Consider the following 56,417-nt stretch of genomic DNA (forward strand, 5'->3'; position numbering starts at 1 on the left):
CGGGCGGCACGGGCCCGGTGTCACGGTCGCGCAGGTGGCGCTGGCCTGGGTGCTGGCGCAGGGGTCGCAGGTGGTTCCGGTGCCGGGGGCCGACCGGGCGCGGTGGGCGGCGGAGAACGCGCGGGCCGCGGAGGTCCGGCTGACGGCCGGGGACCTCGCGGAGATCGCGGCCCTGCCGGCCGCGGTGGGAGCCTGGGACTGACCGGGGACTGACCAAGGACTGACCGGGCACTCGCCGGGCCCGATCGGGCCTGATCGCGCCTGGGGGCACAACCACTCGATCGGGTGTACGAGTGATGGAACTTCGGGAACCTCCGCGGCTGTTGAGTCTGATGAAAGGGCAGGATCGGACGACCGGAAGGGAGCAGGGCGATGCGATACGGAAGTTCTCGCGGGCGGCAGGTGGGGTACGAGGCCCTGGGCGCGCGGCGCCGGGGCGTGCTGGCGGCGGTGGCGCTGGCCGGCTGCGGCGCCCTGCTGGCGGCGGGATGTTCGCCGTCGGGCGGGCCGGGCGCGGGGCCACGGGCGGAGCCGGGGAGCTCTCCACCGGGCACGGCCGCCAAGGGCTCGGGGTCAGCCGGCCAGTCGGGCAGTCCGTCCGCCTCGCCGGAGGCCGCCGGTGCGCCGGCCAAGGGCGCGGTGACGGTGACCGGCGAGGTCGCCAAGGGCCTGGAGTCCCCGTGGGGCGTGGCCCCGCTGCCCGACGGGGACCTGCTGGTGGCCTCGCGGGACAAGGGGACGATCAGCAGGGTCGCGGTGGGCTCGGGCGCGGTGACGCAGATCGGCAAGGTGCCGGGGGTGGCTCCGGGCGGGGAGGGCGGGCTGCTGGGTCTCGCACTGTCGCCCTCCTTCGCCTCGGACCGGCTGGTGTACGTGTACTTCACGACGGAGTCCGACAACCGCATCGCCCGGATGCGCTATGACGAGCAACGGCCCGCCGGGCAGCAACTGGGCGCGCCGGACACGGTGTTCCGGGGCATCCCCAAGGGTCTCGTCCACAACGGCGGCCGGATCGCGTTCGGCCCGGACAAGATGCTCTACGCCGGAACGGGCGAGACCGGTGACACCGGTCTCGCGCAGGACAAGAAGTCGCTGGGCGGCAAGATCCTGCGGATGACCCCGGACGGGGATCCGGTGCACGGCAATCCCGAGGCGGATTCGGTCGTCTACTCCTACGGGCACCGCAATGTGCAGGGGCTCGCGTGGGACAAGGACAAACGGCTCTGGGCGGCGGAGTTCGGCCAGAAGGCCTGGGACGAGCTGAATCTGATCGAGCCCGGCGCGAACTACGGCTGGCCCGAGGCCGAGGGGAAGGCCGGCAAGCCGGGGCTGCGGGATCCGGTGGCCGTGTGGACGACCGACGAGGCCTCCCCGAGCGGGATCGCGTGGGCGGAGGGGTCGGTGTGGATGGCCGGGCTGAAGGGGAACCGGCTGTGGCGGATCCCGCTGGCCGGGACGGAGCCGGTGGCCGAGCCGGAGGCCTTCCTGGAGGGGAAGTACGGGCGGCTGCGCTCGGTGGTGGCGCTCGGCGGGGACAGATTGCTGCTGGTCACGAGCGAGACGGACGGGCGCGGGTCGCCGGAAGCGGGCGACGACAGGATCCTGACACTGACGGTGCGGTGACCGGCATGTCCCCGCTGGGGGGCGAAAGGTGTGGTGGACGCGGTGTTCAACATGATCGAGGAGCTCTTCAACCCGGGACGCAAGCACACGGACGAGGAGAAGAAGCGGCTGGAGCTGTCCCGGGTCGACGTCAATGACGGGGACCCGGGACGGGGGCCGATAGACCTGGACTCCGGCCAGGTGCTCATACGCCTCGACGAGCGGGCTCCGGCTGACGGGGACTGACCGGCCCCGGAGGGGCGAAGAGCCGCAGCCGGTGGGCGAGGGCGGCCGCCTCGCCACGGCCTGCGACCCCCAGCTTGGCCAGGATGTTCGAGACGTGGACGCTCGCCGTCTTCGGGGAGATGAACAGCTCCTCGGCGATCTTGCGGTTGGTGCTGCCGGCAGCCACCAGGCGCAGGACGTCCCGCTCGCGGCTGGTCAGGCCGAGCGCCTCCACCGGGTCGGCGTCCGCCACGGGCGGGGCCGGGGGTGTGTCGGCGGGGGTCAGCGGGAGCCGGGCGCGCTGTGCGAGCAGGGCCAGGTCCTCACGCAGCCGGCGTGAGCCGAGCCCGTCTGCGGTGGCATGGGCGTCGCGGATCAGGGCCGCCGCGGACTCCCGGTCGCCACCGGCGGCCAGCAGCGCCTCGGCGAGCCGGTGGCGGGCCCGGGCCAGCAGGTACGGGCGCTCCAGCGGGCGGACGGCCGCTTCCACGGCGGTCCAGTCGGCGACGGTGTCCCGGTCCTGCGCCCGCAGCAGCTCGACCCGCAGGTACTCGGCGTGGGCGGCCCACACCGGTACCGGGGTGGCGAGGTGGCGGGCGGCGGTGCGCAGTACCTCCAGCGCGGCGTCCCGGCCGGTGTCGGCGGCGGGGAGGCCCCGGGAGTCCGCCTCGGCCGTGGCGGCCGCGAGCAGCAGCGGCCAGGCGTAGCGGTGCTGCCCGAGGGCGAAGCCGTAGTCGACGGCGGCGGCGACCTCGGCGCGGACGTCGGCGATCCGGCCCTCCCCCGCGGCGATCCCGATCGCGAGGCGGTACATCGGTATCCGGTGCTGGGGCTGGGTCTCGTGGGTGCCGAAGTGGGTGTGGGCGGCGGCCAGCTGGTGGGCCGCCTCGGTCAGCTCGCCCCGGGCCAGGGCCAGGTAGGCCAGCCGTGCGGAGGCGGAGCCGCGCGGGGAGGCGCTCTGGCCGACGAGCAGGGTGCGGCGGGCCTGCTCGGTGGCCTCGTCCCAGCGGCCGAGGCTGTAGAGGCTCTCCGCCATGTTGCCCCGCGCCCATGCCTCGGTGTCCAACAGCCGTGACTTGCGGACGAGTTCGGCCGCCTGTTCGGCCAGCTCCACCGCTTCCCGTGACCGTCCCATGCTTTCCAGCTGAGAGGTGAGATTGATATGTGCACGACCCGCGAGCATCGTGAGTCCGAGTTCGGTGGCCCGGTCCTTGACCGCGTGCAGCTCGGTGAGGCCCGCCTCGGAGGTGTCGGCGTCGGTGAGGAGACAGCCGACCGTGATCCGGGCGTTGAGCTCCACGTCCTCGGCGCCCACCATCCGCGCGTAGGCGACGGCCCGTTCGGCGGCGACCAGGTTGGCGGGGCCCGGGTTGTGGAGCATGCCCCAGCCCGCGGCCCGGACGAGGACCTCGGCGTGCACCTGGGACGGGGGCAGCCCCTGGACCAGTTCCTGCGCCTTGGCGATCTCCTCCCAGCCGTCGCCACGGCCGAGGCCGGCCACCAGCCGGGAGCGCTCGGTCCAGAACCAGGCGGCCCGCAGCGGGTCATGGCCGTCGTCCAGCGTCCTCAGCGCCATCTTGGTTATCTTCAGGGCGCGTTCGCGCTCCCCGCCGTAGCGGGCCGCCACGGTCGCCTCGGCCAGCAGGTCGAGCCGCTGCAGCGGGGTGGTGGCCGGGTCGCAGCCGCACGGCGGGTACACGTCGGTGTAGTCCGCCGGGCGCAGCGCCTCGCGGACCTCCTCCGGGGTGCTGTCCCACAGGTCCATGGCCCGCTCCAGCAGGCGCAGCTGCTCGGAGTAGGCGTGCCGGCGGCGGGCGGCCACGGAGGCGTCGAGTACGGCGGGCAGTGCCTTCGACGGGTCGTTCGCCTGGTACCAGTAGTTGGCCAGCCGGATGACCCGCTCCTCGGCGCGGATCAGGGACTCGCCGGCCTCCAGGGCCTCGGCGTAGTGGCGGTTGAGGCGGGAGCGCTCGCCGGGCAGCAGGTCGTCGCTCACGGCCTCGCGGACCAGGGAGTGGCGGAAGCGGTAGCCGTCGCCGTCGGTGGTGGCGAGCAGGATGTTGGCGCCCACGGCGGCCCGCAGCGCCCCGATGAGCTCGTCCTCGGTGAGCCCGGCGACGGCCCGCAGGAGCGGGTACTCGACGGTGGAGCCGCCCTCGGCGACGATGCGCACCACGCGCTGGGCCTCGTCCGGGAGGACCTCGACGCGGACGAGGAGCAGGTCCCGCAGGGATTCGGTGAGTCCGGCGCGGCAGCCGCTCGCCTTGGAGGCGACGAGTTCCTCTACGAAGAAGGCGTTGCCGTCGGAACGCTCGAAGACGGAGTCCACGAAGTCCTCGTCGGGCTGCGAGGCGAGGATCCCGGCGAGCTGGCGGCGCACCTCGGCCCGGTTGAAGCGGGGCAGCTCGATGCGCTGGACGGTGCGGAGCCGGTCCAGTTCGGCGAGGAGCGGCCGCAGCGGGTGGCGGCGGTGGACGTCGTCCGCGCGGTAGGTGGCGACGACGACGAGCCGGCCGCTGCCGAGGGTGCGGAAGAGGTAGGAGAGCAGGTGCCGTGTGGAGGTGTCCGCCCAGTGCAGGTCCTCCAGGACGAGGACGACGAGGCGTTCGGCGGCGAGCCGTTCCAGCATCCGGGCCGTCAGTTCGAACAGCCGGGCGGTGCTCTCCTCGTCGTGCGGACCGCGGGGGGTGTCGCCGAGTTCGGGGAGGATCCGGGCGAGTTCGTCCTCCTGGCCCGCGGCAGCGGCGGCGAGCTCCTCGGGGAGCTCCCGGTGCAGGGTGCGCAGGGCCGTCGAAAACGGGGCGAAGGGAAGCCCCTCCGCCCCGATCTCCACACAGCCTCCGACGGCGACCACGGCGCCGCGGCGGGCCGCTTCCCCGAGGAACTCCTCGGTGAGGCGGGTCTTGCCGACCCCGGCCTCTCCGCCGATGAGCATCGCCTGGGGCTCCCGGCCGGCGGCGCGGGTCAGTGCGTCGGTGAGCAGGGCCAGTTCGTCGGCTCGGCCGACGAACACCGGGCTGACAGATCTGGTCTCCACGTCGCCGAGCATCGCACAGACGCCCTGCTCAGCGGCACTCGTTATCGGTGCGCTTCTCATCACGTGTCAGTTCACGCGGGTCGCGGCGCGGGTTACGCGGCGCGGGCGAAGCGGCTCCGGAGTCCTGTCACCGGCCCTTCGGGATCCTGGCTCCGCGAAGAGGCGCGGCGCGCCTTCTTGGCCTCCCGTACCAGGCGGTACTCGTCGGCCTCGCGGATGAGGTCGGCGCGACGGGCGGCTGCGATCTCGTACTCGAACATCTCGTACTCCCTGGTTGCGTTGCTCGGGCACCTCGTTCGGTGTGATCCAAGCTTCGCGTCCCAGGGGGTACCGGCACATCGGTCGCATGCCGCATCTGCCGGGGGCAGGGGGCCTTAGTCCGGTGCCCAAGGTCCCCGAGGCGGGCTCAGAAGACCTAAGGCAGTGCCTAGGAGCGGTCCTAGCCGGCTGCGCCGGCTGCCTTCGGGATGGCGAGGAGGAGGTCGAAGTACATGAGGACGAAGAGCAGGATGCCCAGGGCGCCCAGGGCGATGCCCGCCCAGGAGACGGACCGCACCCAGGTGGGGAGGGTGCGCTCGGGGGTGCCGAAGGCGGGCAGGGCCAGCACGAAGACGGCGATGATCAGGGCGAGGGTGGAGAAGATGCCGTTCACCAGGGCGGTGGCGTGCCACGGGCCGACGAACTGGGCGGCGATCTGGGCGTTGGCGTCGGCGGCCTGGGACAGCTCGAGGCGGCCGGTGATGCTCTTGCGCTCGGACACGATGCCGGCGACCCAGCTGCCGCTGAGGGCGACGACGGACAGACCCGCGGCGACGATCGCGGAGGCAGCGGCTCCGACGTGGCTCGGCTGCTCGTCCGCTGCCAGGTCCTCGTCGAGCGTGTCGTCGTCCAGGTCCCCGTCGGCGAGCACGGCGTCGGCCTCGGCCTCGGCGGGCTGGGGGATCTCGGCCTTCTTTAGGTCGGCCGGGGTGGTGTCCGCCTCGGAGGCGTTCGGGGCGGGGGTCTTCGTGGTGTCCATGCGGGGCACCGTAGGCGGCCTGTCTGAGAGTCTCATGAGAAATACGGCGGGCCCCGCGAAGGCGGGGCCCGGGCACGGCTCAGGCGGGACGGGCCGCGGACCACTCGTCGGCGAGGACCGCCCAGACCTCGGTGCTCTGGCGCACGCCCCGGTGCAGGTGGTTCTCGCGCATCACGCCCTCGCGGGTCAGGCCCAGGCGCTCGGCGACCGCGATGCTCTTCTTGTTCTCGGGGGCGACGTGCCACTCCACGCGGTGCATGCCGCGCCCGTTGAACGCCCAGTCGATGAGCACCCGGCAGGCGGCGGTGACCAGCCCGCGTCCGGCGGCGGCCGGCTCCAGCCAGCAGCCGACCTCGCAGTTGCCGGCGGCGGCGTCGAAGACCGGGTAGAGCACTCCGCCGACGAGCGTGCCGCCGACCCAGATGCCGAAGAAGCGGGTGCCGTCGTTCGCGGCCTTCTCGGCGTTCTTACGGAGCAGCTCACGCGCCGAGTCCAGGTCGGTGGCACGGTCGGGGAAACCGACGAACTGGCCGATGTACTCGCGCCCCCGGTCCATGTGGGCGAGGAATTCCTCGGCGTGCCACACCTCCAGCGGCTTGAGCTGGGCGTCTTCGGCCAGGTCTATCGCGAACATGCGTGGAGTCCTTACGGCTGGTCAGCGGGACACGGGTACGGAGTCAGCCGGCTCCGCGGTGTCTTCGCTCGGCCGCTGTGCCGGAAGTTTCGCATGGGGACCGCGGTCCGGGGGCTCGATGCTGATCCGGGGCAGCCGCCGGTCGAGCCAGGCGGGCAGCCACCAGTTGGCGCCGCCGAGCATGTGCATCAGGGCGGGGACGAGCAGGGTGCGCAGCACGAAGGCGTCGAGGGCCACCGCCGCGGCGAGCGCGATGCCGAACATCGCGATGATCCGGTCACCGCTGAACACGAAGGCCAGGAAGACGGAGATCATGATGACGGCGGCCGAGTTGATGACCCGGCTGGTCTCGGCGAGGCCCACGCGCACGGCCCGCTGGTTGTCGCCGGTCTCCAGCCACTCCTCGTACATCCGGCTGACGAGGAAGACCTGGTAGTCCATCGACAGCCCGAACAGGACGGACACCATGATCACGGGCAGGAAGGGTTCGATGGGCCCGGCACTGCCCAGGCCCAGCAGTTCGCTGCCCCAGCCCCACTGGAAGATCGCCACGACGACGCCGAAGGAGGAGGCGACGGCGGCGACGTTCATGGCCGCCGCCTTGACCGGGATGCCGATGGACCGGAAGGCCAGCAGCAGGAGCACGCAGCCCAGGGCGATGACCACTCCGACGAAGAGCGGGAGCTTGCCGATGATGACCTCGGCGAAGTCGTCGTAGCCGGCCGTCACTCCGCCGACGTGGATCTCCATCGAGTTGCCGTGCCCCGCGCGCGGGATGACGTCCTCGCGGAGCGTGTCGACGAGGTCGCTCGTGGCCCGGGACTGGGGGGCGGAGTCGGGCACGACGGTGAGGACGGCGGTGTCCCCGCTCCGGTTGAGGACCGCCAGGCCCGTCGAGGCGACGCCCTTCGTCGTACGGAGCGCCTCGGCCAGCTGCTCCACTGCGACCCGGTCGCCGGCGCCGTCGAGGCGGGCGACGACGGTGAGCGGTCCGTTCGTGCCGGGCCCGAACCCTTCCGCCAGCAGGTCGTAGGCCTGCCGGGTGGTCGAGGTGGCCGGGTTGTTGCCCTGGTCGGAGGTGCCGAGGTGGAGGAAGAGCGTGGGCAGGGCCAGTACCAGCATGACCCCGGTGGCGATGACGCCCAGCAGCTTGGGGTGGCGTTCCACGAAGGCGGACCAGCGGGCGGCGAAGCCGGTGGTGTGTTCCGGCCGCGGACCCTCGGCGGCGAGCTTGCGGCGCTCGCGGCGCGAGAGGGCGCGCATGCCGATGTACGAGAGGAGGGCGGGCAGCAGGGTGACCGAGGCGGCGACCGTCAGGACGACCGTCACGGAGGCGGCTATCGCGACGCCGTTGAGGAAGTTCAGCCGCAGCACCAGCATGCCGAGCAGCGCGATGCAGACGGTGGCTCCGGCGAAGACGACGGCCCGGCCGGTCGTGGCGACGGCGTTCTCGGCGGCCTCCTCGACGGGGAGTCCGCGGGCGAGGCCCTTGCGGTGCCGGGTGACGATGAACAGCGCGTAGTCGATGCCGACGCCGAGGCCGACGAGGGTGCCGAGCATCGGGGCGAAGTCGGCGACGGGCATCGCGTGGCCGAGCAGGGTGATGCAGAAATAGGCGGTGCCCACGCTGACCAGGGCGGTCGCGATGGGCAGCAGGCTGGCGGCGAGCGAGCCGAAGGCCAGGAAGAGGACGAGGGCCGCGATGGCGACGCCGATGACCTCGGCGAGGTGGGCGCTGGGGGCCTCGGTCAGGCCGATGGCACGACCGCCGAGTTCGACCTGGAGGCCGTCGGTCTCGGTGGCCGGGTTCTTGGCCGCGTCGAGGACCGCCTGGGCCTGGGCCTTGGGTACGGAGTCGGCCGGCCGGTCGAAGGTCACCACGGCGTAGGCGGTACGGCCGTCGGGGCTGATCCGCGCGGCGCTGTCGGGGCCCGGGCCGTAGGGGCCGGCGACCGATCCGACGCCGGGGAGCGCGGCAACGGCGTCGAGTGCGCGGGTCATGCGCTGCTCGACGCCGGGGGTGCGGGCGCTCTGGCGCTCGGGGGCCCGCCACACGATGGTGTCGGTGTCTCCGCCTTGGCCGTGGAAGCCCTCACGGAGCAGGTCGTTCGCCTTGCCGGACTCGGTGCCGGGGACCTCGTAGTCGTTGGAGAACGCCGCTCCGACGGTCCCCGCGGCAGCCGCGGTCCCCCCGAGAGCGAGCAGCCAGATCAGAACGGCGAGCAGTCGGTGCCGCATGCACCACCGCGCGATTGCTGCCAACGGACGTGCTCCCTGGTGGTTCGGATCTTTACCGGGAGACAGCCCGTCGCAAAGAACACGTGAACGCGTGAAGGCCCGGCCGATGGCCCGGAGGATCGCCCCGGTTCCGGCCAAGATGGTCTACATCTCAACGATCGCAGCGTTTCGCGATCGTTGGCCCCTTTCGTGTGCATTGTCACAGGGGGCCGGGAGGTGCTCTTGGAGGCGCTCCTGGTCATCGGGCTCGTCGACCCGGTAGCCCGGGATCGAGGGCCACCGGACGGTGAGGACCACGGCGTCCTCCTCGGCGTACCAGGAGTGGTCGACGCCACGCCCCCAGAGCACGTAGTCGCCCTGCTCGGAGAGGACGACGGTCCGCCCCGGGAACTCCAGCCGGAATCGGCCGCTGATCAGCACCAGCAGTGCGGTGCGCTTCTCCGCGGTGGCCCAGCGCTCCCGCTCCTCGCCCTTCGGGTGGACGCCCCACTTGATCTCCACGTCCTCGCTGTGACGGGGGTCGGAGGGGTCCTTGAAGTGGCCGAGGAGCCAGCCGCGGTCGGCGGCCGCGTCGGGGGTGGCCTTGCCGGTGTAGATGGTGGAGTCGTCGTTCACGGGGTGAGGCTAATGCAGTTGTGCGGCCCGGCCGGACACTGATCAGCTGGGCCGATGACCATGGATCACGATGAACTCCTGAAGGTGCGGGCCGCGTACGACGCCCGGATGCGCCGCGACGCACAGCCGGACGCGGCGCAGGCCCGGGTGGAGCGGGCGGGTGCGGTCGTCCGGCAGACCGTGCCCGGCCTCGGCTGGAACGGCGTGCTCTGGTCGGACCTCGACGAGGAGACGGCGGATGCGGAGATCGCGGCGCAGGTCGCCCACTTCGCGGGGCTGGGGGCGCCGGAGTTCGAGTGGAAGCTCTACGACCACGACCGGCCCGCGGACCTCGGGGCGCGGCTGCGGGCGGCGGGTTTCGTGCCGGAGCCGCCCGAGACGCTGATGGTGGGCCGCACGGCGGAGCTCGCCCTGCTGCCGGTGGAGCCGCCGGAGGGCATCACCCTGCGGGTGGTGACCGACGAGGCGGGGGTGGATCTGATGATGGACGTCCACGCGCGGGCCTTCGGCACCGAGCGGCCGCAGATCCGGGAGCAGATGCTGAGCCTGCTGCGGGAGCAGCCGGACACCATCGCGGCCGTCGTCGCGATGGCGGGCGACACCCCGGTCAGCGCGGCCCGGATGGAGATGCGGCCGGGTATCCCGTTCGCGGGCCTCTGGGGCGGCGGCACGGACCCGCGGTGGCGCGGCCGCGGCATCTACCGCCTGCTGGTGGCCCACCGGGCCCGCCGGGCAGCGGAGCTCGGCATCCCGTACCTCCAGGTCGACGCGTCGGCGGACAGCCGCCCGATCCTGGAGCGGCTCGGCTTCGGGGTGCTGGGGGTGACGACTCCGTACGTGTGGACGGCGGGCTGAGCCGGCCGTCTTCCCCCGCACGAGGCCACGGGGCAGGATCGCCCTCATGGAACGCACGGGACCGCCCCTGACCGGCAACGAGCGCGACACGCTGCGCGCCTACCTCGACTACCACCGGGCCACTCTCGCCTGGAAGTGCGAGGGCCTGACCGACGAGGAACTGCGCCGGCCTTCGATGCCGCCCTCCACCCTCACCCTCCTCGGCCTGGTCCGGCACATGGCCGAGGTCGAGCGCCACTGGTTCCGCCGCACCCTGAACGGCGAGGAGCTGCCCCACCTCTGGTCCGACACCCACGACTTCCAGGCCGCCTACGACGCCGCCGGCGCCACGCGCGAGGAGGCGTTCACGGCCTGGGAGGCCGAGGTCGCGCACGCCCGCCGGATCGAGGCCGCGGCCGAGTCCCTCGACGTGACGGCCTTCGTGACCAGCTGGAAGGAGGAGGCCTCGCTGCGCCTGGTCATGCTCCACCTGATCCACGAGTACGCCCGCCACAACGGCCACGCCGACTTCCTCCGCGAGGCCGTCGACGGCACCACGGGCGCCTGAGCGGGACCCGGCCCGGGCGCCCCGGCCCGGTTCAGGCGCGGCTCAGGCCGCCCGCCAGTACCCCAGCGCGTTCACCCGCTGCTTGGGCAGAGCGAGTTCCTTGCGCAGGTACGCCGTCAGCGTTCGGGTCGTCGCCGTGTCACAGGCCAGCCAGACGTACGCCGACGCCGGGTCGGGACCGAGCAGCTCCGGCAGCTCGGCCTGGACCCGGTCGGCCAGCGCCGTCCCGCCCCGCGTCACCCGGCGGATGTCGTGCCGGCCGGCGTCCGCCCGTAGCGGCAACCCGGCGTCCGAGGCGTGCTGGGTCTCGAACCAGACCGTCGCCGGGGTCTGCGGGTAGGCCTCCAGCAGGGAGTTGATCGCCGGGAGTGACGCCGGGTCCCCGATGACGAGCAGCCGCTCCGGGGCCGGCGCCGGGGCGGTGAATCCCGTCCCCTGCACGGTGGCGTCGACGGTGTCCCCGGGCCGTGCGGCGCGCGCCCAGGCGCTGGCGACGCCGTCGTGCAGGGCGAACTCGAAGCAGAAGGTTCCCGCTTCGGGATCCGGGTCCACCAGCGTGTAGGCGCGCTGGTGCGGCCGGCCCGCGTCCTCGAACCACACCCGCACCCACATCGTGGGGTGCAGCGAGTCCCCGGCGGCCGCCAACAGCCCGCCGTCGGTGAAGTGCACCCGGCGGTAGTGCTCCGTGACGTCTTCCGCCCCCGTCACCGTGAAGGTGAAGTCCTTGCCCCTGAGCAGCTTGAGGACCACGCCCTCCCAGCCCTTGCCGACAGCCATGTCCAACCCCTCCCCTGACACCCCTATAGTTAGGCCAGCCTAACCTAATACACCTTGGGGAAGAGTGTGAGCAGCGTGACCAGCGAGAGCAGTGTGAGCAGCGACGACCGAGCATCCGGCGGGTCCCACGGGAAGCACGGGTCCTACGGTACCTACGAGGTCTTCCGCGACCCCTGGGGCATCCCGCACCTGCGCGCCTCCGACAGCCTCACCCTCGCCTACGCCCAGGGCCGCGTCACCGCCTTCGACCGCGCCTGGCAGCTGGAGGTCGAACGGCACCGCGCCCAGGGCTCCAGCGCCGCCTTCCTCGGTGCGGACTCCGTGGCCTGGGACAGGTTCGCCCGCCAGTCCCGCCTCGACGACACCGCGCGGCGCTGCCACGAGGCCCTCGACACGGAGACGGCCGCCTGGGTCGGCGCGTACGTGGACGGCGTCAACGACGGGCTGGCCGCGGGCGCCGCCCGCGACGAGCGCTTCGCGCGCACGGGGCTCGTCCCCGCCCCCTGGGAGCCCTGGGTTCCGCTCTCCGTCTGGACCGCCACGCACGTCCTGTTCGCCGGCTTCGCCACCAAGCTGTGGCGCGAGCGCGTGGCCCGCGCCCTCGGCGACGAGGCCGTCACCCTCTTCGCCACGGACGGTCCCGGCACCGCCGGCAGCAACGGCTGGCTGGTGCCGGGCGACCAGACCGGCAGCGGCTCGGCGATCATCGCGGGCGACCCGCACCGGTTCATCGAGGACCCGGGCGTCTACCAGCAGATACGTCTCTCCTGCCCGGACTACGACGTCCTCGGCCTCGCCGTCCCCGGCGTCCCGGGGCTCGGCCACTTCGGACACACCGGCACCGCCGCCTGGGCCATCACCAACGCGATGGCCGACTACCAGGACCTGTACACCGAGCAGCTGCGCGGGGAGGCCCCCGGCCTTGAGGCGCTGGACCCGGACGGCGTCTGGCAGCCCGTCGCCCGCCACACCGAGACCATCGCGGTGGCCGATGGCGAGGACGTCGAGGTCGAGGTCCTGGAGACCTCCCGCGGCCCGGTGATCGTCAACGAAGGCGGCCAGACCCTCTCCCTGCACTACCCGCCCCGCGTCCGCCGCGACCTCGGCTTCGCCGCCCTGCCCGCCCTGCTGCGCGCCCGCACCGTCGCCGACATCGACCGCGCCCTCGACGGCTGGGCGGAGCCCGTCAACGTCGTCCACGCCGCCGACTCGGCGGGCGGGCTGCTGCACCGCGTCGCGGGCGCCGTGCCGCTGCGCGACGGCGCCAACCGGCTGCGCCCCGTACCGGCGTGGGACCGGCGCCACGACTGGCAGGGCTGGGCCGAGACCCCCGCCGAGCCCGTGCAGGGCTTCGCCGTCATGGCGAACGCCCGCGGCATCGCCTCCCCCCTCGGCGTGGAGTTCGCGCCCCCGCACCGCGCCGACCGCATCCGCGAGCTGCTCAGCGGTTCCGCGGACTGGTCCCCGAAGGCGATGGCCGGCGTGCACGCGGACACGTATCTGGCCTCGGCAGAGCCGCTGCTCGCCCTGCTGGCCGCGCTCGACGGGCTGTCCCCCGCCGCGGCGGCCCTGCGGGCCCGACTGCAGGCCTGGGACCGGCACATGGCGGCCGACAGCACCGAGGCCACCGTCTTCTCGGCCTTCCGGACCGCGACCGTACGCCGCCTCGCCGCCGATCCCGTCTTCGCGGACCTGGCCGGCGCCCCCACCGGCCCGGAGGTGTTCCACCCGTGGCTGTACCTGGTCCCCCGGGTCGGCTACGCCCTCGAAGGCCTGCTCACCACCTCGCTCCTCCCGGGTCTCGACCGCGCCGCGCACGTCCGCGCCGCCCTCGAGGAGACGGCCGCGGCCGGCTCCCCCGACACGCCCTGGGCCGAGGTCCACCGCCTCGCCCCCTGGTCGGCGCTGCCGGACCCGGAGGCCGAGTGGCCGGGCCTGGGCGGCGACCACGACTGCGTGAACGCCACCTCCTCCGTGCCCGGTTTCACCGACCTCACCGCCCGCGCGTCGGCGGCCCGTTACGTCTGGGACCTCGCCCGCCGCGAGGACAGCCTCTGGGCGGTCCCGCTCGGCGCGGACGGTGTCACCGGCGCGCCCCACCACCGCGACCAGCTCCCCCTGTGGGCGCGGTGCGAACTCGTCCCCGTCGTCACCGACTGGACCCGCCTCAGCAAGGAATCGATATGAGCTCCGCCGTCTCCGCCAGACAGCCCGTGCACACCCACCACGTCGAGGGCTTCGGCACGGTCACCATCACCCCCGTCGACCCGGCCGCCGACTCGGCCCTGATCCACGGCTGGGTCACGCAGGAGCGGGCCCGCTTCTGGGGCATGGGCGAGGCCAGCCGCGAACTGGTCCAGGAGATCTACGAGGACGTCGACCGCCGCACCACGCACCACGCGTTCATCGTGGCCCGCGAGGGGGTGCCGGTCGCGCTGTTCCAGACGTACGACTGCGCCGAGGACCGGGTCAGCGAGTGTTACGAGGTCCAGTCCGGGGACGTCGGCGTGCACCTGCTGATCAGCCCGGGCGACGGGGCCCCCGAGCACGGCTTCAGCGCGGGCCTGATGACGGCCTTCATGGCCTACGTCTTCTCCGACCCCGCCATCCGGCGCGTGATCGCCGAGCCGGACGCCCGCAACGACAAGGCCATCGCCCGCCTGGAGCGGACCGGTTTCGTGCTCGGCCCGGAGGTCGAACTCCCGGAGATCGACCTGCCCGAGGTCTACCTCCCGGCCAAGCAGGCCCGCCTCGCCTTCCTCAGCCCGCCGGAAGCTCGCTGAGGAACTCGGTCACCAGCGACGCCCATTCGGTCGGGCGCTCGGCGAAGGGGAGGTGCCCGGTGGGCAGTTCCGCGAGCCGCGCGCCCGGCAGTTCGTCGGCCAGCTCACGCTGGAGCGCGAGCGGGACGAGCCGGTCCTCGGTCGTCGCGATGACGAGGGCCGGTACGTCGATCCGCGCAGCCTCCGCGCGCAGATCCGCCCCCCTGATCAGGTCCACGTGGTCACCGGACCCGGGCGGAATCGAGCCGGCGGTCTCCCGCACCACCTGCTCGACCTGCTCCGGGGTCAGCCCCTCCAGCGCCGCCGGGCTGAACGCGAGCGGCACCAGCAGCCGGGCCAGCAGCTCGCTCTCGCCGCGCCCCGCCAGTCCCGACCACAGGTCGCCGACCAGCTTCAGCCGGTTCCCGGCCCTGACGAAGGTGGCGGTGAGCACCAGCGCGGTCACCCGCTCGGGATACCGGGCGGCAAGGCGCAGGGCGACGTTCCCGCCGAGCGAGTACCCGAGTACGGCGAACCGCTCCAGCCCCTCGGCGTCGGCGGCGGCGACCAACTGGTCGGCCAGTTCGTCCAGTTCGAGCGGCGCTTCGGCCTTCGGCGTGCCCCCGGTGCCGGGGTAGTCGACGCCGACGACGGTGTGGGTGGCGGCGAGTTCGTCCAGGATCGCCCCGAAGTTGGACTCGACGGAGCCCCCGCCGCCGTGGGCGAGCAGGAGCCCGGGGCCGCCGCTCTCCTTGCGGACGGTACGGGCATAGGGCGCGGTGCGGGACGTGACGGTACTGCTCATGGGAGGACTCCCCGACTTCCGTAGCGATCGTTACGGAAAGAACGGTACCCGATTAAACTAACGGCCGCTACACAACCTCCTCGGTCGTTGCCGCGAGCCGAAGAAGGGATCGTCACCCTAAAGGGATGACCATTTCCATTGACCCCGCGCGTCCGGCGGCTCGAAGCTGATCCCCACTCACATCATTGGCGCTGGGGGGAAATTGACCAGCCAGAACCTGCACATCGGGCCGGACGCGGCGGCAGACCGCTACCGGTTGCTCCGGTCCATCGGGCGCGGCGGGGAGGCCGTGCTCTATCTCGCGGAGATCGAGCTCGCCGGGGGATCCGAACCCGTCGTCGTCAAGGTGCTCGACTCCAAGACGACCATCACGCCCGACATCTTCGACCGCATCAGCCGGAAGTGGAACGAGCAGGCGGAACTGCTGCGCTTCGTCCACCGGCCCGGAGTGGTCGGCGTACGGGAGCACTTCGAGGGCCCGCCGATCCACCGGCCCGGCGAGTCGTCGACCCTGACCGGTCGGGCGCTCGTCCTCGTCATGAACCACGTCGACGGGCTCGACCTGCGCGACTGGCGGGCCGAGCGGACGCTCGCCACCCCCGCCGAGCGGCGCGAGGTCATGCGCACGCTGGAACAGCTGGCCGACGTACTGGACTGGCTGCACTCGGGGAAGGCCACCCCGTCCGGGCGCCAGGTGATCCACGGCGACCTCTCCCCGGGCAACGTGATGGTCGACGAGCACGGGCAGGCCACCCTGGTGGACTTCGGCCTGAGCAAGCTGACCGCCGACCACCAGACGGCCGAGGTCTGGTTCACCCCCGGGTACGCGGCTCCCGAGGTCTTCGACGGGAAGCGGACACCGGGCACGGACCGGTACGCCTTCGGAGCCATCGCGTACTTCCTGCTGAGCGGGGAGTCGCCGCCCAACTCGCCGGAACAGCTGGCCCGGGCGATGGCCGCGCTGCCGCAGATCGCCGTGCTGGACGCCGAGCAGCGGGCCCGGATCACCTCCGTCTACGCGGGCGATCCCACCGAGCGGCCGGTGAGCCTGGCCGGCTGGATGAAGGACGTCCGGCGCGCGGTGGTGTCCACGACCACCTCCACCTCGCAGCGGGTGGTGGAGGACGCGGCCCCGGCGCCGGCACCGACCCCCGCCCCGACGCCGACCCCGATCCCGGCGATGCCGGTGGCGCCGCCCCAGCCCGCGACCCCGCCGGCGGCGGCGGTCCACACGCCGGCATACGTCCCGGCCGCACAGCCGGAACCGGAGCCGGAGCCGGAGACCCAGCCGCAGTCGCAGGCGCAGCCCGCTCCCGTGCCCGCCGGGTACGGGCCGACGTACCCCTTGCAGGCGACCCCGCCCCCGGAGCCGGGGAAGAAGCGCCGGACCGGGCCGGTGCTGGGCAGCGTCGCCGCCGTCGTGGTCCTCGCCGCGCTCGCCGTGCTCGGCGTACAGCTGCTGCAGGAGAAGGACGACAAGCGAACGGGCCAGACCGCGAGCGACAAGCCCAGCACGTCCTCCTCCGCCGATGCCGACGCCGACGCCGGAGCGGAGACACCGAGCCCGACGCCCACGCCGTCGGACACCGGGAGCGCGGACACGACGGCCGAGCCGACCGCCAGTGGCTCCGAGCCCGCGGGCATCGCGCCGGACATCAAGGCCGCCGATCTGACCGTCATGAACCCCGTGAACGGGCTGGGCGAGTTCACGGTCGGAGCGGCGAAGATCAACACCAAGCAGTACGGCGCGGCGTTCATCGCCGACCTGGGCTGCAACGGCGATGCGACCGCGGAGTTCGACCTCAACCGCGAGTGGAAGTACCTGGACTTCACGGCCGGAGTCGACGACGGCTCCAGCCGGGAGCAGGGCCGGGTCAGCATCTCGCTCGACGGCCAGCCGGCCGCCTTCTCCGAACTCGTCGCGCTCGGCAAGCCGATCACCAAGCGGGTGGAGGTGAACGGCGCCCTGCGCCTGCGCATCAAGGTGGACGCCGGGTGCGAGATGGGCAAGGTGGTCATCGCCGCCCCGCAGCTCACCCGCTGAACCCCGTAGACCCGTACGCGAAAAGGGCGGCCCCGCACCGGAATGCCGGTGCGGGGCCGCCCCTTCGCGTACGGGGTCTACTCGGAGACGCCCAGGCGCTCCAGGATGAGCTCCTTGACGCGCGCCGCGTCGGCCTGGCCGCGGGTGGTCTTCATGACCGCTCCGACCAGGGCGCCGACGGCCGCGATCTTGCCGCCGCGGATCTTGTCGGCGATGGCCGCGTTGCCCGCGATGGCCTCGTCCACGGCCGCGCCGAGCGCGCCCTCGTCCGAGACGACCTTCAGGCCGCGCTTCTCGACGACCTCGTCCGGGGTGCCCTCGCCGGCGAGGACGCCTTCGAGGACCTGGCGGGCCAGCTTGTCGTTCAGCTCGCCCGCGGCGACCAGCGCCGCGACCCGGGCGACCTGCGCCGGGGTGATCGGCAGCTCGTCGACGACGACGCCCTGCTCGTTGGCGTTGCGGGCCAGCTCGCCCATCCACCACTTGCGCGCGGCGGCCGAGTCGGCGCCCGCCTCGGTCGTGGCCACGATGGAGTCCACCGCGCCCGCGTTGAGGATCGACTGCATGTCGTGCTCGGTGACGCCCCACTCCTCGCGGAGCCGGTTGCGGCGCACGCGCGGCATCTCGGGCAGGCCGGCGCGCAGCTCCTCGACCCAGTCGCGGGCCGGGGCCACGGGGACCAGGTCGGGCTCCGGGAAGTACCGGTAGTCCTCGGCGTTGTCCTTGATGCGGCCGGCCGTGGTGGAGCCGTCCTCCTCGTGGAAGTGCCGGGTCTCCTGCACGATCGTGCCGCCGCCGGTCAGGACGGCCGCGTGGCGCTGGATCTCGAAGCGGGCCGCGCGCTCGACGGAGCGCAGCGAGTTGACGTTCTTCGTCTCGCTGCGGGTGCCGAACTCGGACTCGGGGGTCGGGCGCAGCGACAGGTTCACGTCGCAGCGCATCTGGCCCTTGTCCATGCGGGCCTCGGAGACGCCGAGCGCCTTGATGACCTCGCGCAGCTCCGCGACGTACGCCTTGGCGACCTCGGGGGCCCGCTCGCCCGCGCCCTCGATGGGCTTGGTGACGATCTCGATGAGCGGGATGCCGGCGCGGTTGTAGTCCAGCAGGGAGTGGGACGCGCCGTGGATACGGCCGGTGGCGCCGCCGACGTGCAGCGACTTGCCGGTGTCCTCCTCCATGTGGGCGCGCTCGATCTCCACGCGGAAGATCTCGCCGTCCTCCAGCTGTACGTCGAGGAAGCCGTTGAAGGCGATCGGCTCGTCGTACTGGGAGGTCTGGAAGTTCTTCGGCATGTCCGGATAGAAGTAGTTCTTCCGGGCGAAGCGGCACCACTCGGCGATCTCGCAGTTCAGCGCGAGACCGATCTTGATGGCGGACTCGACGCCGATCGCGTTGACGACCGGGAGGGAGCCGGGCAGACCGAGGCAGGTGGGGCAGGTCTGCGAGTTGGGCTCGGCGCCCAGCTCGGTGGAACAGCCGCAGAACATCTTGGTCTTGGTGCCGAGCTCGACATGGACCTCAAGGCCCATGACGGGGTCGAACGAGGCGAGAGCGTCCTCGTACGACATCAGTTCGGTGTAGGTGCTCACGGTGAAACTTTTCCCTCTCAGCCCAGCAGGACGTCGTCGTCGCCCAGGCGCTTCAGCTCGCGGTACAGGATCGCGAGGCCGGTGACGATGGCGGCGGCGGACACGGCGGCGTCGACCAGCTTCAGCACGTCGTGCTCGCTGCGGGCCTTCTTGACCTGCTTGATCACGCTGATCGCGCCGAAGGCGGTGGTGCCGATCGACAGGTAGGTGCCGGTCTTGGACTTCTTGAAGCCCTTGGCCTTGGTCAGTGCACTGGTGCTCACAGCGACGGTGCCTCCTCAAGCAGCGGGTGACCCCAGCGTGCGATGAAGGCGGCCTCGACGGCCGCACCGACCTTGTAGAGACGGTCGTCCTTCATCGCCGGGGCGATGATCTGCAGACCGACCGGGAGACCGTCCTCGGGCGCCAGGCCGCAGGGGAGCGACATGGCGGAGTTGCCGGCCAGGTTGGTCGGGATGGTGCACAGGTCCGCGAGGTACATCGCCAGCGGGTCGTCGGTGCGCTCACCGATCGGGAAGGCGGTGGTCGGGGTCGTCGGGGAGACGATCACGTCGACCTGCTCGAAGGACTTCTCGAAGTCCTTGGTGATGAGCGTGCGGACCTTCTGGGCGGAGCCGTAGTACGCGTCGTAGTAGCCGGAGCTGAGCGCGTACGTGCCGAGGATGACGCGGCGCTTGACCTCGTCGCCGAAGCCGGCCTCGCGGGTCAGGGCGGTGACGTCCTCGGCGGACTTGGTGCCGTCGTCTCCGACGCGCAGGCCGTAGCGCATGGCGTCGAAACGGGCCAGGTTCGAGGAGCACTCGGACGGCGCGATCAGGTAGTACGCGGCCATCGCGAGGTCGAAGGACGGGCAGTCCAGCTCGACGATCTCGGCGCCGAGCTCCTTGAGGAGCTCCACCGACTCGTTGAAGCGCTGGACGACGCCGGCCTGGTAGCCCTCGCCGGCGAACTGCTTGACCACACCGACGCGCATGCCGGCGACGGAGCCGTTGCGGGCGGCCTCGACGACCGGCGGGACCGGGGCGTCGATGGAGGTGGAGTCGAGCGGGTCGTGGCCGGCGATGACCTCGTGGAGGAGCGCGGCGTCCAGGACCGTACGGGCGCAGGGACCGCCCTGGTCGAGGGAGGAGGAGAAGGCCACCATGCCGTAGCGGGAGACACCGCCGTACGTCGGCTTCACACCGACGGTGCCGGTGACGGCGGCGGGCTGGCGGATGGAACCGCCGGTGTCCGTGCCGATGGCGAGGGGCGCCTGGTACGCGGCGAGCGCGGCCGCGGAGCCGCCGCCGGAGCCGCCGGGGATCCGGGTGAGGTCCCAGGGGTTGCCGGTGGGGCCGTAGGCGCTGTTCTCGGTGGAGGACCCCATGGCGAACTCGTCCATGTTGGTCTTGCCGAGGATCACGACGTCGGCTTCCTTCAGCTTGCGCGTCAGGGTGGCGTCGTAGGGCGGGATCCAGCCTTCGAGGATCTTCGAACCGACGGTGGTCGGGACCCCGACGGTGGTGAAGATGTCCTTGAGGGCGAGCGGTACGCCGGCCAGCGGGCCGAGCTTCTCGCCGGCCGCGCGCTTGGCGTCGACGGCGCGGGCCTGGGCGAGCGCGCCTTCGCGGTCGACGTGCAGGAAGGCGTGGACCTTCTCGTCGGTCGCGTCGATGCGGGCCAGGTGGGCCTCGGTGACCTCGACGGCCGTGAGCTCGCCGGAGGCGATCTTCTCGGCGGTCTGGGCTGCCGTGAGCTTGATGATGTCCGTCATGGCTGTTAGTCCTCCCCCAGGATCTGCGGCACCTTGAATCGCTGCTGCTCCTGGGCGGGAGCGCCGGAGAGCGCCTGCTCGGGAGTGAGCGAGGGACGGACCTCGTCCGCGCGCATGACGTTCGTCAGCGGCAGCGGGTGGGAGGTCGGCGGGACGTCTTGGTCGGCGACCTCGGAGACGCGGGCGACCGCGCCGATGATGTCGCCGAGCTGTCCGGCGAAGTGATCCAGCTCGTTGCTGGACAGCTCAAGGCGCGCCAGCCGAGCGAGGTGGACGACCTCCTCGCGCGTAATGCCAGGCATGCAGCGATCCTCTGGGGGTGGGTGGATGTTTGGGTTTCGGACCCAATCCTATGGGGCCCGGCCCCCCACCCACGAAACGGTTTGCGGTCGTGCCGGTACGGGGCCGGGCCCGAGCCCGCTGCACGGGGCCTCCCGGGCTCCGCCCGGACCCGCGGGTCCGGGGGCGGAGCCCCCGCAACGGCGGCGCAGGGGTCAGACGGCGTCGGCCTCGGCGGCCGCGAGCTCGGCCGAGATGTCGGCCGGGCGGCGCCAGCCGCGCTCGCCCCGGGCGAGGAGCCAGGCGGTGGCCTCCTGCGGCGGCATGGCGGCGGCGACCAGCCACCCCTGCACCGCGTCGCAGCCCAGGTCCCGCAGCCGCTCCCACGTCTCGTCGTCCTCCACGCCCTCGGCGACCACGAGCAGGCCCAGCGAGTGGGCGAGATCGACGGTGCAGCGGACGATCTCCGCGTCCTGCGCGTCCACGGCGAGCCGGCCCACGAACGACCGGTCGATCTTCAGCTCGCTGACCGGCAGCCGGCGCAGGTGGACCAGTGAGGAGTACCCGGTCCCGAAGTCGTCCAGGGACATCTTCACGCCGTGGCCGGTGAGCCCGGCCATGGTGTCCGCCGCCCGCTGCGGGTCCTCGAGCAGCACGTGTTCCGTTATCTCCAGCTGGAGGCCGCTCGCCGGAACCCCGTGCCGGGCCAGCCGCGCGGCCACCGCTCCCGCGAAGCCGGGGGTGTGGACGTCGCGCGGCGAGACGTTGACGGCCACCGGCACCTTCAGGCCCTGGGCCCGCCACCGCGCGACCTGCGCGAGGGCCGTCTCCAGGACGTACTCCGTCAGGTGCGGCATCAGCCCGGAGGTCTCGGCGATCGCGATGAACTCGTCCGGGGACACCCGCCCGCGTTCCGGATGGACCCAGCGCACCAGGGCCTCGAGCCCGGCCACCTGCCCGTCGAAGCGGACCTTCGGCTGGTAGTGGAGTTCCACTTCACCCGCGTCGAGGGCCCGGCGGAGATCGCCGAGGAGGCCGAGCCGGTCGGGGGTGTTGCTGTCCCGCTTGGACTCGTACACCTCCACGCCCGTGCGGTCGCGCTTCGCCTGGTACATCGCCACGTCGGCGCGGCGCAGCAGCCCCTCGGCGTCCAGCGCGTGGTCGGGGAAGACAGCGAGGCCGGCGCTGGCCTCCAGGACGAGCGTGAGGCCGTCCAGGTCCAGCGGGGAGCTGAGCTCCGCGACCAGGTGGCGGGCGATCCGCTGGGCGCTGGTGGTGGAGTCGGCCACGGGCAGCAGGACGGCGAACTCGTCGCCGCCGAGCCGGGCCGCCTCGGCGTCCTCGGGCAGCGCCTGGCGCAGCCGGTCGGCGATCTGGAGGAGCAGCCGGTCGCCCGCGAGGTGACCGAGGGTGTCGTTGACGGCCCGGAAGCGGTCCAGGTCGATCAGCACAAGAGCTGCCCGGGTGCCCAAACGTTCAGCCTCGTCCAGGGCGGTCCAGGCCCGCTCCAGCAGCCACTGCCGGTTCGGCAGCCCGGTCAGCGGGTCCCGAAGCTGTTCCTCGGCGCGGGCCCGGGCGATCCACAGGGTGGAGTCCAGTGCGATCAGAGGCACGGCGAACAGCGGCAGCAGGACCGGCTGCGTGACCGCGACGACGCAGATCAGCGGGGCGATCCCGAGCAGCGCGACCGCGACTAAGGCCTGCCGGAGCAGGGCCGTACGGGCGACGGTGGGCAGGCCGCCGCCGCGCGGGGTCACCGCGATCCACAGCAGGGCCCGGGTGACGAGCAGGTACGCGACCGCCACGAGGATGACCTCGGGCACCGCGTCGAGCTCCCAGCTGGTGGGCCTCCAGGGGCTCTCCACTGACGGCACGTCGCCGAAGGCCGCGAGTACGAGGGCTCCCGCGCCGATGCCGAGGATGTCCACGGAGCCGTGCAGCACACCCTGCCGCCAGCGGTGCCGGCGCGCGGCCCCGACCAGGGACACCACCGCGAGCGAGACGAGTCCCGCGGGCACCCAGCCGTAGAGGAGGAGCACGCCGAGGGTGAGCGCGGCGCCCGAACCGGTGCCGCCCCACCAGCGGTCGCGGCCCAGTGCGACGAGGTGGCCGACGATGATGCCGGTGAGCAGGGCGAGCGCCCAGCCCACCGCGCCACCGGGGAACAGTGCCTGACGGTCGCTCAGCGCGGAGGCGACCCCCGCCCCCAGCACCACGACGGCCAGGCCCACGACGGCGAGGGACAGCACGCCGCGCCGCCCGGATCCGCTCGCACCGGTGCCGAGCGGCCGGGTCTCCGGTGTCCTGGACCCCAGAACACCCATCCGGCCCGCCCGCATGGACGGGAGTTCCCCGCCGAACTCAGGTGACGGGTCGGCGCTTTCGGTGGGTTTCATGCCCGTCCCTCTCACAGCCGGCTGTGCCGATGTCACGCAATGGCCCCGATGTCATGCCATCACGGCTGGAATCGCATCCGGCTGCCGTGCACGACGGGCGCACCCCTCAACAGTAGGACGCGGGAGGGTCTCAGGGGCAGCGGTCGGCGGTGGTTGCCCGAATGCGACCCAGCCACCCTCATCAGTACGGTATCCGCCGAACGGGTGAGTTTGGACCAGGACCCCCGGTCACCCGTCCGATGATCCGACAGGTCACCGCCCTACGACCAGCCTTGTACCAGCCGTTTACCACCGTCTGCCGCGCCTGGCGTGCGCCCGCCCGTACGGCAGCACGCCACGCATCCGTTCACCTTCTTTACTCCCCTGGAGATCTGTCCGGGCGATTGCCTTCCGGCCGTTACTCCGCTCCACCCTCGCCGTCGCCGCCACCGTCCACCGGAAGCGCCGCCTCCCGCGCCGCGTCCGGGCCCTGCTCCAGCAGCACCTCGAAGCCGGCGTCGTCGAGGATGGCGAGCTTCAACTGCACGGCCTTGTCGTACTTCGAGCCCGGGTTGTCGCCGACCACGACGAAGGAGGTCTTCTTCGACACCGATCCGGTGACCTTGGCCCCGCGGCTCTGCAGGGCCTCCTTAGCGCCGTCCCGGGTGTGGCTCTGCAAGGTGCCGGTGACGACGACGGTCAGTCCCTCGAGCGGGCGCGGCCCCTGCTCCTCGGCGGAACCTTCCTCCTCCGTCCGGACCCCGGCCTCCCGCCACTTGCGCAGGATCTCCTGGTGCCAGTCGACGGCGAACCATTCCTTGAGGGAGGCCGCGATGATCGCACCGACCCCGTCGGTGGCCGTCAGCTCCTCCTCCGTGGCCTGCTCGATGCGCTCGATCGACCGGAACTCGCGGGCGAGGGCCTCCGCGGCGACCGGGCCGACATGACGGATCGACAGTCCGTTGATGATGCGGGCGAGCGGGCGGTCCTTGGCGGCCGCGATACCCTCCAACATAGACAAAGCGTTCTTCTTCGGCTCGCCCTTCTGATTGGCGAAGACCGTGACGATCTTCTCCTCGCCCGTCTTCGGGTCCCGCTTGGGCAGCCCGCTGTCCGGGTCCAGGACGTACGCCTTGATGGGCAGCAGGTCCTCGATGGTCAGGCCGAAGAGGTCGCCCTCGTCCAGCAGCGGCGGCTGGGCCGGCTCCAGCGGGCCGGTCAGCGCGGCCGCCGCCACCATGCCGAAGTTCTCGATGTCCAGGCACTGGCGGCCGACCAAGTAGGCGAGCCGCTCGCGCAGCTGGGCGGGGCAGGTCTGCGCGTTGGGGCACCGGACGTCGATGTCCCCCTCCTTCATCGGCCGCAGCTCCGTCCCGCACGCGGGGCACTCGGCCGGCATCACGAACTCACGCTCGCTGCCGTCCCGCAGGTCCACCACCGGCCCGAGGATCTCTGGGATGACGTCGCCCGCCTTGCGCAGCACGACGGTGTCCCCGATGAGCACGCCCTTGGCCTTGACGACCTCCTGGTTGTGCAGGGTCGCGAACTCGACCTCCGAGCCCGCCACCGTCACCGGCTCCACCTGCGCGTACGGGGTCACGCGGCCGGTGCGGCCGACGCCGACCTTGATGTCGATCAGCTTGGTGTTGACCTCTTCGGGGGCGTACTTCCAGGCGATCGCCCAGCGCGGGGCACGCGCCGTGGACCCGAGCCGGCCCTGGAGCGCGATCTCGTCGAGCTTGACGACCACGCCGTCGATCTCGTGCTCCACGGAGTGCCGGTTCTCGCCGAAGTTCGCGATGAACTGCCGGACCTCGGCGAGCGAGGAGACGACCCTGTTGTGCCGGGCGGTCGGCAGGCCCCACTCGCGCAGCAGCTCGTAGGCCTGCGACTGGCGCTCGATCGCGAAGCCCTCGCGGGCGCCGATCCCGTGCACGACCATGTGGAGCGGGCGGCTCGCGGTGACCTTCGGGTCCTTCTGGCGCAGCGAACCGGCCGCCGCGTTGCGCGGGTTGGCGAAGGGCTTGCCCTCCGCCTCCACCAGCCGGGCGTTGAGCTCCTCGAACTTCTCCATCGGGAAGTAGACCTCGCCGCGGATCTCGACGAGGGCCGGGATCCGGTCGCCCTCCAGCCGGTCCGGAATCTCGGCGATGGTGCGGACGTTGGGCGTGATGTCCTCGCCGGTGCGGCCGTCGCCGCGGGTGGCGGCCCGGGTCAGCCGGCCGTTCTCGTAGGTGAGGTTCACGGCGAGCCCGTCCACCTTCAGCTCGCACAGGTAGTGGTAGTCCGAGGTGTTCACGTCCCGGGCCACCCGCTCGGCCCAGGCGGCCAGTTCCTCGTCGTCGAAGGCGTTGTCGAGGGAGAGCATGCGCTCCCGGTGCTCGACGGAGGCGAAGTCCGTCTCGTACGCCCCGGCCACCTTCTGGGTGGGCGAGTCGGGCGTGCGCAGCTCCGGGTACTGCTCCTCCAGGGCCTCCAGCGAGCGCAGCAGCTTGTCGAACTCGGCGTCGCTGACGACCGGCTGGTCGTTCACGTAGTACCGGAAGCGGTGCTCCTCGATCTGCTCGGCCAGCAGCGCGTGCTGCTCACGCACCGCCGCCGGTACTGCCGTGTCCTGCTGTTCGGCTGCCATGCCGTGTCCTCCCGTGGCCCGTCTCGACCGTCACTCAGGGTTGTCGGCGAGCGACCTCGCCGCCCTGACGCAATGCGCCTGCACCGCGCGGGCGTAGGCGGGTGAAGCGCCCGCCAGACCGCACGACGGGGTGACCACGACGGACTCCGCCAGAGTCCCCGGGGCCAGTCCCAGCCTGCGCCAAAGCTTCCTGACACCCATGACGCTACCGGCAGGGTCCGACAACGGGCCGTCGGTGCCCGGCACCACTCCGGCGAAGAGTTTCGTACCGCCTTCGACGGCCTCCCCGATGGTGTCGTCCTCGCGCTCGGTGAGCAACGAGAAATCGAACGACACGCCCGTGGCGCCGGCTCGCCGCAGCAGTCCGAAGGGGACCTCGGGCGCGCAGGAGTGCACGATGACCTCCCCGTCATGGACGGCGAACAGGTCCCGCAGGGTGCCCTCGACCACCTGCCGGTCGACGGCCCGGTAGGTGCGGTAGCCGCTCGCGGAGCGGACCCGGCCGAGCAGGACGGCCGTCAGCGACGGCTCGTCGAACTGCAGCACGACGTCGGCGCCAGGGATCCGCTTGCGTACGTCGGCCAGGTGCTCGCGCAGGCCCTCGGCGAGGGATCCGGCCAGGTCCCGGCAGGCGCCCGCGTCCTGGAGCATGGCCTCGCCGCCATGCAGTTCCAGGGAGGCTGCCAGCGTCCACGGCCCGACGGCCTGGATCTTGAGCTTCCCGGTGTATCCCTGGGTGAACTCCTCCAGGGCGTCGAGGTCCTCCCCGAGCCAGGACCGGGCGCGCTTCGAGTCCCGTCCGGGGCGGTCGCTGATCCGCCAGCCGCTGGGCTCGACGTGCGCGTACATGTCGACCAGCAGCCCGAGGGAACGGCCGATCATGTCGGCGCCGGGGCCCCGGGCGGGCAGCTCGGCGAGGTACGGGAACTCCTCGAAGGAGCCCGTCACGGTCTTGGCGGCCTCGCGGGCGTCCCCGCCGGGCAGCGAACCGATGCCGGTGGCGCTCGCGCTCATCGGCCCGGCCTGATGCTCAGGTCGTTGACCTCGGCGTCGCGCGGCAGGTCGATGGCCATGACGATGGTGGTCGCCACGGACTCGGGGTCGATCCAGGCGGCGGGGTCGTACTCCTTGCCCTCCTGGGAGTGCACCTTGGCCTGCATGGGGCTGGCGGTACGCCCCGGGTACACGGAGGTGACGCGGATGCCGTTGGCCTTCTCCTCTTCCCGCAGGGAGTCGGCGAGGGCCTTGAGACCGTGCTTGGAGGCGGCGTAGGCGCTCCAGTCGGCGTGGGCGTGGAGTCCGGCGCCGGAGTTCACGAAGAGGACGTCGGCGTGCGAGGCGCGCAGGGTGGGCAGCAGCAGCCGGGTGACCTCGGCGGGGGCGATCAGGTTCACGTTGAGCTGCTGGTGCCAGGTCTTGGGGCGCAGCTCCCCCACCGGTCCGAGGTCCACGATCCCCGCGATGTGCAGCAGGGAGTCGATCCGCTCGGGGATGGCCTGCTTGGAGAAGGCCCACGAGAGCCGGTCGGGGTCGGCGAGGTCGCCGACGAGGGCCCGCGCCCCGGGGTACCGCGCGATGAGCTCCTTGCCGCGTCCGGCGTCGCGGGCGAGGAGGACGAGGTCGTCGCCGCGGGCGTGCAGCCGGGCCGCGACGGCGGCGCCGATGCCGGACCCGGCACCGGTGATCAGGTGAGTAGCCATACCGCCCATGCTCGCACCCCGTCAGGCCCCGGGGGCCGCGCGGTACGCCGTCCTGATCACGCTAGGAGCGATCACGGCCGGTGCCGCCGTGGCCGTCGCCGGGTGGCCGAGCCAGGTCCGTCAGGGCGCGGCCGCGGTTTCGATTGCCTCCGGGGTCATGCCGACGCGGGCTGGAAGGTGCGCCGGTAGGCGATCGGGGAGATGCCGAGGGCGGAACGCATGTGCTGGCGCAAGGAGTTAGCCGAGCCGAAGCCGGCCCGGTGGGCTACCAGGTCGACCGGCAGGTCGCTGGACTCCAGCAAGTGGCGGGCGATCTCGAGGCGTTGGGTGGTGAGCCACTGCACCGGGGTCATGCCGACCTCGTCGCGGAAGCGCCGGGTGAAGGTGCGCAGGCTCATCCGGGCGTGGGCGGCGAGCTCGGCCAGCGCGATCGGTTCGGCGAGGCGTTCCAGGGCCCAGGCGCGGGTGGCGGTGGTCGTGGCCACGGTGGGTTCGGGGACCGGCCGGTCGATGTACTGGGCCTGGCCGCCGTCGCGCCACGGCGGTACGACGCACAGCCGGGCCGCGCGGTTGGCCACGGCCGTGCCGTGGTCCTGGCGGATCATGTACAGGCAGAGGTCGACGCCGGCGGCCACGCCCGCCGAGGTGAGGATGTCTCCGTCGTCGACGAAGAGCACCTCCTCGTCGAGCCGGACGCGCGGGAAGCCGCGCTGGAACTCGGGTGCGTGCAGCCAGTGCGTGGTGGCGGCCCGGCCGTCGAGCAGCCCGGCGGCGGCGAGGACGTACGAGCCGGTGCACAGGGAGACCAGCCGGGTGCCGGGCTTGATCGCGGCGAGGGCGTCGGCCAGGGCCTGCGGCAGGGGCGCGCCGTGCGCGAGCTCGTCCATGGAGTGCGTGGGCGTGATGATCACGGTGTCGGCCGCGGCGAGGGCTTCGGGGCCCGCCGCGACGCCGACGGTGAAGCCCGCGTCACTGGTCACGGGCTGCCCGTCGGCGGTGCAGACGGTCAGCTCGTAGAGCGGGTTCCCGGCCTCGTCCAGGGCGTTGCCGAAGACCCGGGAGGGGATCCCGAGCTCGAAAGGAGGGACGCCTTCGAGGGCGAGTACGGCAATGCGGTGCATGGCCAGATTCTGTCACATGGTGGCCGGACGGCCAATACCACGACCTCGCTCCGGAGCCGAAGCTGGTTCCACAGCAGCACGAAACGCACCTGAGGAGAAACACATGCGCGCCATCGTCGTCAGCCAGTGGGGCGGACCCGAGGTACTGACCGAGACCGAGCTGGACCGCCCGGAGCCGGGCCTGGGCGAGATCCTGGTACGGGTCCGCGCGGCCGGCGTGAACCCGGTGGACTGGAAGACCCGCGAGAGCGGCGCCCTGATCCCCTGGGGGCCGGTCCCGATGGTCGGCTGGGACGTGTCGGGCACCGTCGAGGCCGTCGGACCGGGCGTGACCCTGTACCGGGCGGGCGACGAGGTCTACGGGATGCCCCGCTTCCCGCAGCAGGCCGGCGGGTACGCCGAGTACGTGACGGCCCCCGCGCGGCACTTCGCCCCCAAGCCCGCCTCGCTCGACCACGTACAGGCGGCGGCGCTGCCGCTGGCGGCCCTGACCGCCTGGCAGGCGCTGGTGGACACCGCCGGGGTGTCGGCCGGGCAGCGGGTGCTGGTGCACGCGGCGGCCGGCGGGGTCGGCCACCTGGCCGTGCAGATCGCCAAGGCCCGCGGTGCGTACGTGATCGGCACCGCGAGCGCGGGCAAGCACGCGCTGCTGCGCGACCTCGGCGCGGACGAGGTGATCGACTACCGCACCACGGCCTTCGAGGAGGCGGTCGCCGACATGGACGTGGTGATCGACGCGATCGGCGGGGACTACACGCAGCGCTCGCTGAAGGTGATCAAGCCGGGCGGACACCTGGTGACCCTGCCGGGCCCGGACGGCATCCCGGCCGACACGGCGGGCGTGCACGCCGCCTGGGTCCTGGTGGAGCCGGACCTCGCCGGCCTGCGGGAGATCGCGGCCCTGGCCGACCGGGGCCTGCTGAAGCCCCTGGTCGACACGGTCCTGCCGCTGGAGCAGGCCGCGAAGGCCCACGAGATCGGCGAGCAGGGCCGCACCACCGGCAAGATCGTCCTGACGGTCGCCTAAGCGGAGGCGGAGGCGCCGGCCGTGGCCCGGGTGGTCGTCGCGATGGTGGCGGAGCCGACCACGCGCGTGCCGTCGTAGAGGACGATCGCCTGGCCGGGGGCCACGCCGCGGACCGGCTCGGTGAAGGAGACGCGCAGCTCGCCGTCCACGAGCTCGGCGAAGACCTCGGTCTCGCCGCCGTGGGCGCGCAGCTGGGCGGTGTAGGTGCCCGGGGCGGCGGCCGTGGATCCGCACCAGCGGGGGCGGATCGCGGTCAGGGCGGTGACGTCGAGGGCCTCGACGGGCCCGACGGTGACGGTGTTGTTCACGGGCGAGATGTCGAGGACGTAGCGCGGCTTGCCGTCGGCGGCGGGGTGGCCGATGCGCAGGCCCTTGCGCTGGCCGATGGTGAAGCCGAAGGCGCCCTCGTGGGTGCCGACCTTCTCGCCGGTCGCCTCGTCGACGATGTCGCCCTCGGCCTTGCCGAGTCGGTTCGCGAGGAAGCCCTGGGTGTCGCCGTCGGCGATGAAGCAGATGTCGTGGCTGTCGGGCTTCTTCGCCACGGCCAGACCGCGCTCCTCGGCCTCGGCGCGGATCTCTTCCTTGGTGGTGAGGGTGTCGCCGAGCGGGAAGAGCGCGTGGGCGAGCTGCTTCTCGTCGAGGACGCCGAGGACGTACGACTGGTCCTTGGCCATGTCGGAGGCCCGGTGCAGCTCGCGGGAGCCGTCCTCGTTCAGGACGACGGTGGCGTAGTGGCCGGTGCAGACGGCGTCGAAGCCGAGGGCGAGGGCCTTGTCGAGCAGCGCCGCGAACTTGATCTTCTCGTTGCAGCGCAGGCAGGGGTTCGGGGTGCGCCCGGCCTCGTACTCGGAGATGAAGTCCTCGACCACGTCCTCGCGGAAGCGCTCGGCGAGGTCCCAGACGTAGAAGGGGATGCCGATGACGTCCGCGGCGCGGCGGGCGTCGCGGGAGTCCTCGATGGTGCAGCAGCCGCGGGCGCCGGTCCGGAAGGACTGCGGGTTCGCGGAGAGCGCGAGGTGGACGCCGGTCACGTCGTGCCCGGCTTCCACGGCGCGGGCGGCGGCGACGGCGGAGTCCACGCCACCTGACATGGCGGCCAGGACGCGGAGTGGGCGGGCGGTGCGCGGCAGGTTCTCAGTCATAGCACCGTCCAGAGTACGGGGAACCGCGCGGGGTCACTGCGCGTTATCGGCTGTGGGGGGTGGATCACATGGTGGAGCAGGGGAAGAAGTCTCCGGGCAGGACCCGCAGGGCGGTGCTCTTCGGCGGGCTCGGGATCTTCACGGTCGCGGCATTCGCCGGGCGTCAGGAGATCGGGCGCGCGTGGTGGCTGGTGCCCGGGGTGAGCAAGCCGCGCAAGGAGGGCGAGCTGGACCACGCCGGCGCGAGCTGGACGGCGGCTTCGCCCGCGAACTGGCGGCTGGCGGACCGGCCCGACGACTACCGGGTGGACCGGATCGTCGTCCATGTCACACAGGGCGGCTTCGAATCCTCCGTGGACGCGTTCAAGAACCCCTGGCACAAGGCCTCGGCCCACTACATCGTGCGCGGGGACGGCCACATAGAGCAGATGGTGCGCGAGCTGGATGTGGCGTTCCACGCGGGGAACCGCTCGATGAACGAGCGCAGCGTCGGCATCGAGCACGTGGGCTTCGTCGACCGGCCGCAGGACTTCACGGACGCGATGTACGCGGCCTCGGCCCGGCTGGCGGCCGACGTCTGCCGCAGATACGGCATTCCGGCGGACCGCAAGCACATAGTCGGCCACTCCGAGGTTCCGGGCGCCGACCACACGGACCCGGGCCGCCACTGGGACTGGGACCGGTACATACGCATGGTCGGCGAGGCCCTGTCGAACCAGCCGGGCCAGTCCGCCCAGTCGAACCAGGCCCGGACAGGGCCTAGCTGAGGCCCGCCGTGCGGGCCCGTTCCACGGCCGGGCCGATGGCCGCCGCCAGGGCGGCGACGTCGTCCTTGGTGGAGGTGTGGCCCAGGGAGAAGCGCAGGGTGCCGCGGGCCAGCTGGGGGTCGGTGCCGGTCGCCAGCAGGACGTGGCTCGGCTGAGCCACGCCGGCGGTGCAGGCGGAGCCCGTGGAGCACTCGATGCCCTGTGCGTCGAGCAGCAGCAGGAGGGAGTCGCCCTCGCAGCCGGGGAAGCTGAAGTGGGCGTTGGCCGGGAGCCGGTCGTCGGGGTCTCCGCCGAGGACGGCGTCCGGAACGGCCGCGCGGACGGCGGCGATCAGCTCGTCGCGCAGGCCGCCGATCTCGGTGACGAACCGTTCGCGCCGCTCGGCGGCGAGGACGGCGGCCACGGCGAACGCCGCGATGGCCGGCACGTCGAGGGTGCCGGAGCGGACGTGCCGCTCCTGGCCGCCGCCGTGCAGTACGGGGACGGGGCTCTGGTCGCGGCCCAGCAGCAGGGCTCCGATGCCGTACGGGCCGCCGACCTTGTGACCGCTGACGGTCATGGCGGCGAGGCCGCTGTCGCCGAAGGAGACGTCGAGCTGCCCGAAGGCCTGGACGGCGTCGGAGTGCAGCGGGATGCCGTGTTCGCGGGCGACGGCGGCCAGTTCGCGGACCGGCATGACGGTGCCGATCTCGTTGTTGGCCCACATCACGGTGGCCAGGGCCACGTCGTCGGGGTTGCGCTCCACCGCCTCCCGGAAGGCGTCCGTGTGCACCCGCCCGTAGCGGTCGACGGGCAGGTACTCGACCTGCGCGCCCTCGTGCTCGGCGAGCCAGTGGACCGCGTCGAGCACGGCGTGGTGCTCGACGGGGCTGGCCAGGACCCGGGTCCTGGCGGGGTCGGCGTCCCGGCGGGCCCAGTAGAGGCCCTTGACGGCGAGGTTGTCGGCCTCCGTGCCGCCGGCGGTGAAGACCACCTCGCTCGGGCGGGCGCCGATCGCGTCGGCGAGGGCCTCGCGGGCCTCCTCGACGGTTCGGCGCGCCCGGCGGCCGGCGGCGTGCAGGGAGGACGCGTTCCCCGTGGCGGCGAACTGCGCGGTCATCGCCGCAGCGGCCTCCGGCAGCATCGGGGTGGTGGCAGCGTGGTCGAGGTAGGCCATGATCCCCCGATTCTACGAGTCCGCCGGGGCCGCCCTTGCCCCGCCCGTCAGGTGCGAGGTGCGCGGGCGAGCTGGCGGGACTGGGCGACCAGGTGGTCGGCCGAGTCCCATACCTCGGCGTCCTCCTCGAGGAAGCCGCCGGCCAGGTTGCGGGTGGTGATGGCGACCCGGAGCGGGCCCGGGGCCGGGCGGCGCCGGATGTGGGTGGTGAGCTCCACGGTCGGGGTCCAGCCGATCAGGCCGAGGTCGAAGGAGGTCGGCGGCAGTGCGTCCACCGCCAGGAGCATGGACAGCGGGTCGGCGTCGCGGCCGTCGGCCAGCTCGAACCAGGCCCGCATCTCGCCCTTGCCCGAGGGCGCGCCGAGGGCCCAGCCCGCGGTCGCGGGGTCCAGCCGCAGCCGGAGCCGGTCCACGATCGCGGAGCTCCCGGGGATCGGGGCCGGGCCGGCCTCGGGGCCGATGCAGTCCTCGTAGGACGGCATGACGGGCGGCAGCGCCGCGGTCCGTACGTCGTCGGGCAGGGCGGAGAGGTCGCCGTAGGAGGCGAGGACGCGGATGCGCTCGATCTCGGCGCCGCTCTCGTCGTACTGGAACAGCGAGGCCTGGCCCGTGGAGAGGGTGCGGCCCATCCGTACCACCTGCGTGCGGATCACGGCGGGGCCGGGCACGGAGGAGGTCAGGTAGTGCGCGGAGACGGTGAAGGGGTCCGGGTGCGGCAGGGCCGCCGACAGGGCCCGGCCGACCAGGGCCAGCAGGTATCCGCCATTGACGGCGCTGATGATCGTCCATCCGGAGGAGAGCTCCGCGTCGTACACCCCGGGCTCGTCCGCGCGCGCGGTGATGGTGGTGTCGCGGTCGAACTCGCTGTCGCCGATGGTTGCCTGGGCAGCTGCGTGTGACATGAAACCGACGGTACACCCGGTTGCTACTAAGCGGTAGCTTTCTTTTGTTACGGCTCTTCGGCCACCGACGAGCGGCGGTTCCAGGCCAGGGGTGCCCGCCAGTGGTAGCGCATCGCGAGCAGGCGCATGACGAACGTCGTGACGATCGCGAGGCCGGTGGTGAAGGCGTTGAGGGAGTCCAGGGCGATGAAGACGGCGACCATCGCGGCGCCGACGGTGGCGGGCACGGCGTACATCTCGCGGTCGCGCAGCAGCGAGGGCACCTCGTTGGCGAGTACGTCGCGCAGTACGCCACCGCCGACGGCCGTGGCGAGGCCCAGCGCGGCGGACGCGGTGAGGCCGAGGCCGTACTCGTAGGCCTTGGTCGTGCCCGTCACGCAGAACAGCGCGAGGCCGGCGGCGTCGAAGACGTTGATGGCCCGGTTGATCCGCTGGACCTCGGGGTGCAGGAAGAAGACGAGCGCGGCGGCGACCAACGGGGTGACGAAGAAGCTGAGCTCGCCGAAGGCGGCCGGGGGGACGGCGCCGATGACGAGGTCGCGGAAGAGGCCGCCGCCGAGGGCGGTGACCAGGGCGAGGACGGCGATGCCGAAGACGTCGAAGTTCTTGCGGACGGCGAGCAGGGAGCCCGCCGTGGCGAAGACGAAGATGCCGGCGAGGTCCAAGGCATGCTGGACCCCGGGCGGGAAGAGATCGTGGAGCACCGGCTCATTGTCGCCTGTGGCGTGCCCGCCCCGTGCCGGGGCTCGGGCCGCCGGGGCCCGTGCGGGTCCAGGACGTGGAGCTCCGCCCCGCACCCCACCCCCCCCACCCCACCCCACCCCACCCCACCCCACAAACGCCGGCGGGGCTGGAAGGATCCAGCCCCGCCCTCGGTTTCGTCCGCTACTCCGAAACCGTGACCACCGCGTCCGCCGCGCCCGGCAGGGGCTGGTCGCCCGGTGCCTGGTCGGGGGCGTTCTCGGGGTGGTGGCAGGCCACCTGGTGGCCGGTCTTCAGGGCCAGCAGCGGCGGCTCCTGCGTCGTGCAGATCTGCGTGGCCTTCCAGCACCGCGTGTGGAAGCGGCAGCCGCTCGGCGGCGAGATCGGCGACGGCACGTCGCCCTTGAGCAGGATGCGGCCGCTCTTGACGCCGCGCCGCCGCGGGTCCGGCACCGGCACGGCCGACATCAGCGCCGTGGTGTACGGGTGCATCGGCGCCCCGTACAGCGACTTGTTGTCCGCCAGCTCCACGATCTTGCCGAGGTACATCACCGCGATGCGGTCCGAGACGTGCCGGATGACCGACAGGTCGTGCGCGATGATCACGTACGTGAGGCCGAGTTCCTCCTGGAGGTCGTCCAGCAGGTTGACCACCTGGGCCTGGATCGACACGTCCAGCGCCGAGACGGGCTCGTCCGCGACCACCAGCTTCGGCTTCAGCGCCAGCGCCCGCGCGATGCCGATGCGCTGCCGCTGACCGCCCGAGAACTCGTGCGGGTAGCGGTTGTAGTGCTCGGGGTTGAGGCCCACCAGAGACAGCAGCCGCTGCACCTCCGCCTTGAGCCCGCCCTCCGGAGTGACCCCCTGGAGCTTGAACGGCGCGCTGACGATGGTGCCCACCGTGTGCCGGGGGTTCAGCGAACCGTACGGGTCCTGGAAGATCATCTGGATGTCGCGGCGCATCGGCCGCATCCCGGCGACGCCGAGGTGGGTGATGTCCTTGCCCTCGAACTCGACGGTGCCGCCGGTCGGTTCGAGCAGCCGCGTGATCAGCCGGCCCATGGTCGACTTGCCGCAGCCGGACTCGCCGACGATGCCCAGGGTCTCACCGCGCCGGACGTCGAAGTCGATGCCGTCGACGGCCTTGACCGCGCCCGCCTGCCGCCGCAGCAGCCCCTTGGTGATGGGGAAGTGCTTCGTCAGACCGGAGACCTTGAGCAGCAGCTCAGGCGCGTCGGGAGAGTCCGTGGCCTGCGCGGGAATGACGGCCGGATCCGTCTTCTTGATGTCGGTCACAGCTTCGGCGCAATCTCTTCGGTCCAGATCCGGGTCCGCTCCTCGGCCGACATGTGGCAGGCGGACCAGTGGCGGGTGCCGTCCTCCTCGACCAGCTCCGGCCGCACCGTGCGGGTCACGTTGCCCTTGGGTACGTCGGCGTACGGGCAGCGCGGGTTGAAGGCACAGCCGCTCGGGATGTTGATGAGGCTGGGCGGCGAACCCTTGACCGGGATGAGGCGCTCGGTCTGTTCGCGGTCGATGCGCGGCATCGAGCCCAGCAGGCCCCAGGTGTACGGGTGCCGGGGTTCGTAGAAGACCTTCTCCGCCGTGCCCCGCTCGACGCACCGGCCGCCGTACATCACGAGGAGTTCGTCGGCCATCTCGGCGACCACGCCGAGGTCGTGCGTGATCATGATGACCGCAGAGCCGAACTCCTGCTGGAGGTCCCGGATGAGGTCGAGGATCTGCGCCTGGACGGTGACGTCCAGGGCGGTCGTCGGCTCGTCCGCGATGAGCAGCTCGGGGTTGTTGACCAGTGCCATCGCGATCATGGCGCGCTGGCGCATGCCGCCGGAGAACTCGTGCGCGTAGCTGTCGACCCGCTTGTGCGGCTCGGGGATGCCCACGCGGTCGAGGAGCTCGATGGCCCGCGTGCGCGCGACCTTCTTGTCGACCTTGTTGTGGACCCGGTAGGCCTCGGCGATCTGCTTGCCGATGGTGAAGTAGGGGTGCATCGCCGACAGCGGGTCCTGGAAGATCATCGCGATCTCCCGGCCGCGCAGCTTGCGCACCTCGTCCTCGTCGGCGGAGAGCAGCTCCTTGCCGTTCAGCCAGATCTCGCCGGAGATCCTGGCCCGCTGGCGGCCGTACTGGCCCACGCGGTGCAGGCCCATGATGCCGAGCGAGGTGACCGACTTGCCGGAGCCGGACTCGCCCACGATGCCGAGGGTCTTGCCCTTCTCCAGCGTGAAGGAGAGTCCGTCGACCGACTTGACCAGTCCGTCCTCGGTCGGGAAGTGCACCTTGAGGTCGCGGACCTCGAGGAAGGCGGTGGAGGGCCGCGTACCGGCGACCGGCTCGTTCAGAGCTCCGGTCTTGGTGAGATCGGTCATGACAGCCTCACTCGGGGGTCGATCACCGCGTACATGAGGTCAACGATGAGGTTCGCGGCGACGACGAAGAAGGCGGAGATCAGGGTGATGCCCAGGATGACCGGCAGGTCGTGGTCGCTGATGGCGCGGACCGCGCTGTAGCCGAGGCCGTGCAGCGAGAAGGTGGACTCGGTCAGCACCGCGCCGCCCATCAGGGCGCCGAGGTCCAGGCCGAGGACGGTCAGGATCGGTGTCATCGTGGAGCGCATGGCGTGCTTGCCGATGACGACGGGTTCCGTCAGGCCCTTGGCGCGGGCGGTGCGGATGTAGTCCTCGTTGAGGACCTCGAGCATGGTCGCGCGGGTGAGCCGCGCGTACATCGCCGCGTAGAGGAAGGCGAGCGAGACCCACGGCAGGATCATGCCGTTGAACCACTTGCCCGGATCGTCGGCGAACGTCGCCTCGGGACGCCCGAACCAGCCGAGCTGGTCGGAGAAGAAGGCGATGAAGAGCATGCCCGTGAAGTAGATCGGGAGGGAGACGCCGGCGAGGGCGACACCCATCGCCGAACGGTCCAGGACCGTACCGCGCTTGAGGGCGGAGATGACGCCGGTGGCGACACCGCCGATGACCCAGAGCACGACGGCGCCGGCGGCGAGCGACAGGGTGACCGGCAGCCAGTCCAGCAGCAGCGGCCACACCTCCTGCTCGGTCTTGAAGGAGTAGCCGAAGCAGGGCGCGGCGCATTGCGTGACGTCGGAGCCGTTGGCGTACGTACGACCCGCCACCAGCCCGACGACGAACTTGCCGAACTGGACGAGGATCGGGTCGTCGAGACCCATCTTCTGCCGGATGCCCTCGATGGCGGCGGGGTCGGACTGCTTCCCGACGAAGTACAGCGCCGGATCCGTCCCGATCAGCTTCGGGAAGAGGAAGAAGATTCCGAAGGTCACCAGCGAGATGACCAACAGCATGACGATGACGGCGAAGATCCGTCGGATGAGATATGCAAGCACTGCGCTCGGCCTGGCTGCGGCCCGGGGGCGCCCCCTTCTGGAGAGCGCCCCCAAGCCGAAACCGCGGCCATCACCTGCCCTTCGTGCCTAGCGGGTGTGGCACTGGAACACTGGAACTGAAACGGGGACTAGCTACTGCGACTGACTGGCGAACCGTTACTTCGTGACGCCGAGCGACGCGTAGTCGTACCGGCCGTTGTAGGCGTCGGAGGTGTAGGCGTTCGTCAGCCGGGAGCTGCGCCAGGTGATCGTCTTGTCGTAGACGAAGGGCAGGTAGACCGCGGCCTCCGAGACCTTCTGGTTCATCTGCTTGTAGATGTCGCCGGCCTTGGCCGGGTCGGTCTCCGCGATGGCCTCGTCGAACAGCTTGTTGATCGCCGGGTCGTTCAGCTCGGAGAAGTTGTTGTTGCCGCTCTGCAGGATGAAGCGGCCGTCGACCAGCGGCTGGGAGAAGCCCTGCCCGGTCGGGAAGTCGGCGCCCCAGCCCATGATGATGATGCCGTAGCCCTTCTCCTTGACGACCTTCGGCGAACCGATGATGCCGGAGGTCTGGGCGCCGTCGAACTGGTCGACGTCGGCCTCGATGCCGACCTGCTTCAGGGCGTTCTGCAGGGAGACGGCCGTGGCGACCTCGACCGGCTTGTTGTTGCGGACCGCGATGGTGGTCTTGAAGCCTTCCGGCTTGCCGCAGGCCTTGAGGGCCTCCTTGGCCTTCTCGACGTTCGGCTTGCCCTCGTTCTTCAGGACCTCGAACGGGTCGTACTTGCCGTCGGAGCCCTTGATGCCCAGCGGGAGCATGTTGGGGGCGATGTCGCCACCGGCCTGCGGGCCGCCGCGGGCGGTCTGCAGGGACTTCTTGTCGGCCGCGTAGATGATGGCCTTGCGGCACTCGATGTTGTCGAGCGGCGCGACGGTCTGCGGGAACACGGCGTACCGGATGAAGCCGGTCTGGCCGTTGTCCAGGTTGCCCTTGTGGTCCTTCAGCGCGGTGGCGCGGGCCGCCTGGCCGATGCCGGTCGCGTTGAGGTCCAGGTCGAACTCGCCGTTCATCAGGCGCTTGTCCATGTCGTCCGCGTTCGCCATGAACGTGACCGAGACGGAGTCCGGGAGCGCCTTGCGGATGGTGTCCGACTCGGGCTTCCAGTTCTCGTTGCGCGAGAGCTTCATGCTCTTGTTGGGCTCGTACGAGTCGATCTTGTACGGGCCGCTCGAGAAGGGCTTCAGGCCGTACTTGGCCGCCGTGTCCTTGTCCTGCTTGACCGGGCTCGCCGCCGGCATGGCCAGCATCTGCTCGAAGTCACCGTTGGCCGCCGGGAGCTTGAAGACGATGGTCTTCGCGTCCGGGGTCTCGATCGCCTTGAGGCCGAGCTTGTCCGGGGCGGTGTCCTTGTACGGGCCCGGGTACTCGGTCTTCGGGTCGAGGACCTGCATCAGGTAGACCGGGCCGCCGGAGATGACGTCCTGGGCCCAGGTGCGCTCGATGCCGTACTTGATGTCCTGGGCGGTGATGGGAGTGCCGTCCTCCCAGGTCACGTTGTCCTTGAGGGTGTACTTGTACGTCTTGCCGCCGTCGCTGATCTCGGCCTTGGCGGTGGCCAGGTCGGGGACGAGCTCGGTGCTCTGCTCACCCGGGGCCGCCTTGTAGCTGACCAGCTGACGGGTGTAGTAGCGGGAGAAGTCCCACATGAAGCCGTAGTAACCGCGCTGCGGGTCCCACGAGTCGGCTTCCTGGGTACCGACGAACTTGAGCTCGCCGCCCTTCTTGTCCGACGCGTTGGAGATCTTGCCGATGCCGGCGTTGAAGCCGCCGGCGGACGCCGCCTTGTCGTCCTGCTTCTCGTCTCCGCCACAGGCGGTCGCGGTCAGCATGACCGCGAGCACGACGGCTGTGCCAGCGGCAAGCCTGCGCTTCGACGTGCGATGGGTAGTCACGATGCTCGCAACCCTCCGTTGTAGTTACGGTGTACGTACGGCTCGAAGCCGGTTCCTGGTGTGCCCTGCGATGGCTAGCGGGAGCCCTTCGGGTCGAGGGCGTCACGGACGCCGTCGCCGAAGAGGTTGAAGGCCAGCACGGTGATGAAGATCGCTACGCCGGGGAAGATCATGAAGAGCGGATCGTCCTCGTAGGTCCGCACGGCCGTGGAGAGGGTTTCTCCCCAGGACGGCGTGGGCGGCTTGACGCCGACTCCGAGGAAGCTCAGAGCGGCCTCGGTCAGCACGTTGGTGGGGATCATCAGCGTCGAGTAGACGGTGATGGGCGCCACCAGGTTCGGGAGCAGTTCGCGGAAGAGGATGTACATGCGGCCCGCGCCGAGGCTGCGCGCGGCTTCGACGTACTCGCGCTCGCGCAGTGACAGGGTCTGCCCGCGCACGATGCGGCCGATGTAGGGCCAGCCGAAGAAGCCGATGACCAGCACCAGCACGGCGATCCGCAGGCCCGATCCCTCGAAGCCCCACAGCTTGCTGGGGATGACGGAGATCAGCGCGATGATGAAGAGCAGTTGCGGGAAGGCCAGCAGCAGGTCCATCACGCGGCTGATCGCCGCGTCGATCCAGCCGCCGAAGTAGCCCGCGATGATGCCGAAGAAGGTGCCCAGCGAGACCGCCACGAAGGCGGACAGGAAGGCGACCAGCAGCGAGATCCGGGCGCCGTAGACGATCCGGCTGAAAACGTCGCGTCCGTTGACCGGCTCTACGCCCAGCAGGAAGTCCCCGCTCATACCGCCCCAGTCGCCGGCCGGCAGGCCGAGCAGCGGGTCCAGCAGGTCCTCGTGCAGCTCCTCCGGCGGGTGGCCGAAGGCCTTGACGATCAGCGGCGCGAAGATCGCGACGAGGATCAGCAGGAGCACGATGACACCGCCGGCCAGGGCGACCTTGTCACGCTTGAGGCGCAGCCAGGCGATCTGCCACGGCGAGCGTCCCTCGATCGCCTTCTGGGGAACTCCGGGGGCGTCCACGGCTGCGGGCTCGGCCGCGCTGGTGTCGTGCAGTGGTGCCGTCATCGTGGTGGGGACCCCTCTCGGCCGACGGTGGCCGGCCCATGCCCGCCGCTGTGGCGGCTTGTTTCTTTCGGCGTCACTTGATGGTGCGATTGGCGCGAAATGCGCCTGAAGTGCACGTGAAGGGCTGGTGATTGTCAGATTGACCGGCCTTCGGTGGGGGGAGTCTTCAACGCCCTCTCAATCGGCCGCCAGACCTGCCGGGGATGTGATGCGCAACCGTGATCTGCGCCGCCACCTTCCGTTATCCGAACCACGCGCTCTGTTGAGCGGTGAAACACCGCCCCTTCGGCGCGGAACGGACATCCGGCCCAACTGCCATTTCGGGTACGGTTCTTGGGCGCATTCGGTGGATATGCCGAAGGCCGCACCTATGGGTCCGGTGCGGCCTTCGAGATGGATGTCTCAATATGCGGATGTCTGGAAAAGGGGGGCGAGAGGCCTGCGGCAGTCAGGCGGTGCCGGTCAGTAGGGCGGCGCCTGGCCCTCGCGGTCGTAGAACGGGCGGGTCTGCGCGCGCAGCCACATCGCGACGGGGTCGTGTTCGTCCGCCAGCGCGACCGTGCACACCGGGACGCCCTCGGGGACCACGCCGACCGACTGGCGCATCATCTCCCGTACGGATTCCAGCGCGGGCGCGGAGGCGTCGTACAGGTCCAGCCCGACCGCGAGGTACGGGGACCCGAGCGCGGGCTGCACCCAGGCGCGGCGCAGCGACCGGACGGCCGGGGTGCGGTGCGCGTGCTGGGTGAGCAGCCCGTAGAACTGCGGGAGCTCGAGGGTGGGCTCGGACAGCCGCAGCGGCCCGGCGGGCATCCGGTCCAGGCCGGTCGCGATCCGGCGCAGGTCGGCCCACGGGATGCCGATGCCGCCGCCCTGGGCGTGCGGGTTGAGCCACAGGCCCCAGCGGTCCGGGTAGAGCGCGCGGGCGATGTCCCGCCCGGTGACCACCTCGTAGCCCCGGTTCCAGCCGCTGGCGGCCAGCTCCTGCGGGGAGGTCACGCAGGGCGCGTAGCCGAGGCTCTCGACCTCCATGCCGCCGTACTGGGCATCGGGGGAACCCGGCTGCCCCTGCCAGAGCAGCATCCACAGCCGGCCCTCGGAAAGGGCATGCAGAAGTGACTCGTAGCTCTCATAGCGCCCGGGAGTCACCTGGCGCAGCATGTGCTCGACCTGCCCGGCCGCGGCCGTGCCTGACGCACTCACCCGGTACCCCTCTTCGTCCGCCCGTCGTCCACGCGTACCCAGCTTAAGCGGCCCTACGGGAGGTAGAAGGGGCGTACGCGCTCACGAATCCAGTCCGTGACCGGGTCCTGGGCGGCGTCCAGGAGGATCAACTGCACGGGCCAGGGCGCCGGGACCCGGGCCAGGGCCCGGCCGAGGGCCTCCATCGGGGCATTCCGCATCTCAGGCTCCCATCCCACCAGGCGGACACCGATGAACAGTTCCGGCTCCCCGCCCTCGACGCTGGCGAGGCAGCGGTAGGCGGCCGTGACCACACCGGCGGTACGGAACTCCTCGGCCGCGGCGGCCAGGAAGTCCACCGGGTCCTCCTGCCAGTCGGGCTCGTAGAGCCGGACCCGACCGCCGGTGGACGGGCCGTCGAGCGGGGTCCGCCCGGTGCGGCACAGCTCCGCGACGGCCTGCGGGGGCAGGGGGACGCCGACGGCGCCCTCGGGGTTGAGGGCGATGCCGAGCTGCGGGGGCAGGCCGCGGGCGAACTCGACGGCGGGGGCCACGGCGAAGTCCATGCCGGGGCCGACGCAGTAGCGGAACTGGGCCTCGGAGCTGTAGACGGGGACGTACGCCGCCCCGCCGATGTCCATGGTGGGCAGGTCGAGGCTCTCGGCGTCCGGGCCGCCGCCGCCGGGCAGGGGCACCCAGACCATGCTGCGTCCGAGCACCTCCAGGATCCGCCCCCCGGCATCCGGCTGCCCGAGCGCCGCCCCGAGCACCTGCTCCAGCTCATTCCCCGGCCAGCCGCCGCCTTGCATGTGCCCCTGCCTCCGTCTTGGGTCCCGCCGATGTCGTGCCCGAGGTTATCGGTGCGGGTCCGCTGCTCGGGCTCCGCCCCAGACCCTCCCCCAGACTCCATCCGGGGGGACCCCCATCTCAAACGCCGGCGGGGCTGGACTTGGCCGGCGTAAGCCTCAAAGCGCACTGCCCGGTCTTGAGCCCGGCAACGGCGATCAGCTGTGGAACGTGATGCGGGCGACGGCGGCAGCCGAGGGACGGTCCAGGAGGGTGACCGAGGCGCAGCCCGCCGGGGGGCGGCCGGCTTCCGCTTCGCGCAGCAGGCGGGTCACCGCACCCCGGTGGCGGGCGAAGGCGTACGCCGTCACCCGGCGCCCCCGCGCCGCCTGGCCGGACAGCGCTTCCTCCGGGCTGCTGTCCAGGAGCAGCAGGTGCAGCGCCCGGCCCCGGCGGCGCGCGGCCGCCGCGAGCAGGCCCCGTACCCAGGCCTGGGTACCGCAGTCGTGGACGACCACCGAGGCTCCGGAGCGCAGGGTCCGCCACAGCCCCCAGTAGTGCGCGGCCCGCACCAGCGGCCGGTACACCCCGTACGGCAGCCCGCCCGGCATCCGCCGCTCCCAGCGCTCTCGCGTGTCCTGGGAGTCGATCGCGCCGCCCTCGCCGGCCGCCCTCTTGATCAGCGTGCTCTTGCCGCCGCCCGGCAGGCCGGACACCACGACGATGTCCCCCTGCGCGAAGCCGAGCCGGCGCGCCCCCCGCGCCCCGGCCCCGCGCAGGTCACGTACCCGGCCGGGGCCGGCGCAGGCACCGCGCTGCGCAGGCACCGCGTCCACGGTCCCCGTAGCCGCCACTACTCCGAATCTCCGCACAGTGTTCGCCTCCCCCGAATCGGGCCACCAGGACCCTTGCCCACTGAGTGTAAAGAGACGGTAATCCGGCAGCCCCGGTTCCGGTCCGCCCTCCCGGTCCCCGTACGAACTTTCGGGGCCCCACACCCGATCACCACGGTGGCGTGCAATGATGTGCGCCATCTGGACCAACTGCATACCGGCCGCTTGAATCCGCGCGGGAGAGTCCCGGCACGCCGCAAGGCCGTGCTCGGGCGCCGAAGGAGCAAGAACCTCCCTTGAATCTCTCAGGCCCCGTACCGCGTGGATGAGGCAGATCTGAAAAGCGAGCTGTTCGACAGCTCCACCCAAGGTGCAAGCCGACGATCCCTGGCAACCGGGGCACTCGCGGCGAACCTCTCAGGTTCCGATGACAGATGGGGAGGACCCTCCTCGTCATGTCATGCCCTGGGACTCGGGAGCCACACCCATGAGCACTGCCCCCCGTCTGACCGCCCTCGATGCGCTGCACCGCTCGCTCGGTGCGACCATGACCGACTTCGCGGGCTGGGACATGCCCCTGCGGTACGGCAGTGAGCGCGACGAGCACAACGCCGTACGCACCAAGGCCGGTCTCTTCGATCTGTCCCACATGGGCGAGATCACCCTGACCGGCCCGGAGGCCGTCAAGGTTCTGGACTACGCGCTGGTCGGCAACATCTCCACCGTCGGCGTCGGCCGTGCCCGCTACACGCACATCTGCCAGGAAGACGGCGGGATCGTCGACGACCTGATCGTCTACCGCCTCGGTGAGACCGAGTTCATGGTCGTCGCCAACGCCTCCAACGCCCAGGTCGTCCTGGACGCCCTGACCGAGCGCGCCGCCGGCTTCGACGCCGAGGTCCGCGACGACCGCGACGCGTACGCGCTGATCGCCGTCCAGGGTCCGGAGTCCCCCGGCATCCTCGCCTCGCTCACCGATGCCGACCTGGACGGGCTCAAGTACTACGCCGGTCTGCCGGGCACGGTGGCCGGGGTCCCCGCGCTGATCGCCCGTACGGGCTACACCGGCGAGGACGGCTTCGAGCTGTTCGTCGCCCCCGAGCACGCCGTGGAGCTGTGGCAGGCGCTGGCCAAGGCGGGCGAGGGCGTCGGCCTGGTCCCGGCCGGTCTGTCCTGCCGCGACACCCTGCGCCTGGAGGCGGGCATGCCGCTGTACGGGCACGAGCTGACCACCTCGCTCACCCCCTTCGACGCGGGGCTGGGCCGGGTCGTGAAGTTCGAGAAGGAGGGGGACTTCGTCGGCCGTGCCGCGCTGGAGGCCGCCGCCGAGCGCGCCGCCTCGAACCCGCCGCGCAAGCTGGTCGGCCTGATCGCCGAGGGCCGCCGCGTCCCGCGCGCCGGTTTCCCCGTCGTGGCGGACGGCCAGGTCATCGGCGAGGTCACCTCGGGCGCCCCGTCGCCGACGCTGGGCAAGCCGATCGCGATGGCGTACGTCGACGCGGCGCACGCCGCGCCCGGCACCTCCGGTGTCGGCGTGGACATTCGCGGTACGCATGAGCCGTACGAGGTCGTGGCCCTGCCGTTCTACAAGCGGCAGAAGTAACCCTCGTAAGCCGTCTCCGCAGTACCGGCCGTCTCAGTACCCAAGACCGCTGTTCGTATCCACTCCCCCGCATCCAGGAGAATCAGGTCATGAGCAACCCCCAGCAGCTGCGTTACAGCAAGGAGCACGAGTGGCTGTCGGACGCCGAGGGCGGCGTCGCGACGGTCGGCATCACGGAGTTCGCGGCCAACGCGCTCGGTGACGTCGTCTACGCCCAGCTCCCCGAGGTAGGCGACACGGTGACCGCGGGTGAGACCTGCGGCGAGCTGGAGTCGACCAAGTCGGTCAGCGACCTGTACTCCCCCGTCTCCGGCGAGGTCGTCGAGTCCAACCAGGACGTCGTGGACGACCCGGCCCTCGTGAACACCGCGCCGTTCGAGGGTGGCTGGCTGTTCAAGGTGCGCGTCGCGGAGGAGCCGGCCGACCTGCTCTCCGCTGACGAGTACGCCAAGCTCACCGCCGGTAACTGACCCCAGGGGATCCTGATGTCCGTACTGAACACCCCTCTCCACGAACTCGACCCCGACGTCGCCGCCGCCGTCGACGCCGAGCTCGTGCGCCAGCAGTCGACCCTGGAAATGATCGCGTCGGAGAACTTCGCTCCGGTCGCCGTCATGGAGGCCCAGGGCTCGGTCCTGACCAACAAGTACGCCGAGGGCTACCCCGGCCGCCGCTACTACGGCGGCTGCGAGCACGTCGACGTGGTCGAGCAGATCGCGATCGACCGCATCAAGGCGCTCTTCGGCGCCGAGGCCGCGAACGTCCAGCCGCACTCGGGTGCGCAGGCGAACGCCGCCGCGATGTTCGCGCTGCTGAAGCCGGGCGACACGATCATGGGTCTGAACCTGGCCCACGGCGGTCACCTGACCCACGGCATGAAGATCAACTTCTCCGGCAAGCTCTACAACGTGGTCCCGTACCACGTCGACGAGACCGGCCGCGTGGACATGGCCGAGGTCGAGCGCCTCGCCAAGGAGTCCCGCCCGCAGCTGATCGTCGCGGGCTGGTCCGCCTACCCGCGCCAGCTGGACTTCGCCGCCTTCCGCCGCATCGCGGACGAGGTCGGCGCGTACCTGATGGTCGACATGGCGCACTTCGCCGGCCTGGTCGCCGCGGGTCTGCACCCGAACCCGGTGCCGCACGCCCACGTCGTCACCACCACCACGCACAAGACCCTCGGCGGTCCGCGCGGCGGTGTGATCCTGTCGACGCAGGAGCTGGCCAAGAAGATCAACTCCGCGGTCTTCCCCGGCCAGCAGGGCGGCCCGCTGGAGCACGTGATCGCCGCCAAGGCGGTCTCCTTCCTCGTCGCCGCCTCGGAGGACTTCAAGGAGCGCCAGGTGCGCACCCTCGAGGGCGCGAAGATCATCGCCGAGCGCCTGGTGCAGCCGGACGTCACCGAGGTCGGCGTCTCCGTCCTCTCCGGCGGTACGGACGTCCACCTGGTCCTGGTCGACCTGCGCAACTCCGAGCTGGACGGCCAGCAGGCCGAGGACCGGCTCCACGAGATCGGCATCACGGTCAACCGGAACGCCATCCCGAACGACCCGCGGCCGCCGATGGTCACCTCGGGTCTGCGGATCGGCACCCCGGCGCTCGCCACCCGCGGTTTCGGCGCCGAGGACTTCAAGGAGGTCGCGGAGATCATCGCGGCCGCGCTGAAGCCGGCGTACGACAGTGAGTCCCTCAAGGCCCGCGTCACCGCGCTCGCCGCGAAGTTCCCGCTGTACCCGTCGCTCTGAGCAACGGCTAGGGGGCCCGGCCTTGTATTGCACAGGGCCGGGCCTTTCTCATGACCGCGCCATCCTCCCCCGGGGACTTCGCCCTGGTGGCAGCCCCGGCGGCGTGTGGGCCGACACCCGCCCGACCCCGTCTCGACCACGCCCCGACCCCGTCCGGCAGACGAGCCGTTCATTTCACCGCGTTAAGCTCGTCTCTCGGACAAAATCCGAACAATCCACCACTCCTGCCCCCTCCCACCCCACGAGCAGACAAGGGAGTCCGCCAGTGGCCATCTCCGTCTTCGATCTCTTCTCCATCGGCATCGGCCCGTCCTCCTCCCACACGGTCGGTCCGATGCGCGCCGCACGCATGTTCGTGATGCGGCTGAAGAAGGACGGTGTGCTCGCCCAGACCGCGTCCGTGCGCGCCGAGCTCTTCGGCTCCCTCGGCGCGACGGGCCACGGCCACGGCACGCCCAAGGCGGTACTGCTGGGTCTGGAGGGCCACTCCCCGCGCACCGTGAACGTGGAGACGGCGGACGACGAGGTCGAGCGCATCCGCAAGAGCGGCCGCCTGCGGCTGCTCGGAGCGGAGATAGGCGACGGGCACGAGATCGCCTTCGACGAGCCGAACCAGCTCATCCTGCACCGCCGGCGCTCGCTGCCCTACCACGCCAACGGCATGACGCTCTTCGCCTACGACGCCGCCGGCGCCCCGCTGCTGGAGAAGACGTACTACTCGGTCGGCGGCGGTTTCGTCGTGGACGAGGACGCGGTCGGCGAGGACCGGATCAAGCTCGACGACACGGTGCTGAAGTACCCCTTCCGCTCCGGTGACGAGATGCTGCGCCTGGCGAACGAGACGGGCCTGTCGATCTCCTCCCTGATGCTGGAGAACGAGAAGGCCTGGCGCACCGAGGACGAGATCCGCGAGGGCCTGCTGGAGATCTGGCGCGTCATGCAGTCCTGCGTCTCGCGCGGCATGTCCCGCGAGGGCATCCTCCCGGGCGGCCTGCGGGTCAAGCGCCGGGCCGCCTCCACCGCGCGCCAGCTGCGCACCGAGGGCGACCCGATGCTGCACCGCAGCGAGTGGGCGACGATCTACGCGATGGCGGTCAACGAGGAGAACGCGGCGGGCGGCCGGGTCGTCACCGCGCCCACCAACGGCGCGGCCGGGGTGCTGCCCGCCGTCCTGCACTACTACGTGAACTTCGTGCCGGGCGCGGACGAGGACGGCGTGGTCCGCTTCCTCCTCGCCGCGGGCGCGATCGGCATGCTGTTCAAGGAGAACGCCTCGATCTCCGGCGCCGAGGTCGGCTGCCAGGGCGAGGTCGGCTCGGCCTGCTCGATGGCGGCCGGCGCCCTCGCCGAGGTCCTGGGCGGCACCCCGGAGCAGGTCGAGAACGCGGCCGAGATCGGCATGGAGCACAACCTGGGCCTGACCTGCGACCCGGTCGGCGGCCTGGTCCAGATCCCGTGCATCGAGCGCAACGGCATGGCGGCGGTCAAGGCCGTCACCGCGGCCAAGATGGCCATGCGCGGCGACGGCACCCACAAGGTCTCCCTCGACAAGGTCATCAAGACGATGAAGGAGACCGGCGCCGACATGAAGGTCAAGTACAAGGAGACCGCCCGCGGCGGCCTCGCGGTCAACGTCATCGAATGCTGACCAGCGACGGCTGACGCAGCGCACAGGGGCCCGGCGCACGCGCGCCGGGCCCCTGTCGCGTGGCTCCGGTTCCACGGGAAGTGGAACTACGGGGTCCGAATCGGCGTCCTAGGCTGTGTCACATGTCCCCGTCTCTCGAGAATCGAGGGGACGTCATGATCCACCCGCTTCGTCCGCACCGCCGCCGGATCGTGGCCCTGGCCTCCGGCATCCTGCTCACCGCCGGGCTCTCGCTCGCGGCGCCGGCCTCGGCCGCCGGAATCACCGCCACCCGCACCGAGACCCAGCCCCAGACCCCGCTCGTCGTCAATGCCCGCTGGGGCGGGCACGCCACCTACGACCGGATCGTCATCGACCTGCAGGGGTTCGTCCCCGGGGTGACCGTCACCGCCGTCCCACGACTGATCCAGGACGGGTCCGGCAAGCCGGTACCGCTGGCCGGGAACTACTTCCTGGAGATCCGCCTCAACCCCGCCGCCGCGCACAACGACGCGGGCGAGAGCGTCTACCACGGGCCCACGCTGCAGAAGATCTACCTCAGCAAGCTCAAGGGCCTCGCCAAGACCGGCGACTTCGAGGGGTACGTGACCTTCGGCGCCGCCTTCGACACCGTGCCGTACTACCGCACCTTCGCCCTGCACTCGCCGGAACGGTTCGTCGTGGACATCGCGCACGCGAACCAGTGCTGACCACGGGCCCGGGGCGGCCGCGCCCCGGGCCCCGTACGGTCAGGCCGCCGGGCGGATCCGCATCCGGCTCGGACCTCCGTCGCCGAGCGGGTGACCGCCGAGGCGGAGGCGGCCCGCGAGCTGGTGCGGCTGTGCGGGCGGCTGCCGCTCGCCCTGCGGATGGTCGGCGCCGAACTGGCCGGGCTCCCCCACCGGGACCTGGCCCGGCTGGCGGCCCGGCTGGGGGACGAGCGGTCCCGGCTGGACGTCCTGGACGGGGTACGGGACGGGCTGCGGCTCGGCTACTTCTCGCTGCCGGGCGATGCCCGGGCCCTGCTGCGGGGTCTGGCGGCGCTCGACGCCCCGGACTTCGCCGCCTGGACGGCGGCGGCCGTGCTGGACGGCACCCTCGACACGGCCGAGGAGGCCCTGGACACGCTGGCGGCGGCGCACCTGCTGGAAGTGGCCGGCCGCGACGAGGCGGGACAGCTCCGCTACCGCATGCACGACCTGGTCCGCGCCTTCGGCCGGGACCTCGCCGGGTCCGAGGAGGCCGCCACGCGCCGGGTGCTGTCCTGCTGGGTGGCGCTGGTGCGCGAGGGCCGGCGGGCCCACCAGGGCGTGGGCTATCCCGGGCTCGGGGGCCGCACCGCCGCCCGGGTACCGGACCCGGCGGTGCTCGCCGGGCCGCGGGCCGAGCCGGTGCGCTGGCTTGGGCCGCCGCTCGGGGCAGAGCCTCGTACGGGTCCTGGCGGAGGTGCCGGTGTAGCCGGCGGTGGAACTGCCCGGGTGGCTAGCGGTGTTCGGGGTTCGGGAAGTCGAAGCGGCAGCCCGCGTCCCACAGCGAGCGCTGGTTCCCGTGTGCCGGGACGCCGCCCGAGCGCTTGAGCAGGGCGGCCAGGTGCATCAGGTTCCACGACATGAAGGCCGTGTTCCGGTTGGTGAAGTCGTTCTCGGGGCCGCCGGAGCCCGCGTCGAGGTAGGAGGGCCCCGGCCCGGCCTCGCCGATCCAGCCGGCGTCGGCCTGCGGGGGGATCGTGTAGCCGAGGTGCTGGAGGCTGTAGAGGATGTTCATGGCGCAGTGTTTGACGCCGTCCTCGTTGCCGGTGATCAACGCGCCGCCGACGCGCCCGTAGTAGGCGTACTGACCCCGGTCGTTCAGGATCGAGGAGCAGGCGTAGAGCCGCTCGATGACCTGTTTCATCACGGAGCTGTTGTCGCCGAGCCAGATCGGGCCGCACAGGACGAGGATGTCGGCGTCCATGATCTGGCTGTAGAGGACCGGCCACTGGTCGCTCTCCCAGCCGTGCTCGGTCATGTCCGGCCAGACGCCGGTCGCGATGTCGTGGTCGACGGCGCGGATCAGCGAGGTCCGGACGCCCGCCGCCGTCATGACCGCGCGGCTCTTGTCGATCAGACCCTCGGTGTTGCTGGTCTCGGGCGAGCGCTTGAGCGTGCAGTTCACGTAGACGGCGGTCAGGTCTGAGTAGTCGTAGTCGGCAGCCACGGTCCCAGCCTCTGCGGGCGGCGGCGCAGCCGCCACCCGGCCGCGCCCGTACGGGGCCGGGTTGTCACGGCAGACGCCTGGGCTCCGCGGGGCGTCCCTAGGATGGCGTCATGTCGCTCCCCCACGCCATCCTCACCGCCCTGCTCGAGAAGCCCTCGTCCGGGCTGGAGCTGACCCGGCGGTTCGACAGGTCGATCGGGTACTTCTGGTCCGCGACGCACCAGCAGATCTACCGCGAGCTCGGCCGGCTCGAGGAGTCCGGGCTGATCCGGGCCCTGCCGAGCGAGGTGCCCGTACGGGGGCAGAAGAAGGAGTACGAGGTCCTGGCCGCGGGCAGCGCGGAACTGGCGCGCTGGGTCGGCGAGAGCCAGGACCCCAAGCCGATGCGCGATCCCCTGCTGCTGCGCATCCGCGCGGCGGGCGTGGTCGGACCGCAGGGGCTCGGCCCCGAGCTGCGGCGCCATCTGGAGCTGCACCGGCGGCAGCTGGCGCAGTACGGGGCGATCGAGGAGAAGGACTTCCCGCCGGAGCGCGACGCCGTGGAGGACCGGCTGCGCCGCCTGGTCCTGCACGGCGGGATCGCCCTGGAGACGTTCTGGCTGCACTGGCTGGAGGAGGCCCTGGCCGAGGTCGAGGACATGACGGCCGGCGGACCCGGCTCCGGGGCATGACCGCGCCCCCGTCCCGGCAGGGGGACGGGGGCGGCGCGGGACCTGCCTGCGGGACCTACTTGTTGAGGGCGGCCCAGAACTCGTCGAAGCTCAGCAGGCCGTCGCCGTTGGCGTCCTTGGCGGCGAGCACGGCGTCCGCGACCGCACCGGTGACGTAGGCGTCACCCATGGCCTTCATGGCCGCGCTGTACTCGTCGGCCGTGATGAAGCCGTCACCGTTCACGTCGAACTTGTTGAACGTCGCCCGTGCGCTCTCGATGTCCGCCACTGGGTCCACCCCTTCTTGGTGCTTGTTGACCGGCTCAGGGTAGCCGCCCCGTGCCCGGCCCCCCGCTCCGGGTCCCGTTCGGGCGGCAGATAGATATTCAATTACCCTTCCGCAATGCGGAAGCGATAATTCCAGCCAATAAATCCGGCCCGGACTTGTCACGCTCCGGGACCACGGCATAACGTAACGACATTGCCGCCACACCAGGAGCGCAGGGCTCCCAGGGACAAGCGGCAACAAGGGCGATCACACAGGTGACGATCACAGCTGACGCATCATTCGAAGTTCTGCCCTTCACCCGCACTTGCCGCCATATCTGGGAAGACGGCGACCATGTGCTCATCGGAGTGAGTCCTGGAAACAGCTACTTCAGTTCCGAGCGCATCAGCAGCCTCGCCCAGTGGGCCACGACCCGCTTCGCGCAGGTCGACTTCGTCTACGCAGACCTCCACGTGGACCGGATGTTCGCCGCTTTCGGCTACACCCGGGAACATGCGGAGAAGCGCGCCACGAAGGAGATCAAGGCGGTCCGGAGGAGGATTCTCAAGGGCGTGGAGGAATCAGGACCTCCACAGGCCGAAATCCGCGTGAGGGCGCTTTCGGAGTTCCAGGAGAACCCCGTTTACCAACTACTGCACCGGCGCGTACTGCATTTCCTGGCGACCGACGACGAATTCCGCAAGGGCTGCGAGAAAATGGCCCTGCACTTTGTCGGCTCCAAGTTGCCGGAAGGTGAATCGATCACAGACGCGCAGTTGCAGGTCTGTTTCGATTACATGGCGGCCGAGCTGCCGTTCTTCGTGGACACCCCGAGCATTCTCGACGTGCCGTCCTCGGTGGCGGCCTACCACGTCAAGATGCCGCTGACCGATGTCCTCTTCGCCCGCGGCGGGGGCCTGCGCGCGACCCGCAACCAGGCCTATGCCGTCGTCCGGCCCGAGGCCGCCGCCGAGCGCCCCCCGGTCTCCGGGACCGCCGGGAACCACGTGGACCACGCACCGACCGAAAGGACCGTCGATGAGCGTCGAGCAGCTTGAGGGCCGGGAGGGCCGGGAGCGGCAGCCGCTCCTCGACTTCCCGCTCTCGCGGCGCGGTGACGTGCTCCCGGAGGAGTGCGGCTGGCTGCGCGAGAAGGCGCCGGTCGCCAAGGTCCGTACCCTCACCGGGGACCCGGCCTGGCTGGTGAGCAGCTACGCGCTGGCCAAGCAGGTGCTGGAGGACGAGCGGTTCAGCCTCAAGGACACGGCGAACGCCGGTGTGCCGCGCCAGTACGCGCTGACGATCCCGCCCGAGGTCGTCAACAACATGGGCAACATCAACAGCGCGGGCCTGCGCAACGCCGTGATGAAGGCGCTCAACCCGCGCCAGAAGGGGCTCCAGGACCGGCTGCGCGCCACGGCGGGCGAGCTCATCGACCAGCTGGTCGCCGAGGGCGGTCCGGCCGACCTCCGGGCGGGGTTCGCCGACCCCTTCTCGGCGGCGCTGCACTGCCAGGTGCTCGGGGTGCCCTTCGAGGACTGGCGGCGGCTGATGTCGGGGCTGGACGTCGCGTTCATGACCGCGCGCGAGCCGTTCGCCGACTCGGCCCTCAACTGGTACAAGGACGTGGGCTACTTCGCCGAACAGCTGAACGTTCAGCTCGCCCTGCCTGCCGAGGAGCGTACGGGGCTCCTCGGCAGGTTCGCCGGGCTGAAGGAGGCGGACCCTGAGTCGGCGCACCTGACCGACGACATGTTCGCGACGGTCGCCGTCTCGCTCTTCGGCGCGGGCGCGGTCTCCACCTCCGCGTTCCTGGTCCTCGCCGTCCTCGCGCTGCTCCAGCGGCCCGAGCTCATCGGCTACCTGCGCGAGCACCCCGAGCGCATGGGCAAGGCGGTCGACGAGCTGCTGCGCTGGAACCTGTCCGTGGGCGACGGCCTGCCGCGCATCGCACTGGCCGACATCCAGGTCGGCGACGTCCTGGTCAAGGAGGGCGAGCTCGTCCTCGTCCTCCTGGAGGGGGCCAACTTCGACCCGGAGGCCTTCGAGAACCCGGACGAGCTGAACCTGGAGCGCGAGAGCCCCAACGCCCACCTCGCCTTCGGCGCGGGACGGCACTTCTGCCCGGCCTCCGCGCTGGGCCGGGCGCACGCCGAGATCGCCCTGGAGGTGCTGGTCGAGCGGCTGTCCGGGCTGCGCCTCGCGGTGCCGGCGGAGAACCTGGTCTGGCGCACCGGCTTCATCAAGCGGCTGCCAGAACGGCTCCCGGTCGCCTGGTAAGGCGCACCGGCGGACGTGTCCCGGGAGCTGTGCGAGCTCCCGGGGCACTGCCGTGTCCGCTACCGGAAGATGCCGGTGTGGCCGAGCGAGTAGCGGCCGGGCTGCGGGTACACGGCGAGGCCGTGCGGGCCGCCGCCGACCGGGATCCGGGCGAGCTCCTTGCCGGTCGCGGTGTCGATCGCGTAGACCTCGGAGTTGTAGCGGCCCGAGAGCCACAGCACCTTGCCGTCGGCGGAGACGCCGCCCATGTCCGGGCTGCCGCCGTCGGGCAGCGTCCACTTCTTGGTGAGCTTGTTCTGCGGGAAGTTGAAGACCGAGATGGTGCCTTCGCCGCGGTTGGAGACGTACATCTCCTTGGAGTCGCGGCTCACGTACAGGCCGTGACAGCCCTTTCCGGTCGGCAGCAGCTTCGGGACCTCGAAGGTGTCACCGCTGAGCACCCACATCCCGTGCGCCATCATGTCCGCGACGTAGAAGGTCTTTCCGTCCGGGGAGACCTTGACGTCCTGGGGCATCGCGCCCTCGAACGGCAGTTTCTGCTGGCCGATGACCTCCATCTTCTCGGTGTCGACCTTGAGGAGTTCGCCGGAGAACTCGCAACTCACGATGAAGTAGCGGCCGTCGGCGGAGAAGTCCGCGTGGTTGACGCCATAACAGGTCACGGGGACGGTTTTCACCCGGTCCATCGTGTGCGGATCGCGGAAGACCAGCTCTTTGTCCATCGAGGCCATGACGATCGCGTACTTGCCGTTCGGCGTGAAGTACAGGTTGTACGGGTCGTGCACCTCGACGGGCTGTCCGGCCTCCCCGGTGGCCGGATTGATCGGGGTGAGCGTGTGGCCGCGGTTGTTGTTGACCCACAGGGTCTTCAGGTCCCAGGAGGGCACCACGTGCTGGGGCTGGACGCCGACCGGGATGGTGTCGATGACCTGGTAGGTCACCGGGTCGATGACGGACACCGTGTTGGAGTTGGTGTTCGGCACGTAGACGCGGGACGGGAAGTCCTTGACCACCGGGGAGAGTTTGTTCGGCCGGTCCGCCGCGTACACGTCGTTCGGATCGAGCAGCGGGGGCATTCCGGCCAGACCCGGCGGGGCGGCCGGGACGGCCTTGGGGGGGTGGGCCGGGCCCTTGGTGCCGAGCGCCTCGGCGGGTCCCTTGTCGGCCGATCCGCAGCCGGCCAGGGCGGCGAGGACCAGACCGGCCAGCAGCACGGCGGCCTTCCGGGGAAGGCAGGTGGTCTTCATGGCGTCAGCAGCTCCGTGGTGGTCACCGCGCGCAGCTTGCGGCGCGCGAGTTCTTCGAGGAGGGGCGGCATCGCGTCGACCGTGTCCGCGTAGCCGAAGTGCAGGCTCACCACCGATCCGGGTCGGATCGTCCCGGTGACGGTGCGGGTGACGGCCGCGGCACCGGGCGAGGTGAAGTCGAGGGAGTCCACGTCGTACGAGAGGACGTGCGGATAGCCGGCCCGCTGGGCCAGTTTCCGGACGAGCGGGGTGGCGTACTGGGTCTGGGAGGGCCGGAACCAGGTGCCGATGGAGCCCGTGAGCCGCTTGAGCCGCTGGGCGCAGCCGGTGATCTCGGCATAGGCCTCCGCCTCGGGCATGTCGTTGATCGCAAGGTGGCGCTGGGTGTGGTTGCCGAGATCGTGACCGCCGTCGAGGATCCGGCGGGCCAGGTCCGGATGGGCGTCGAGCCAGCCGCCGATCGCCAGTACGGTGACCCGCGCGCCCGCTCTCTCGGCCTCGGCCAGTACCGCCCGGGCGATGGCGGGTTCCCCGTTGCCGTGGAAGGTCAGGGCGACCCGGGGGCGGTCGCGCGGACCGTGGGCGATCTCGACGGGCTGTCCGGGGTACCGGCGCGGGACGGCTGCGGCCGCCTCGGCCGGCCGGGCCGGTCTGGCGGGACCGGGGGGTGCGGCGGAGGGCGAGGTGGCGGGGCGGCCCGATCCGCAGGCGGCGGTGAGGCCGGCCACGGCGACGCCGGCCGTGCCGAGACTGGCCGCGCGCAGGACCGCGCGGCGGCCTGGATGTGAGAGCACCTGCCCATTTAAGGGGTGGAAGGCCCGGAAGGTAATGATTGACCCAATTCAGGACGTTCGCCGGAATGGGCCAACCAGGCCGCCTGTCCGCTATGTGATCAACGATTCACACAGAGCGGTCGATAGTTATTCATCGAATACGAGGCGAGTGGCCCACCTCACCTAGGATTTAGCTAGAAACTCTCACTATTTGCACACTTATGTCCGAGTAGGGACTTTTGGCGTTCGAGGCCGCGTCTGCCATAGTCGGAACCACGGCTTCCCATTGACCCGAGCGAAGTCGCCACGCCGAGGATCACACCCCAATCGATCCTCGGCGCACCCATGAAGCCCCCGCACCGCCCACCACGGCGACCAGGGGGCTTCAGGCGTTCTGGCGGTCGGCGACGCGCATCTCGAACCAGGTGATCTTTCCGCGCGGCAGCAGGTCGGCGCCCCAGCGGTCGGAGAGTTTGTCGACGAGGAAGAGCCCCCGCCCGGTGGTGTCCAGCTCGTGGACCGGCATCAGGCAGGGCAGT

Annotated in this window: 53 protein-coding genes and 1 riboswitch (2 of these 54 only partly in view); of the genes, 19 read left to right on the forward strand and 34 right to left on the reverse strand. The window is 71.5% G+C overall.

Annotated features, from left to right (window positions below; all coding sequences use genetic code 11):
* From OHA89_RS12315 to OHA89_RS12325, 3 genes are all read left to right on the forward strand, one after another.
* Positions 1–202, forward strand: partial view of an aldo/keto reductase gene (locus OHA89_RS12315; protein ID WP_406366155.1) — the 3' portion only. Its footprint begins 806 nt before the window's first position; 202 of the gene's 1,008 nt are visible here — the last part of the coding sequence; its start codon lies off the left edge, out of view; its stop codon occupies positions 200–202.
* A 170-nt stretch (positions 203–372) separates the two neighbouring features.
* Positions 373–1,623 carry a sorbosone dehydrogenase family protein gene (locus tag OHA89_RS12320; protein ID WP_266614813.1) on the forward strand — a complete coding sequence of 417 codons (1,251 nt, stop codon included), beginning with the start codon at positions 373–375 and terminating at the stop codon, positions 1,621–1,623.
* Positions 1,624–1,656: 33 nt separating this feature from the next.
* On the forward strand, positions 1,657–1,848 hold the full coding sequence (locus tag OHA89_RS12325) for a DUF6191 domain-containing protein (RefSeq protein ID WP_374199210.1): 192 nt from the start codon (positions 1,657–1,659) through the stop codon (positions 1,846–1,848).
* On the opposite strand, the gene OHA89_RS12330 is transcribed toward OHA89_RS12325, so the two are convergent.
* The 6 genes from OHA89_RS12330 to OHA89_RS12355 form a co-directional block, all read right to left on the reverse strand.
* Positions 1,808–4,876, reverse strand: a complete 3,069-nt coding sequence (locus OHA89_RS12330) for an AAA family ATPase (protein ID WP_323186091.1) — start codon at positions 4,874–4,876, stop codon at positions 1,808–1,810. The genes OHA89_RS12325 and OHA89_RS12330 overlap by 41 nt on opposite strands.
* An 80-nt stretch (positions 4,877–4,956) precedes the next feature.
* Complete coding sequence (locus OHA89_RS12335; RefSeq protein WP_215140153.1) at positions 4,957–5,124, reverse strand: hypothetical protein; 168 nt, start codon at positions 5,122–5,124, stop codon at positions 4,957–4,959.
* A 179-nt stretch (positions 5,125–5,303) separates the two neighbouring features.
* Positions 5,304–5,882, reverse strand: a complete 579-nt coding sequence (locus OHA89_RS12340) for a hypothetical protein (RefSeq protein WP_215140154.1) — start codon at positions 5,880–5,882, stop codon at positions 5,304–5,306.
* 79 nt (positions 5,883–5,961) lie between these two features.
* Entirely contained in the window at positions 5,962–6,516 is a 555-nt protein-coding gene (locus tag OHA89_RS12345; protein ID WP_266614815.1) for a GNAT family N-acetyltransferase, read from the reverse strand.
* A 21-nt stretch (positions 6,517–6,537) separates the two neighbouring features.
* Positions 6,538–8,778: an MMPL family transporter gene (locus OHA89_RS12350; RefSeq protein WP_266614816.1), complete on the reverse strand. Its 2,241-nt coding sequence runs from the start codon at positions 8,776–8,778 to the stop codon at positions 6,538–6,540.
* Between the two features lie 120 nt (positions 8,779–8,898).
* A complete protein-coding gene (locus OHA89_RS12355) occupies positions 8,899–9,369 on the reverse strand; it encodes a signal peptidase I (protein WP_266614818.1) in 471 nt (156 codons plus the stop codon).
* 60 nt (positions 9,370–9,429) lie between these two features.
* On the opposite strand from OHA89_RS12355, the gene OHA89_RS12360 reads away from it, so the two are divergent.
* Together OHA89_RS12360 and OHA89_RS12365 are read left to right on the forward strand one after the other, a co-directional pair.
* Positions 9,430–10,224, forward strand: coding sequence for a GNAT family N-acetyltransferase (locus tag OHA89_RS12360; RefSeq protein WP_266615373.1), 795 nt, complete (start codon positions 9,430–9,432; stop codon positions 10,222–10,224).
* A 46-nt stretch (positions 10,225–10,270) separates the two neighbouring features.
* Positions 10,271–10,771, forward strand: a complete 501-nt coding sequence (locus tag OHA89_RS12365; RefSeq protein ID WP_215140157.1) for a DinB family protein — start codon at positions 10,271–10,273, stop codon at positions 10,769–10,771.
* A 42-nt stretch (positions 10,772–10,813) separates the two neighbouring features.
* Here the strand turns inward: OHA89_RS12365 and OHA89_RS12370 are convergent, their stop codons facing one another.
* On the reverse strand, positions 10,814–11,548 hold the full coding sequence (locus OHA89_RS12370; protein ID WP_266614820.1) for a siderophore-interacting protein: 735 nt from the start codon (positions 11,546–11,548) through the stop codon (positions 10,814–10,816).
* 93 nt (positions 11,549–11,641) lie between these two features.
* Between OHA89_RS12370 and OHA89_RS12375 the strand changes: the two genes are divergently transcribed.
* Entirely contained in the window at positions 11,642–13,735 is a 2,094-nt protein-coding gene (locus OHA89_RS12375; RefSeq protein ID WP_406368477.1) for a penicillin acylase family protein, read from the forward strand.
* On the forward strand, positions 13,732–14,331 hold the full coding sequence (locus OHA89_RS12380) for a GNAT family N-acetyltransferase (protein ID WP_406366160.1): 600 nt from the start codon (positions 13,732–13,734) through the stop codon (positions 14,329–14,331). The genes OHA89_RS12375 and OHA89_RS12380 overlap by 4 nt, the downstream gene beginning before the upstream one ends.
* On the opposite strand, the gene OHA89_RS12385 is transcribed toward OHA89_RS12380, so the two are convergent.
* Positions 14,309–15,115: an alpha/beta fold hydrolase gene (locus tag OHA89_RS12385; protein WP_406366162.1), complete on the reverse strand. Its 807-nt coding sequence runs from the start codon at positions 15,113–15,115 to the stop codon at positions 14,309–14,311. The genes OHA89_RS12380 and OHA89_RS12385 overlap by 23 nt on opposite strands.
* A 202-nt stretch (positions 15,116–15,317) precedes the next feature.
* Here OHA89_RS12385 and OHA89_RS12390 point away from each other — a divergent pair, with 202 nt between their 5' ends.
* Positions 15,318–17,159, forward strand: coding sequence for a protein kinase domain-containing protein (locus OHA89_RS12390; RefSeq protein WP_266614824.1), 1,842 nt, complete (start codon positions 15,318–15,320; stop codon positions 17,157–17,159).
* A 77-nt stretch (positions 17,160–17,236) separates the two neighbouring features.
* On the opposite strand, the gene gatB is transcribed toward OHA89_RS12390, so the two are convergent.
* The 9 genes from gatB to OHA89_RS12435 form a co-directional block, all read right to left on the reverse strand.
* Positions 17,237–18,727 (reverse strand): Asp-tRNA(Asn)/Glu-tRNA(Gln) amidotransferase subunit GatB, encoded by a 1,491-nt coding sequence (gene gatB, locus OHA89_RS12395; RefSeq protein ID WP_215140265.1) that lies wholly within the window; start codon positions 18,725–18,727, stop codon positions 17,237–17,239.
* Between the two features lie 38 nt (positions 18,728–18,765).
* Positions 18,766–19,011 carry a hypothetical protein gene (locus OHA89_RS12400; protein WP_030010588.1) on the reverse strand — a complete coding sequence of 82 codons (246 nt, stop codon included), beginning with the start codon at positions 19,009–19,011 and terminating at the stop codon, positions 18,766–18,768.
* Complete coding sequence (gatA, locus tag OHA89_RS12405) at positions 19,008–20,501, reverse strand: Asp-tRNA(Asn)/Glu-tRNA(Gln) amidotransferase subunit GatA (protein ID WP_257554044.1); 1,494 nt, start codon at positions 20,499–20,501, stop codon at positions 19,008–19,010. Before gatA ends, OHA89_RS12400 begins: the two co-directional genes overlap by 4 nt.
* Before the next feature lie 5 nt (positions 20,502–20,506).
* Positions 20,507–20,803: an Asp-tRNA(Asn)/Glu-tRNA(Gln) amidotransferase subunit GatC gene (gene gatC / locus OHA89_RS12410; RefSeq protein WP_030010586.1), complete on the reverse strand. Its 297-nt coding sequence runs from the start codon at positions 20,801–20,803 to the stop codon at positions 20,507–20,509.
* Positions 20,804–20,995: 192 nt separating this feature from the next.
* Positions 20,996–23,176 carry a bifunctional diguanylate cyclase/phosphodiesterase gene (locus OHA89_RS12415; RefSeq protein ID WP_215140164.1) on the reverse strand — a complete coding sequence of 727 codons (2,181 nt, stop codon included), beginning with the start codon at positions 23,174–23,176 and terminating at the stop codon, positions 20,996–20,998.
* Positions 23,177–23,573: 397 nt separating this feature from the next.
* The gene (ligA, locus tag OHA89_RS12420) at positions 23,574–25,787 is read right to left on the reverse strand and encodes an NAD-dependent DNA ligase LigA (protein ID WP_266614827.1); all 2,214 of its coding nucleotides are present in this window, start codon (positions 25,785–25,787) and stop codon (positions 23,574–23,576) included.
* A 30-nt stretch (positions 25,788–25,817) separates the two neighbouring features.
* A complete protein-coding gene (locus OHA89_RS12425; RefSeq protein ID WP_266614829.1) occupies positions 25,818–26,801 on the reverse strand; it encodes a methionine synthase in 984 nt (327 codons plus the stop codon).
* Positions 26,798–27,487, reverse strand: coding sequence for an SDR family oxidoreductase (locus tag OHA89_RS12430; protein WP_266614830.1), 690 nt, complete (start codon positions 27,485–27,487; stop codon positions 26,798–26,800). Before OHA89_RS12430 ends, OHA89_RS12425 begins: the two co-directional genes overlap by 4 nt.
* 155 nt (positions 27,488–27,642) lie before the next feature.
* Positions 27,643–28,608, reverse strand: coding sequence for a GlxA family transcriptional regulator (locus OHA89_RS12435; RefSeq protein ID WP_266614832.1), 966 nt, complete (start codon positions 28,606–28,608; stop codon positions 27,643–27,645).
* 103 nt (positions 28,609–28,711) lie between these two features.
* Between OHA89_RS12435 and OHA89_RS12440 the strand changes: the two genes are divergently transcribed.
* On the forward strand, positions 28,712–29,635 hold the full coding sequence (locus tag OHA89_RS12440; protein WP_266614834.1) for an NADP-dependent oxidoreductase: 924 nt from the start codon (positions 28,712–28,714) through the stop codon (positions 29,633–29,635).
* Here the strand turns inward: OHA89_RS12440 and mnmA are convergent.
* Positions 29,632–30,777, reverse strand: a complete 1,146-nt coding sequence (gene mnmA / locus OHA89_RS12445; protein WP_266614835.1) for a tRNA 2-thiouridine(34) synthase MnmA — start codon at positions 30,775–30,777, stop codon at positions 29,632–29,634. The two genes, OHA89_RS12440 and mnmA, sit on opposite strands and share 4 nt — an antisense overlap.
* A 68-nt stretch (positions 30,778–30,845) precedes the next feature.
* Here mnmA and OHA89_RS12450 point away from each other — a divergent pair, with 68 nt between their 5' ends.
* A complete protein-coding gene (locus tag OHA89_RS12450) occupies positions 30,846–31,544 on the forward strand; it encodes an N-acetylmuramoyl-L-alanine amidase (RefSeq protein WP_215140171.1) in 699 nt (232 codons plus the stop codon).
* On the opposite strand, the gene OHA89_RS12455 is transcribed toward OHA89_RS12450, so the two are convergent.
* The 11 genes from OHA89_RS12455 to OHA89_RS12505 form a co-directional block, all read right to left on the reverse strand.
* The gene (locus OHA89_RS12455; RefSeq protein ID WP_215140172.1) at positions 31,537–32,700 is read right to left on the reverse strand and encodes a cysteine desulfurase family protein; all 1,164 of its coding nucleotides are present in this window, start codon (positions 32,698–32,700) and stop codon (positions 31,537–31,539) included. The genes OHA89_RS12450 and OHA89_RS12455 overlap by 8 nt on opposite strands.
* A 47-nt stretch (positions 32,701–32,747) precedes the next feature.
* Positions 32,748–33,602 carry a thioesterase family protein gene (locus OHA89_RS12460; protein WP_257554054.1) on the reverse strand — a complete coding sequence of 285 codons (855 nt, stop codon included), beginning with the start codon at positions 33,600–33,602 and terminating at the stop codon, positions 32,748–32,750.
* Positions 33,603–33,649: 47 nt separating this feature from the next.
* A complete protein-coding gene (locus tag OHA89_RS12465) occupies positions 33,650–34,306 on the reverse strand; it encodes a trimeric intracellular cation channel family protein (protein ID WP_215140174.1) in 657 nt (218 codons plus the stop codon).
* A gap of 181 nt (positions 34,307–34,487) precedes the next feature.
* Positions 34,488–35,591: an ABC transporter ATP-binding protein gene (locus OHA89_RS12470; protein WP_374199215.1), complete on the reverse strand. Its 1,104-nt coding sequence runs from the start codon at positions 35,589–35,591 to the stop codon at positions 34,488–34,490.
* Positions 35,592–35,596: 5 nt separating this feature from the next.
* Positions 35,597–36,694: an ABC transporter ATP-binding protein gene (locus OHA89_RS12475; protein WP_257554056.1), complete on the reverse strand. Its 1,098-nt coding sequence runs from the start codon at positions 36,692–36,694 to the stop codon at positions 35,597–35,599.
* Positions 36,691–37,689 carry an ABC transporter permease gene (locus OHA89_RS12480; RefSeq protein ID WP_215140177.1) on the reverse strand — a complete coding sequence of 333 codons (999 nt, stop codon included), beginning with the start codon at positions 37,687–37,689 and terminating at the stop codon, positions 36,691–36,693. Before OHA89_RS12480 ends, OHA89_RS12475 begins: the two co-directional genes overlap by 4 nt.
* A gap of 156 nt (positions 37,690–37,845) precedes the next feature.
* Positions 37,846–39,621 (reverse strand): ABC transporter substrate-binding protein, encoded by a 1,776-nt coding sequence (locus OHA89_RS12485; protein WP_215140178.1) that lies wholly within the window; start codon positions 39,619–39,621, stop codon positions 37,846–37,848.
* Between the two features lie 74 nt (positions 39,622–39,695).
* Positions 39,696–40,691 (reverse strand): ABC transporter permease, encoded by a 996-nt coding sequence (locus tag OHA89_RS12490; protein ID WP_257554057.1) that lies wholly within the window; start codon positions 40,689–40,691, stop codon positions 39,696–39,698.
* Positions 40,692–41,153: 462 nt separating this feature from the next.
* On the reverse strand, positions 41,154–41,894 hold the full coding sequence (locus OHA89_RS12495) for an enhanced serine sensitivity protein SseB C-terminal domain-containing protein (protein ID WP_215140180.1): 741 nt from the start codon (positions 41,892–41,894) through the stop codon (positions 41,154–41,156).
* Between the two features lie 53 nt (positions 41,895–41,947).
* Positions 41,948–42,682, reverse strand: coding sequence for an enhanced serine sensitivity protein SseB (locus OHA89_RS12500; protein WP_266614846.1), 735 nt, complete (start codon positions 42,680–42,682; stop codon positions 41,948–41,950).
* A gap of 195 nt (positions 42,683–42,877) precedes the next feature.
* The gene (locus tag OHA89_RS12505) at positions 42,878–43,495 is read right to left on the reverse strand and encodes an AAA family ATPase (RefSeq protein WP_257559318.1); all 618 of its coding nucleotides are present in this window, start codon (positions 43,493–43,495) and stop codon (positions 42,878–42,880) included.
* Between the two features lie 223 nt (positions 43,496–43,718).
* Positions 43,719–43,822, forward strand: a riboswitch (glycine riboswitch).
* A gap of 157 nt (positions 43,823–43,979) precedes the next feature.
* Here OHA89_RS12505 and gcvT point away from each other — a divergent pair.
* From gcvT to OHA89_RS12535, 6 genes are all read left to right on the forward strand, one after another.
* Positions 43,980–45,095 (forward strand): glycine cleavage system aminomethyltransferase GcvT, encoded by a 1,116-nt coding sequence (gene gcvT / locus OHA89_RS12510; RefSeq protein ID WP_406366171.1) that lies wholly within the window; start codon positions 43,980–43,982, stop codon positions 45,093–45,095.
* An 89-nt stretch (positions 45,096–45,184) separates the two neighbouring features.
* Entirely contained in the window at positions 45,185–45,565 is a 381-nt protein-coding gene (gene gcvH, locus OHA89_RS12515) for a glycine cleavage system protein GcvH (RefSeq protein WP_215140184.1), read from the forward strand.
* 15 nt (positions 45,566–45,580) lie between these two features.
* Positions 45,581–46,837 (forward strand): serine hydroxymethyltransferase, encoded by a 1,257-nt coding sequence (gene glyA, locus OHA89_RS12520; RefSeq protein WP_257554059.1) that lies wholly within the window; start codon positions 45,581–45,583, stop codon positions 46,835–46,837.
* 265 nt (positions 46,838–47,102) lie between these two features.
* Positions 47,103–48,485, forward strand: coding sequence for an L-serine ammonia-lyase (locus tag OHA89_RS12525; protein WP_266614849.1), 1,383 nt, complete (start codon positions 47,103–47,105; stop codon positions 48,483–48,485).
* 155 nt (positions 48,486–48,640) lie between these two features.
* On the forward strand, positions 48,641–49,174 hold the full coding sequence (locus OHA89_RS12530; protein WP_257554061.1) for a hypothetical protein: 534 nt from the start codon (positions 48,641–48,643) through the stop codon (positions 49,172–49,174).
* A 90-nt stretch (positions 49,175–49,264) separates the two neighbouring features.
* A complete protein-coding gene (locus OHA89_RS12535; protein ID WP_266614851.1) occupies positions 49,265–50,041 on the forward strand; it encodes a hypothetical protein in 777 nt (258 codons plus the stop codon).
* Here OHA89_RS12535 and OHA89_RS12540 read toward each other — a convergent pair.
* Positions 49,947–50,696, reverse strand: a complete 750-nt coding sequence (locus OHA89_RS12540) for a flavodoxin family protein (RefSeq protein WP_406366174.1) — start codon at positions 50,694–50,696, stop codon at positions 49,947–49,949. The two genes, OHA89_RS12535 and OHA89_RS12540, sit on opposite strands and share 95 nt — an antisense overlap.
* A 74-nt stretch (positions 50,697–50,770) precedes the next feature.
* Here OHA89_RS12540 and OHA89_RS12545 point away from each other — a divergent pair, with 74 nt between their 5' ends.
* Complete coding sequence (locus OHA89_RS12545; protein ID WP_215140192.1) at positions 50,771–51,331, forward strand: PadR family transcriptional regulator; 561 nt, start codon at positions 50,771–50,773, stop codon at positions 51,329–51,331.
* 55 nt (positions 51,332–51,386) lie between these two features.
* Here the strand turns inward: OHA89_RS12545 and OHA89_RS12550 are convergent, their stop codons facing one another.
* Positions 51,387–51,599 carry an EF-hand domain-containing protein gene (locus OHA89_RS12550; protein ID WP_215140193.1) on the reverse strand — a complete coding sequence of 71 codons (213 nt, stop codon included), beginning with the start codon at positions 51,597–51,599 and terminating at the stop codon, positions 51,387–51,389.
* Positions 51,600–51,853: 254 nt separating this feature from the next.
* Here OHA89_RS12550 and OHA89_RS12555 point away from each other — a divergent pair, with 254 nt between their 5' ends.
* Both OHA89_RS12555 and OHA89_RS12560 read left to right on the forward strand, forming a co-directional pair.
* Positions 51,854–52,636, forward strand: a complete 783-nt coding sequence (locus OHA89_RS12555) for a tRNA-dependent cyclodipeptide synthase (protein ID WP_406366176.1) — start codon at positions 51,854–51,856, stop codon at positions 52,634–52,636.
* The gene (locus OHA89_RS12560; RefSeq protein ID WP_406366177.1) at positions 52,617–53,858 is read left to right on the forward strand and encodes a cytochrome P450; all 1,242 of its coding nucleotides are present in this window, start codon (positions 52,617–52,619) and stop codon (positions 53,856–53,858) included. The genes OHA89_RS12555 and OHA89_RS12560 overlap by 20 nt, the downstream gene beginning before the upstream one ends.
* Positions 53,859–53,917: 59 nt before the next feature.
* On the opposite strand, the gene OHA89_RS12565 is transcribed toward OHA89_RS12560, so the two are convergent.
* From OHA89_RS12565 to OHA89_RS12575, 3 genes are all read right to left on the reverse strand, one after another.
* The gene (locus tag OHA89_RS12565) at positions 53,918–55,105 is read right to left on the reverse strand and encodes a YncE family protein (protein ID WP_266614857.1); all 1,188 of its coding nucleotides are present in this window, start codon (positions 55,103–55,105) and stop codon (positions 53,918–53,920) included.
* Positions 55,102–55,899, reverse strand: a complete 798-nt coding sequence (locus OHA89_RS12570) for a polysaccharide deacetylase family protein (protein ID WP_406366180.1) — start codon at positions 55,897–55,899, stop codon at positions 55,102–55,104. Before OHA89_RS12570 ends, OHA89_RS12565 begins: the two co-directional genes overlap by 4 nt.
* Before the next feature lie 364 nt (positions 55,900–56,263).
* Positions 56,264–56,417, reverse strand: partial view of an ATP-binding protein gene (locus OHA89_RS12575; RefSeq protein WP_406366182.1) — the final stretch only. Its footprint extends 359 nt past the window's final position; the window shows 154 of its 513 coding nt (coding positions 360–513); the start codon falls outside the window, past its right edge; the stop codon is at positions 56,264–56,266.

The organism is Streptomyces sp. NBC_01546 (genome assembly GCF_045208355.1).
In the GTDB taxonomy this organism is placed as follows: Bacteria; Actinomycetota; Actinomycetes; order Streptomycetales; family Streptomycetaceae; genus Streptomyces.

Excerpts from the sequence above, each read along its gene's own strand:
- OHA89_RS12385 (WP_406366162.1), bottom strand. The coding sequence starts at position 15,115 with ATGAGCAGTACCGTCACGTCCCGCACCGCGCCCTATGCCCGTACCGTC.
- OHA89_RS12530 (WP_257554061.1), top strand. The coding sequence starts at position 48,641 with ATGATCCACCCGCTTCGTCCGCACCGCCGCCGGATCGTGGCCCTGGCC.
- gatB (WP_215140265.1), bottom strand. The coding sequence starts at position 18,727 with ATGTCGTACGAGGACGCTCTCGCCTCGTTCGACCCCGTCATGGGCCTT.
- OHA89_RS12560 (WP_406366177.1), top strand. The coding sequence starts at position 52,617 with ATGAGCGTCGAGCAGCTTGAGGGCCGGGAGGGCCGGGAGCGGCAGCCG.
- gcvT (WP_406366171.1), top strand. The coding sequence starts at position 43,980 with ATGAGCACTGCCCCCCGTCTGACCGCCCTCGATGCGCTGCACCGCTCG.
- OHA89_RS12490 (WP_257554057.1), bottom strand. The coding sequence starts at position 40,691 with ATGACGGCACCACTGCACGACACCAGCGCGGCCGAGCCCGCAGCCGTG.
- OHA89_RS12460 (WP_257554054.1), bottom strand. The coding sequence starts at position 33,602 with ATGTCACACGCAGCTGCCCAGGCAACCATCGGCGACAGCGAGTTCGAC.
- OHA89_RS12450 (WP_215140171.1), top strand. The coding sequence starts at position 30,846 with ATGGTGGAGCAGGGGAAGAAGTCTCCGGGCAGGACCCGCAGGGCGGTG.
- ligA (WP_266614827.1), bottom strand. The coding sequence starts at position 25,787 with ATGGCAGCCGAACAGCAGGACACGGCAGTACCGGCGGCGGTGCGTGAG.
- OHA89_RS12430 (WP_266614830.1), bottom strand. The coding sequence starts at position 27,487 with ATGGCTACTCACCTGATCACCGGTGCCGGGTCCGGCATCGGCGCCGCC.
- OHA89_RS12365 (WP_215140157.1), top strand. The coding sequence starts at position 10,271 with ATGGAACGCACGGGACCGCCCCTGACCGGCAACGAGCGCGACACGCTG.
- OHA89_RS12500 (WP_266614846.1), bottom strand. The coding sequence starts at position 42,682 with ATGCAAGGCGGCGGCTGGCCGGGGAATGAGCTGGAGCAGGTGCTCGGG.
- OHA89_RS12475 (WP_257554056.1), bottom strand. The coding sequence starts at position 36,694 with ATGACCGATCTCACCAAGACCGGAGCTCTGAACGAGCCGGTCGCCGGT.
- OHA89_RS12545 (WP_215140192.1), top strand. The coding sequence starts at position 50,771 with ATGTCGCTCCCCCACGCCATCCTCACCGCCCTGCTCGAGAAGCCCTCG.
- mnmA (WP_266614835.1), bottom strand. The coding sequence starts at position 30,777 with ATGACTGAGAACCTGCCGCGCACCGCCCGCCCACTCCGCGTCCTGGCC.
- glyA (WP_257554059.1), top strand. The coding sequence starts at position 45,581 with ATGTCCGTACTGAACACCCCTCTCCACGAACTCGACCCCGACGTCGCC.
- OHA89_RS12330 (WP_323186091.1), bottom strand. The coding sequence starts at position 4,876 with ATGCTCGGCGACGTGGAGACCAGATCTGTCAGCCCGGTGTTCGTCGGC.
- OHA89_RS12340 (WP_215140154.1), bottom strand. The coding sequence starts at position 5,882 with ATGGACACCACGAAGACCCCCGCCCCGAACGCCTCCGAGGCGGACACC.
- gatA (WP_257554044.1), bottom strand. The coding sequence starts at position 20,501 with ATGACGGACATCATCAAGCTCACGGCAGCCCAGACCGCCGAGAAGATC.
- OHA89_RS12425 (WP_266614829.1), bottom strand. The coding sequence starts at position 26,801 with ATGAGCGCGAGCGCCACCGGCATCGGTTCGCTGCCCGGCGGGGACGCC.
- OHA89_RS12345 (WP_266614815.1), bottom strand. The coding sequence starts at position 6,516 with ATGTTCGCGATAGACCTGGCCGAAGACGCCCAGCTCAAGCCGCTGGAG.
- OHA89_RS12380 (WP_406366160.1), top strand. The coding sequence starts at position 13,732 with ATGAGCTCCGCCGTCTCCGCCAGACAGCCCGTGCACACCCACCACGTC.
- OHA89_RS12565 (WP_266614857.1), bottom strand. The coding sequence starts at position 55,105 with ATGAAGACCACCTGCCTTCCCCGGAAGGCCGCCGTGCTGCTGGCCGGT.
- OHA89_RS12360 (WP_266615373.1), top strand. The coding sequence starts at position 9,430 with ATGGATCACGATGAACTCCTGAAGGTGCGGGCCGCGTACGACGCCCGG.
- OHA89_RS12455 (WP_215140172.1), bottom strand. The coding sequence starts at position 32,700 with ATGGCCTACCTCGACCACGCTGCCACCACCCCGATGCTGCCGGAGGCC.
- gcvH (WP_215140184.1), top strand. The coding sequence starts at position 45,185 with ATGAGCAACCCCCAGCAGCTGCGTTACAGCAAGGAGCACGAGTGGCTG.
- OHA89_RS12440 (WP_266614834.1), top strand. The coding sequence starts at position 28,712 with ATGCGCGCCATCGTCGTCAGCCAGTGGGGCGGACCCGAGGTACTGACC.
- OHA89_RS12415 (WP_215140164.1), bottom strand. The coding sequence starts at position 23,176 with ATGAAACCCACCGAAAGCGCCGACCCGTCACCTGAGTTCGGCGGGGAA.
- OHA89_RS12335 (WP_215140153.1), bottom strand. The coding sequence starts at position 5,124 with ATGTTCGAGTACGAGATCGCAGCCGCCCGTCGCGCCGACCTCATCCGC.
- OHA89_RS12370 (WP_266614820.1), bottom strand. The coding sequence starts at position 11,548 with ATGGCTGTCGGCAAGGGCTGGGAGGGCGTGGTCCTCAAGCTGCTCAGG.
- OHA89_RS12320 (WP_266614813.1), top strand. The coding sequence starts at position 373 with ATGCGATACGGAAGTTCTCGCGGGCGGCAGGTGGGGTACGAGGCCCTG.
- gatC (WP_030010586.1), bottom strand. The coding sequence starts at position 20,803 with ATGCCTGGCATTACGCGCGAGGAGGTCGTCCACCTCGCTCGGCTGGCG.
- OHA89_RS12435 (WP_266614832.1), bottom strand. The coding sequence starts at position 28,608 with ATGCACCGCATTGCCGTACTCGCCCTCGAAGGCGTCCCTCCTTTCGAG.